Below are 56,263 nucleotides of genomic sequence, written 5' to 3' on the forward strand. Positions count from 1 at the left end.
ATGATGCTGACCCAGTTGAAGTTGATCTCCGGGTCCTGCGCGCGCGGCATGGTCAGGTAGCTGAAGATGCCCCCGAGCAGCACCATCAGGAAGGCGATGTTGGCGAGCGGATGGTTGTCGATCAGCCGCCCGTAGAGACCCCTCACTGCGCGCTCCCGCTCGGCTGCCCACTCGTTTGTGCACTCTCCGGCGCCGCAACCAGCCCGAGCGCGAAGCGGCCCTCATCGACCACCGCGGTGTGCAGCGGCCAGTCCACCGCCACCGCCCGTCCCGCCTGGGCGTTGGGCAGCGGCACGAACACCGGCGCGCCCTCGCGCACCACCCACGCCCCCAGCTTGCCGTCGCGCTGCTGCAGGTAGCCCGGCGGCAGATGCGCCACGGTGCTGCGCCAGCGCAGTTCGCCGGCCAGCCCCGGCGTCAGCACGCCCTCGGCCTGCAGCACCACGTCGCGCGCCTGCCCGGCGGCCTCGACCACCGCCGACACCCGGCGGATCTGCAGCGCGTACTCGGCATCGCCGGCCACCAGCATCCACGCCCCCGCGGCCTGCAGCGCATTGATCTGAGCCTCCGGCACGCGCGCGTGCACCTCGGCATCCGCACTGGCCGCCAGCACCAGCAGCGGCGTGCCCGGCGCGGCGAGGTCACCGACCGCAGCCAGGCGCTCGCGCACCACGCCGTCGTAGGGCGCGCGGATCACGGTGCGCGCCAAGGCGAGTTCGGCTGCCGCCTGTGCGGCACGGGCCGCGTCGCGCTCGCTCTGCAGCACGCCCACCTCGGTCTCGCGAATGCGCAAGCCGTCGGCGCTGATGAAGCCGCGCGCGGCAAGCGCACGCGACTGCGCAAGTTGCGCGCGGGCAAGCCGGATGCGGCTGTCGATGAGCGCGATCTGGGCGCGCACACGGTCGAGCTCGATGCGAAAGCTCGCGTCGTCGAGCCGCACCAGTTCTGCACCCCGGCTGATGGAAGCCCCGACGCGCGCGGGCATGGCCACGACGCGCGCCGACAGCTCGGCGGCAATGCGCGCCTCCTCCTGCGCCACCACCGTGGCAGGCGCGCGAAACTCGGGGTACACGGCGATTTCGGCAAGCGGCCGTGGCGACCACTCCGCCGCGCGTAGCGGCAAGGGAAGCAGCAGGATCGGAAGCAGGATCAGGGCGAGCAGTCGAACCGGTCTCATCGCAACTCGATCAGGAAGATTGGGGCGGCGCTCGCCAAGGCATCGGGGGCGGCCCGGAACGACATCAGCCGTGGTCGATGACCCTGAAGCTGAGCGTCGGCGCGGTGAAGTCGTCGGGCGTTGCGCCCAGGCCGATCTCTCCCTCGCCATAGAGCGTGCAGGTGTCGCGGCGCAGCAGCACCGGCGCCGCCGAACCGGTGAAGCGCACCCAACTGCCGTTGCTGCTGAAGTCGGTGAGCAGGCACTGCCCACCCATCCACTCGACGCGCGCATGGCGGCGCGACACCCGCGGATCGTCGATGGAAAAGCCGGCGCCGTCACCACGGCCGATGATCAGCGGCGCATCTTCGGCGTGCAGCTCGATATGCTGGTCGAGGCGGTCGATGTCGACCCGGCGCACCGAAGGTTCTCCGTCTATCAGCTCCTGGAAGTCGAGCAAGGTGGTCAGCGTGGTTTCGGCCGTGCGCGCGAAATCGACCCGCCATACCCGCAACGGCTCCGCCTTGCCCTTGATGGTGATGCGGTCGAGGCTGTGGCAGGCGATCCGAAGCGATTCGGGCAGGCTGGCGAACACCGCGTCGCCGATCAGCGTCTCGCCCGTCTGCGCGCGGTCGCTGAGGCGTGCGGCAACGTTCACCGCGTCGCCGTAGCAGTCGCCGTCGTGCTCGACGATGGCGCCACGATCGATGCCGGTCTTGACACCCAGCGGCGCACGGCGAAGCTCGACGCTGGCGAGCTCCTGCAGCACTTCCTGCAGGCGTGCCCCCGACTGCACGGCCGCCACCGGATCGTCGAACAGCACCAGCACACCATCGCCCAGATACTTGACGACGTGCCCGCCGGCACAGGCCAGGTGACGGCCGAGCGCGTGCGTGCAGCGGGTGACGATCTGCGTCGCCGCCACGTTGCCTGCCGACTCGAACAGCCCGGTACTCCCCGTCAGATCGGCGAATACCACGGTCCTGACCGATTGCTCCACGCGCCTCCTCGCTCCATTTCTTCTTCGCACGACATCGCCCCGCCAGCCCGAGCGGCGGGGGTTCGCTGCGTTGCGCAAGACGGAATGCTAGCACTAAGGCTTGAAACCGTCATCGGCGAGGCCATACGGCACGGCAAGACCTCCCCCGCCCCGAGCAAGCCCGGCCCTCAATCGTGCTGTTGCCGCAGGCTTGCCCCCAACCGCTTCAGGCCGCGGTCTCCTGGGTGTCGCCAATGGCAGCCGGTACCAAGTCGATGTCGGTACCGGCCAGCAGGCCTTCGATGTAGTCCTGCGGCAATCGATAGTCCACCGCCAGTTGTGCCGCATCCAGTCCGCTCGCACGGATAGTCTGCAGCCAGCCATTGAGCCCGGTCGACAGCGAACGCCCGGCCTGTTCACCCTCGCGGGTGGCGCGCTCGCCGTCGGCGACTTCGTATTTGTTGCTGTAGCCGCGCGGGGTCACCATCAGGCCGTCGCGCACGAAGGTGTTGGAATTGCCGATCAGCACCGTGGTCAGCATGCCGATATCGGCCTCGGCCATGCGCTGAAGGGTAGTGAATTCGATGCGCTGCTTGGGGCGGTAGGCCGATTTCACGATGGCGACCGGCGTGTCGGAGCGGCGATGGCGCAGGAACAGGCGCTGGGCTTCGACGATCTGGCGCGTGCGGCGGCCACTCTTGGGGTTGTAGAGGGCGACGACGAAGTCCGCATAGGCCACCGCGTCGAGCCGGCGCGCGATGGTCGGCCACGGCGTGAGCAGATCGGACAGCGAAATCGCGCAGAAGTCGTGGGTCAGCGGCGCACCGACGAGTGCGGCGCAGGTGTTGAGCGCGGAAGCGCCCGGGATGATCTCGACCTCGATGTCCGAGTCAGGGGTCCAGCCGGCCTGGAACAGCACCTCGAAGGTGGGGCCGGCCATGCCGTAGACACCGGCGTCGCCGGAGGATATCAGCGCCACCTTCTTGCCCTGGCGTGCGCGCTCGAGCGATTCGATGGCGCGGTCGAGTTCCTCGGTCATCGATTTCTTGATCACCTCCTTGCCTTCGAGCAGATCGGCCACCAGGCGGATGTAAGTGACGTAGCCGATGATGGTGTCGGCTTCGGCGATCGCTGCGCGCGCGCGCGCGGTGAGGTGGTCGTGGCTGCCGGGGCCGAGACCGACGAGCATGATCTTGCCGCCGGTCCGGGCCGGCTGCGGGTGGGGGGCGTTCAGTGGAGCGTTCATTGCGGAATCCTTGCGATCGAGACGGTGGCGTTGCGGCCGTCGGGGCCGCGCAGCTTGTGCTTTTCAACGATGAGGGCGGCGGGGTCGGTGGCGAGGCTGGTGCCGGCGGCAAGCAGTGCGGCGGCTTCCGACACCGAGGCCGTGCCGGTGTATTTACGGACGGTTTCGGATGGGTTGGGGACGGTGACGGCTGCCAGCGTTTGCGGGGAATGGAAGTGCAGCGTCCACCCCGCACCCGCCGCGACTTCGAGAAGGCCGGCTTCGTCGGCCTTCAGGTTGATGCTGGCCGCAGCCACGACATCGGCACGGCTGGCGCCGACGCTGGCCAGCGCCTGGTCGATGGCGTGTGCGATCGTCGCTGCCGGCGTGCCGCGGTCGCAGCCCAGGCCCAGGGCCAGCTTCAGGCGGGCGGCTGCAGTGCTTGCCGGGCCAGCGTTCATGCGGCCTCCGGCGTGCCTTCCGCCGCCGGGCGATAAATCACCCGCTTGCCGTGCAGCCGTGCGGCATAGCCCGCGGGCAGTGGGCGCTGGCTGATCCATAGCACCGCGCCGAAGCGCTCGGGCTCGACGTCCTCCAGCCGAGCGAAGCGCTGGATGTTGGTCGGCAGCGGGCCGCTGCGACCGTTGGCATGGCGGGCCCACCAGTCGGTGCTGCCCGCTTCCTGCACCAGTGCGACCGGTTCGTCATTCACCACCGCGGCGCTGGCGCGCACGATCTCGTCGTGGCTGGCGTCGAAGGTCCAGCCCAGCTCGCGACCGAGCAGGTCCACCGCCAGGGTCTCGCGCGCATCCGATGCCGTGGTCAATACCGGGGTGGCGCCCAGCGCATGGTGCAGCACGCCAGCAATGGCGTTGGCGCCGCCGAGGTGGCCGGACAGCACCGGGATCGCCCAGCGTCCGGCTTCGTCGACCACGACCACGCCAGGGTCGGTTTCCTTCTTTTTCAGGTGCGGCGCGATCAGGCGCACCACCGCGCCGAGCGAGACGATGGCGATGATGCCGTCGAAGCCGGCGAACAGCGCCGTTACCTGGTCGCCCACCTTGCCCTCGTAGCAGGCGAAGGCGCCCGGCGCGGCGGCGGCCGCTTCGGTGTGGAACTTCTGCGGTGCGAACAAGGTGGCACCGGGCAGCGCGGCGATGATGCGCCCCGCCAGTGCGATGCCATGGCGGGTGATCGACACCACGGCGATGCGGTTTTTGGGAAAGGGCAGGTGTTGATCGATGGGGTGTGCAGACATCAGGAGAGCGCCTCGGCGGTAGGTTGTTGGGCGCGCTTGCGGCAGCCGCGGCGCAGCTCGCCACGCGCGCGCTTGGGGTTCTGCACCAGCAGCAGCGACAGGTAATTGACCTTTTCGCCGCGCAGGCTGGCCACGTCGTGGACGACACGCTGCTCGGGCGCGCCCACCTTTTCGATGAAGCAACTGGTGGCGAGCAGCTCGCGGCGCTCGAGCAGGTCGAGCACCTCATCGAGCAGCGGTTTCACCTTCATCAGTACCAGGGTGTCGAATTCGTCGAGCAGATGGTCGATGACGGTGGTGCCGTAGGCCGCGGGAATCACCGCGACGGTCTCGTCCTCTTCCGCCAGCGCCACATCGGCGACTGCAGCGGCGGCCGCGAAAGAGCTGACGCCGGGGATGGTTTCCACCTCGACCTCGGGCGCGAGCTCGCGCACCGCGCGCGCCAGATGGCGGAAGGTGGAATAGGTGGAGGCGTCGCCCTCGACCAGGAAGGCCACATCGCGGCCTTCGGCCAGCAGCTGCATCGTCTGCGCGGCAGCGCGCGCCCAGGCCTTGGCCAGCGCGACCGCATCGCGCGTCATCGGGAACACGAGTTCGACTGCATCGGGTGGAACGTCCAGCCCGCCACGGCAGACGATGTCCAGGGCGTAGGACGCTTCTTCGGCGCGCTTGACCGGATAGGCCCAGCGTGCGCTGGACTGCAGTGCGGTCCAGCCACGGCGGGTGATCAGGTCGGGGTCGCCAGGACCGAGCGAAACGCCAATCAGGCGACCAAAGCGGGAGGGCGGCAGAGCAGGCGCGTTCATGAAATCTCCTTGCGGGCGGTGACGATCCACACCGGGTTCTGCGCAGCGAGCCGATGCATGTCGAGGATGGGCTGGCTGCGCGCGGCCGACAGCATGGTCACGTCCCACGCGGCGCCGGCGGCGGTCAGCGCGGTGGTGGCGGTGGCGAGGTTTTCCAGGGTGACGAAGTTCATCACCAGCCGGCCACCGGGTTTCAGGCGCAGCAGCACGAGGGCGATCAGCTCGGCCAGTTCGCCGCCCGAACCACCGATGAATACCGCGTCGGGGTCGGGCCATTCATCCAGCCCGGCCGGGGCCCTGCCCTCGAACAGGCTGTAATTGCTGGCGCGCAGGCGGCGGGCATTGGCACGGGCGTTGGCGGCGTCGCCGGCGTTCTTCTCCATGGCCCACACATGGCCGCCGTGTGCGATGCGGCTGGCTTCCAGCCCAACCGACCCGGAGCCCGCGCCGATGTCCCACAACCGGCTGTCGCTGCGCAGCGCCAGTTTGGCGAGGGAGACGGCGCGTGCTTCGAGCTTGGTGATCAGGCCCTTTTCGGGGGTGCGCTGGACGTAGTCGAGGTCGTCGAGCCCGAAGCGGGGTGCGTCGGCCGCAATGGCCGCCACGGGCGCCAAGGCTTCGTCCGCCGCTGTACCGCGCTCGAGCGGCTGCGGGCGGCGCTCGATGACGACGACGTTGGGGTGGGGGAAGGTGCACCCGGCCGCCTCTTCGAGCGTCAGATCGGCGAACACCGCTTCATCAGCCAGGCACAGGCGGGCGACGACCGACAGGCGCAGGTCCTCGCCACCGCCGGGCGCGCCGTAACCGGCGGCCAGCAGCGCACGGGCGATGCGGTCGGGGCTGTTGGCAGGGCTGGTGAAACTGGCGACCAGCGGGTGCTGGGCGACGGCGCGCATCAGACCATACAGGCCGTGCGCCGGCCCCGGGCTGGGCTGCAGCGGATCCGGCTGCCATTCGCCCGCATCCGCACCATGGCAGGACGCAAAGCGCGCCGCCTGCCACGGCTTTTTCAGGCGGGCGAAGGCAAGCTGCAGCGTGGAGGGCGCCGGTAGCACCTCGACGCGCGCGGCGCCGAGCTTGCCAACGAGGAAGTGGGCGATGCCGTGGCAGAGCGGATCGCCGGTGGCGAGCACCACGCTGTAGCCACCGGCTGCCGCAGCGTCCTCGATCCAGCCGGGCGTGCGGGTGAGCGCGCCGTCCATGTTGTGCGCACGGGCTGCAGGGGCGTGCGGCGCAATCAGTTCCAGCTTGCGGCCGGCACCGATGAGGCAGGTGGCGCGGGCGATGTGGGCGCGGGCTGTCGCGCCAAGGCCGTCCCAGCCATCGTCGAGCAGGCCGATGATGCTGCAGACGGTAGCGATAGATTCAGGCATGAGAGGTCTCCATCAGGTCCGATTCGTCCACCGTGACGATCGGCACCCCTTCAAAATTGCAGGCCAGCACCGTGAGCCGATGCGGGCCGGGGTAGCGTTGGCGCAGGCTGCGGATGGCGAGCTCGGCCAGGGCGCGGTGAAAGGCGACCGCCAGGCCCAGGTCGGCCAGACGCTCGGCGGCGAAGCGGGCAGTTTCGGCGGCGCGGATCTCGGCCACCAGATCGGGCGGTGCGCCCACCTCTGCGGCGGCACCAGCGATCAGTTCGCGGTCGACCTCCTCGCGCCAGGCGTGCGTCACCGACAGGCCCTGGGCGATCTTGGTCAGCTTGCCGACCATAGCCCCGACGATGATGTGCTGCATGCCCTGCTTCACCGCGGTGGTGAAGGCCGCCTTGACGAAGTCGCCCATCTGTACGAAGCAGGCTTCGTCCAGTTGCGGGAACTCGCGCATCGCGCATTTCTCGGTGCGCCCGCCAGTAGTGAACACAACGCTGGTCTGGCCCTGGTTGGCGGCGACGTCGACCGCCTGGACGACGCTGGCGCGGAAGGCCGCAGTCGAATACGGACGCACAATGCCGGTGGTGCCGAGGATGCTGATGCCACCGAGGATGCCAAGGCGGGCGTTGAGCGTCTTCTTCGCCATCTCTTCGCCGCCGGGCACCGAGATCGTCACCGCCAGGCTGTCGCCGGCCTCGAGGATGGGCGCCCCGGCCGCGCGCACGTTGTCGATGATGTTGCGCCGTGGCACCGGGTTGATCGCCGGGCAGCCCACGTCCAGGCCAAGGCCTGGCTTGGTGACCACACCCACACCGGGCCCGCCCTTGAGGATCACCTCGCCGCCGCCACCGCGGATGCGGCAGACGTCGGCGGTGAGATGGGCGCCATGGGTGGCGTCGGGGTCGTCGCCGGCGTCCTTGACCGACACCGCATGCGCCTGGTCGCCATCGACGCGGCCGTCGGTGATCTTGAAATGCACCCGCATCGTGTTGGGCAGCACGCACTCCACCGCGTCCGGTACCTCGCCTTGCACCAGGCCGAGAGTGGCCGCCGCGGCGGCCGCGGCCGAGTTGGCGCCGGTCGAGAAGCCGGTGCGATTGCCGCGGTCGCGTTTGGCATCGCCCTTGCGCACCTTGTCAGGAAGGGCATGTCCCGCCGCCATCGTGCGCCCTCAGCCCTGCAGCGCCTGCAACTGGCGCGCTTCGGCCAGTCCGAGCAGGGCATGGATCGCTGCCACCACCAGGGTGGAGCCGCCCTTGCGGCCGCGGATGATGATCCATGGCACGTCGTCGAGTTCGGCCATCAGGTCCTTGGATTCGGCTGCCGACACGAAACCGACCGGCATGCCGACGACCAGCGCAGGACGCACCCCATCCTCGCGGATCAGCCGCACCAGCTCGATCAGCGCGGTGGGTGCATTGCCAATGCCGACGATGCTGCCGTCAAGCAGGCCGTGGCGGTGGGCCTTGCGCATCGCCTGCACCGCGCGCGTGGTGTTCTCGATGCGGGCACGTTCGATGACGTCGGTGTCAGAGATGAACTGATGGGGGCGCATGCCGAAGTGCGCCAGACGCGAAGCCGACAGGCCAACGCAGATCATTTCGACGTCGGCGACGATGTGGGTGCCGCCGCGGACGATGGCGGCGAGGCCGGCCTCCACCGCATCGGGGTGGAAGTCGGTGAGGCCGTTGAAGTCGAAGTCGGCGTTGGCGTGGATCATGCGCCGCACCACCGGCCACTGGCTGGCCGTGTAGGCATGTGCGTCGACCTCGGCGTCGATGATGGCAAAGGAGTCATGCTCGATCGCGCGGCCGGCGGCGGTGAGCTGCTCGGTGACGGTGTTGGTGTTCATCGCGGCTCCAGGCTCAGGCGTGGGCGTTTTCATGGGCGTGAGCGTGGTGATGCTCGTGCGCGTGATGCACATGGGTGTGGCTGTGGTCGTGCAGGTGCTCGGCCTCGGCGGCAAGGCGGTACTTGCAGCCGTCGCACTCCAGCAGCGCGCCTTCCGGCAGTTCGTGCCCGCCCACCTTGCTGTCGAGCAGCTCGAAGATGCCCTTGTCGAAGCCGAAGTGAGTGCCGAGCGCAAACACGATGTGCGGGTACTGGCGCTGCAGGCGCTCGACCTGGGCCTTGATGCGATCCATCAGCACGCCGCTGAAGAGATACACCGGCACGATGCAGATCTGCGTCATGCCCAAGCGCGCCTGGCGCTGCACCACGGTCTCGAGCCGTGGCCAGGTGACGCTGGTGAAGGCGAGGTCCACCAGTTCGTGGTCGCCGTCCTCGAACAGCCAGCGCGCCATCTTGGCGAGTTCGCCATTGGCGCCGGCGTCCGACGAGCCACGGCCGAGCAGCACCACACCGGTGGTCTGCGGGTCGGGCATGTCGAGCTGCTTCAACAGGCGGTCGAGCTGACCCTTGAGCACACCGAAGATCTCGCGCCCCATGCCGAGGTGGCGGGCGCAGGCGAAGCTGACGCCGGGGTGACGCTGGCGCGCATCTTCGATCGCAGCCGGCAGTTCCATCTTGACGTGGCCGGCAGCGTTGAGGATGAAGGGAATCGTGAGCACCTGGCGGGCACCCCGGGCGGCGCGATCCAGGCCTTCATCGAGCAGCACGTCGGCATGCTCGATGAAGCAGGTTTCGATGTGCCAGTCGGGGTGGCGCTCACGCCATTGAGCGGCGAAATGCAGGATCTCCTTGTTGCCCTCGCGATTGCGCGAGCCGTGGCCGACGAGGAGGATGGCGGTATCGTTCATGTGGGTTCTCCGGTGGGCAGATCCGTGTCTGTCGCCGTGGTGTCGGCATCTGCCGGGGCAGCAGTCGCAGCAGTCGCAGACGCCTTGCGGAAGCGATGGCCGAAGCCCGGGTCGTACAGTTTCGAGCGGGCGATGTCGGGCCAGTGGCGGGCGCCGAGCGCGGGGCTGGCGATGATCATGGCCTGGCTGGCGATCTTCTCCTCCTGGCAGCGGCGCTTGATGTTGGCCAGCGTGCCGCGGACGATCTTCTCCATCCCCGGCCAGCTTGCCTTCTGCACCACCACGATGGGCGCCTCTTCCGGCCAGCCGGCGGCGCGCAGCGCGCGCTGTACCTCGTGCAGTAGCGTGATCGACAGGAAGATGCACAGCGTCGTGCGGTGCGCGGCGAGCGCCTCCAGGTCTTCGCCCGCCGGCATCGGCGTGCGGCCGGCGACGCGGGTGAGGATGACGGTCTGCGTCACCTCGGGCAGGGTCAGGGTCTCACCGGCTGCAGCCGCCGAAGCCATCGCCGACGACACCCCCGGCACCACCTTCCAGTCAATGCCGGCTGCATCGAGCGGACGTGTCATCTCGACCAGCGCGCCGTACAGGCCTGGGTCGCCGGTCTGCAGGCGCACCACGGTGAGGTGGCGAGCGCAGGCATCGAGCAGCCAGACGCTCATCTGCTCGAGCGTCATGTCCTTGGAGTCGCGAATCTCGCAACCGCTGGGCGCATGGTGCGTCGCCGTCTGGTCGACCAGCGAACCGGCGAACAGGATCGCGCCCGCCTGCTCGAGCAGGCGGCGCCCCTTCACCGTGATGAGGTCCGGATCGCCGGGCCCGGCACCGACGAACCAGACCGTGCCGACGGAGCTGCCCTTGCCAGCGTTCATCAGCCACGCGCCGGCACGGCAAAGCACAGTTGCACCAGCGGGCGATGTGCCTGCGAATGCAGCAGCTTGACCACCGCCACCGTCAGCACCGGCTCGATCAGCACCACCGGCAGATAGGCCGCGGCAAACGTGGCCCACTGCGCGAACGGCGTGGCCACCTGCCCCATCGACAGCCAGAAGCCGACCATCGCCGCGACACCTGCGTAATAGGTGGCATCGAGCTTCAACACCGACCTGACCTCGGTGGCGGCGCCGGCCACGAGCTTGCGCCCCAGGCCGAGGTGCAGCGCCACCAGCGGCACAGCCAGCGACAGGATGTTCACGCCCAGGTGCAGCAGGTCGGCGGGCTCGAAGATCACGCCCTGCAGCAGCAAGCCCAGCCCGAAGCCAAGCAGCGTGGGCACGAAACCGAGCGTGAGGTAGATCGGCATTGCGCCGATGAAGTGCAGCTCCGACGCGCCGGCAGGCATGTGGAAGCTCTGCATGAAGACCGAAAAGACCAGCGCCGCAAGCAGCGTGCGCAGGATGAGTTGCGGCTTCTTGATGAGCTGCGGTGCCTGAACGGCAAGCAGACTGGTGGCGGCAAGGTTGGCGGCAGCGATTTTGGCGTTGGAAAGAATGCCCGGTTCGATATGCATGATGACTCCCCACGAGTGCTTCGATAAACGATGGGAGCCACGGCAGCGGGGAGCGCGTGCGTGCGCAGTCCGCGGGAAGTCCGCGGACGTACGAAAGCATGCAATACGAATCGGCTGGAGCTTCCGGCGCGCGCAGGCAGCCGGCGGAAAACCAGTCGGACCGAACCCTCACCCCGGGGCTCACATCAACCAAACTCGATCGGGCCGGTCTTCTGGCTTGCCTTCTTCCTCGTCCGCCGACCTTCCCGAGCACAAGGCTCAGTGGCGTATGGCGGAGTCGTCAGGCTTACAGCAGCGGGGGCTGCGCCGGACTGGTCGTTCGCGCGGGGCGAACAACGTCACCGGACTTCCCGTTTCACCCTGTCATAAGGCTTTATGACAGAGCACCCGGATCGAATGAGCGCGAAGCCTAAGCGATATGCCATAGAGAATGCAAGTTGCCGTAAGGGAAGGCTAAAGCGCTGGACCAGCAAGCGCCGGGGCACGCTGACTGACATTGCAGCCATGCGCCAGCGCCGTTGACAGAAACGCCGGTGAGATGTACGGAATGAGATAGCACAAGAACCGGGAACGGGCGCGCGGCGGTTAACGAGGCCAGCCCAGTTCAGTCACGCACGATCGAGCGCAGGGCCTCGGCCAGCATCGGCGCCACCTGCACCGCGTTGCTCGCGTGCACGATGCAGTCGGTGCTCCAGACCTCACCCACGCCCGCGGCGCGGATCAGCGCGAGCGCGTCGCCCGCGAACAATGCATGCGTCACCGCCACATCGACCGACGCCGCGCCGGCCGCCAGCACGCGCTCGGCAGCGCGCGCCAGGGTGTGACCCGAACTCGCCACGTCGTCGAGGATTACCACCGCCTGCCCGCGTACGTCGGCGCCCGCGGGCAGTGCGATGTCGACCTGGCGGTCATCGTGGCGCAGCTTCTCGCACACGATGAAGTCGAGCCCGTGGCGCTGCGCAGCAGCTTCCACCCATTGCCGCGACTCGAGATCGGGGCCCACGAGCAGCGGGCGGGCACGATGCGACACGGCGACATCGGCGAGCAGGCCGGCGCCCGAGAGCGCGATCGCGTGCGGCACCGGGATGGCCTCGGCCAGCGTGGCGATGCGGTGCAGATGCGGATCGACCGTGATCACGCCATCGAACAGGCCCGCCAGGAACTCGCCGACGATGCGCTGGCTCACCACCTCGCCGGCGCGGAAGGCCTTGTCCTGGCGCATGTAGGCGAGATACGGCGCGACCAGGGTCAGGTGCTGCGCGCCCATCTTCCCCGCGCTACGCGCGACCAGCAGCAGTTCGAGCAGTTTTTCGTTGGGGCGGTGCAGGCTGCGGTAGAGCACGACGCGCGCGGGCAGAGAGGCAGGCAGGCGCAGGCGCAGCTCGTCGTCGGGGAAGCGGTGGCGCTCGATCACGGCCGCATCGAGGCCGGCAGCCCGGGCGAGGCGGGTGGCCTCGTCGGTCTCGTCCTCGAAATGCAGCAGCACGGTGTCTTCGATCTTCATCATCGCCGCAAGGGTACACCTCGCACGCGAGGGTCTGAAGACCTCCCGGCAGCGCCGGCGCGACGCATTTCACGGCGCAGGCCAGTTCATGCGCGAGGCCCGATTCCCCGACTGCCCTGGTCCGAGTTCGCGCACTGGCGATGTCAGTCATGCAGCCGGTTTGACAAACCCGGAATGGGCTACTAAAAATGAGTGGCCGGTCATGTGAAGAAGAACAAGCACCGGCGCGGCTTCCAGCAGCACCCCCGACACCGTTGCATACGACGCCCGCAGGAGGAGACGATGCCCGACGTGCTGGCGCAGGACGCGCTCGCCGCGCTCGACAGCGCGATCGCGGGGCTTCTGCCATCCGCCGTCCCTGGCGGGATGACGCGGAACGTGCACGTCGAGCCGAGCCGCATCCGGCCGCTCGGGCTGGGTGGCTACGTCGGCAACCATGTCGGTCCCCACGCCGGGCAATTCGGGCGCCGTGTGCAGGCGCGTGTCTCCATCGGCGTCACCGGCGGCAACGACACCAACGCACACACTTACCTCGTCGGCATCGGTACCGAGCTGCTCAGCCTGTCGCGCGCCGAACGCGTCGCGCGTGGCTTGCAGCGCCTCGACCGGGTGCCGGTCGAAGATGCGCGCACGCTCGCCTTCGATGTCGATTTCGAATTCATCAGCACACCCACCACAGGCGAGGGCGTGATCTCCGATCTCGTCCTCGACATCGAGCCCGACGGCTGATCGCACGGGATCGAAAACCGCATGGCGCGCAGCTCGCGACATGCATCGGCAATGCCCCGCGCGGGGCGAACGGACTCCCCAGCGGGGATCGAAGGAGCGGGCGATGGAAGAGAACTTTGCGGAACAGATCGTTCCCGGCACATTCATCCGGGTCCAGGCCGAGGGCTTGATCGCGCCCAAAGGCGTGAGCTTCGGCAACGTCGGCATCGTCGGCACGGCAGCGGCAGCCGCCGGGGTCACCGACGCGATCGGGCAGACCCACATCCTCGGCAGCATGGAGGACGCGGCCAAGCTCTACGCGCCATCCGACGCGCTGTCGGCCGGCACGCAGAACCTGATGCGCGGGCTGGCCCTGCTGTTCGCCAACGGCGCGCGCACGGTCTACGCCCGCGCAGTGGCCACCGGCTCCGACCAGGCCACCTTCGCCGCCGCCGCCGCCGAGCTGCTCAAGGAAACGATCAACATCCTGATCGCGCCCGAGCTTGCCACCGCGACCGCACTGCAGGTGCTGCCGTCGGCAACCAACACCGCCGAGGGCGACGGCAAGGACATGATCACCGTGGTCGGATCGGACGCGACCGGCGTCACCGAGGTCGCGGCCCAGGTGGCGGCGAACAAGCGCGTGGTGCTCGTGACGCCCGGCGTACGCACCTACGACCCCGCAGCCGGCGCCATGGTCGATCTGCCCGGCAACTACACCGCCGCCGCTGTCGCCGGCCTGATCGCCAGCCTCGCGCCGCAGGCCAGCCCGACCAACAAGGTGCTGGCCGGCGTCACCCAGCTCACCACCCGCTACAGCTACGGCCAGCTCAAGTCGCTGCTGCAGGCCAACGTCTGCCCGCTCGAGGACCGCCAGGGCATCCGCGTGGTGCGCGGCATCACCACCGAGGGCGAGGCCTTCTCGCAGATCACCACCCGGCGCATCGTCGATTTCGCCAAGGCCGGCATCCGTCAGGTCGCCAACCCCTTCGTCGGCCGGCTCAACAACGAACGCGTGCGCACCGCGCTGCACGGCGCGCTCGACAGCTTCCTGACCACCATGGTGGTGGACGAGGCCCTCACCGGCTACCAGCTCGAGGTCACCGCCACACGCGCCGACGAGATCGCCGGGCGCTGCATCGTCAACGTGGCCATGCAACCCACCTTCAGCATCGACTACATCCGCGTGACCCTCGCGCTGTCCTGAATACGCAGGTAAGGAGACCGACATGCCATCTGCTGCAAACAACCAGGTGTACACCGGAGCCGACGGTACCATCCTGCTTGCCCCCGCCGGCGAAGGGCCCGAGGGCGGCGCCGCCAGCACCGTGATCGAGGGCAACGATCTGATCCAGGTCGGCCGCGTCACCGGCGTCACCGTCCAGGTCAGCTCGGCGATCCGCCCCTTCCACGAGATCGGCCAGCGCTACGCCAGCGAGCTGCGCTCGGGCAACGTCAGCGTGCGCGGCCACATCGACCGCGCCTGGCTCAACGGCGCGCTGCTGCGCCTGCTGCTCGGCGAAGCGAGCGAACAACGCCCGCGCGCTTCGTGGGCGCAGCCGGCGTTCAACATCACGCTGATGGCGGAAAACGCCGCCAACCCGGGCACCAAGTCGATCGTGACCCTGCACGACGTCAAGCTCGAGCAATGGAATCTCTCCATGCCCGAGGACGATTTCGTCATGGAGGGCGCGGACTTCCAGGCGCTGTACGTGAGCGTGCGCGACGAGCGCGCCTGAGCCCATGACTTCGGCACAGGGCGCGCAGGCGAACGCCACCTCCGCTGCAGGGCCGGGCTATCTCGGCGCCGACGAACTGCTCGCGGGCAGCGCCGCGGTATTCGACATCGCGGTGCCGGCGGCGCTGATCGAGGCCGGACGCAGCGGCCTGGCCGGCCGGGTGCAGATCCGGCCCCTGACCGTGCGCGACCTGCAGCTCATCAGCCGCGCGGCGCGCGACAGCGACAGCCTGGCCGGCGCGCTGATGGTGCACGCCGCGCTGCAGACGCCCGAGCTGTCGCTGCCGCAGGTGTCGGCGCTGCCGATCGGGCTGATGGAGTTCCTGCTCGCCGAGGTGAACCGCGTGAGCGGCCTCGCCGTCGCCCCCGCCGCGCTGGAAGAGGCCGCCGAGCAACCGATCGCGCGCGCCGCCCACGTGCTCGCTCGCGAATTCGGGTGGACGCCGCAGCAGATCGGCGAGCTCACCCTCGGCCAGATCCTGCTCCACCTGCAGATGCTGCGCGAGGAAGGCGGCCGCCATGGCTGATCCACGCACGCTCACGACCGCCCTCGCGCCCTTCCATGCGGCCCGCACGCACCTGGAGGCGGCGCAGGCGCGGCTGTCCGCGCTGCTCGCCGCCGTCACCGGCGAGGCCGCGGCGCGCACCGGCAATCTCGAGCGCCTGCCCGCAGCGGCGCGCTTCAACCCCTTCGCCGTCGCGGTGCCCTTCAACCCCTTTGCGGTGCTGCCGAAAGTCTTCGACGCGGCGAACGGTGCCGATGCCGCCGCCAAGGCGCGCGGACGGCATGCCGACAAGGGCAGCCGGGCTGCGCCGGGAGCCACTGCGCGCCCGAGCGCGAGCGCAAGCGCCGCCCTGGCCGGCCTGGCCAGCGCCGCGGACAGCCTTGCTCAGGCGCCGCGTCGCGCGCCTGATCTGCCACCGTCCGCCGCGGCGCTCGCTGCGGCCGCCGCGAACGCGCAAGCGCGCGCGGCCGCAGCGGAGCCGCTCGCCAGCCGCCCCGCAAGCGAGCAGGCCGTGCACGCGTTGGCTGCCGGCGAACTTATCGAGGCGCTGCTCCAGCGCCACGCGCCGCCCCGCGCGGCGACCCGCCTGCATGGCATCGGCGCGCGCTCGGCGCCAGCGCGCGACGACGGCGATGCAGCACGCGCTCGGCACACCGCCGCCGCTTCGGCAGCGGGGGCCGCCCAGGCCGCCGCCGACCGTCCCGCCGCGCGCCGCGAAGCGGCGATCGACCCAAGCACGGCCGCAGCGCGTGGCGCCGTCCTCGCGCCCGGCGGCGAGTACGGCGATGCACCGCCGTCGCGTCTCCACGCCGCCAGCGCGCCCTGGGGCGAGCGGGCCGCGATGGCAACGGCCAGCGGAATCGACGCGGCACCAGTGGGTGCGCCAGCTCTGCAGCATGGCGACGCGGTCCTGCGCAGCCTGCTCGATTCGGTCCCGCCGCGCCCGGCGAGGGCCGCCCAGGCGCTCGACGGCATCCGGCCGGAGCCCCTTGCCCGCGCGCCCACCCGCTCACCGCTGCAGCGCGCGCCGTCACGCCTGCTTGCGGCGGTCGGCACCGCCCCCGCCGCCCAGCCGCCGGCCGCGGCGGCGGCGAGCCTGCATGCGCCCACTCAGGTGCCGGCGGGCAGCGCGTCCGGCGACAACGCCGCCGATCTGGCCGACGGCCTCGAGCGCCTGCTGCGCGAACAGGCCTGGCTCAGGGGAGTCGATCTGACATGAGCCTCACCCCCATGCTCTCCGACTGGGAACTGCCGCGCGTGACCCGGCTGGAAACGCTGGAGACGCGCGACTTCCTCGAACTTCCGGTGCCGGGCCGCGCCGGCAGCCTGTTCCAGGACCTCGACCGCCGCCCGGCGCGCATCCTGATCGAGGGCTCGGTGTTCGGCAGCGAGGCCGGGCTCGAGATGCTCAACGCCGTGCGCGAGAAATACCTCGCCGGCGAACCGATGACCTTCGTCTCCGACATCGTCACCGGGACCGACATCCAGTACGTGCTGCTGCAGCAACTGCACGTCCAGGCCGAGGCCAGCGCGCCCGACCAGATCGACTACACGCTGTGGCTCACCGAATCGCCCCCGCCGCCACCCCCCGCGGATGTACTCGGCGGCATCGACACCAGCCTGCTCGACGACGCGGCCGGTCTGCTCGACCAGGCAATGGGCGCCATCGACGCGCTCGAGGCGCTGGGCAGCATGCCGGCGATCTCCGACCCCACCGGGCCGCTGGCCGGCATCCTCGGCGACACCGCGCCCGCGATCGGCCAGCTCGGCAGCATCGGCGCCGGTCTGCGCGGTCTGCTGGAGTAAGCGACCATGGCCGGACTGCTCGCGCAACTCGACCTCACGGCATCCGGCGCGGATCTGTCCGCCATTGCGGGCGGCATCGGCGGCGCCTTCGGCGATCTGGGCAAGCTGATCGCCAGTTGGCAGAGCGGCCCGCCGGGCGACTTCGGCAGCGCGCTCGCCGGCCTCGGCGGGCTGGCGGTGCCGCAGTTGTCCGGGGGCTTCGAGTTCAGCGCCAGCTTCGGCAGCCTGCTGCCCAGCCTGCAGGGCGAACTCGGCGGCCTCGCCCAGGGCCTGCAGGGTGACATCGCCGCGCTGCCCGAGCGCCTCGGCACCGATCTGCAGGCGGCCTTTGCGCCACTGCTCGCCCGCATCGGGCGGCTGCAGGCGCTGTTCGGCAGCGACTGGCGCTGCGGGCTCGGGGTCACGGCCGGCATCGAAGGCAGCGGTGGCGCAGGTGGCGGAGCGGGAGGCGGCAGTGCAGGGAGCGGAAGCGGCAGTGGCTCCTCGGGCAGCGCATCCGGCAACGGCACATCTTCCGCGCCGCCTAGCGACGCCGGCGCCCTCGACACCGCCCAGGTCGCCGCCGCGCGCAGCTTGATCGACACCCTGCCCGCCGATCTCACCTTGCCCAGCCTGCTGCGCTGGGTGCATGCCCGCGTCGGCACCTTCCGCCCGGGTTATTTCCAGCTCCGCTCGCTGCCCATCCTCGACGATCTGCGCGACCCGCTCGACACCCTTGTCCGCTGGGACGATGCCACGGCGGCCGCGGTCGAGGCCGAGTTGGTGCACACGGTGAGCGAGCTGGACAAGCTGATCGCATTCAACACCAGCGGCTGCATCACGCGCGCGCTGCCCGCGGCCGACATCACCGCCCAGTCCGGCACCGCCGTGGGCACGACGGGTCGCAGCTTCGTCGACGCCATGGCCGCGCTCGCCACCGCCGCGCAGGCGGGCAATGCCGCAGGCGCCGCCACCGCGCTCGGCACGGTGCAGACCACGCTCACCGCGCTCGCCGGCGCCAACACCGGCGCGCTCGCCACCGGCGCCGTCACTGCCCGTGCCCGCCTGATGTCCAACCTGGTCGAACTGCCCGGCACGCTCGACGCCGGCCTGTGCCGCACGCTGGTGTTGCTGCAGCCGCGCGCCACGTTCGCCGACCTCACCCAGGGCATCAGCGGCCTCGCCGTGCCGACCCTGCCGCCCGACGCCTTCGCGCCGCTCACCGCGCTCATCGACGACGTGCGCGAGCGCCTGCAGTCGGTGCTCGAGCTGCTCGACATCAGCGCGGTCAGCGCCCCGGTCACCGACGCGTTCGACGCCGCCGGCGACGCGATCGCCGCCATCAAGCAGCAGCTCGCCGGCCTCGGCGCCAGCGCCGAACGCGCTTTCGGCGACGCCCGCAGCCAGATCCAGGCCCTCGATCTCGCCAGCCTGCAGCAGCAGCTCGAAGCGGCGCTGGAGCAGGCGGTCGCCGCCCTCGAATCGGCGCTCTCGAGCGCGCTCTCGCCCGCCACCTCGGCGCTCGGCGAGGCCCTGCAGGCGGCCGACACGGCGATCGACGCGATCGACCCCGAAGCGCTGGCCGAACCGCTGCGCCAGATCCTCGAGCCGATCGCCAACCTCACCCAGCAGGGCGAGGTCGCCGACCTGATCGCGCTCCTCGAGCAGATCAAGCAGCTCGCCGAATCCCTGCCGCGCATCTCCTTCGCCCCGGTCGCCGACGAGGTCATCGGCGCCATCGGCCAGCTCCAGGGCGTGCTGCGCTCGATCGACCCGTCCACCCTGCCCGCCCCCGGCCCGGCGCTGATCCGCGAGGCCATGGGCGTGCTGCCGCAGTCGCTGGTGCCGCTCACCGACCCGCTGGTGGTCGAGCTCGAGGTCCAGCTCGACGGCAGCCCGGTCGAGCTGCTGCTGCAGATCAAGGCCCTGCCCGAGCAGGCGCGCGAACGCCTGCTCGGGCTGTCGCCGCGGGCCGCGCTGCAGCCGCTGCTGGCCGAGCCTTATGGGGCGGTGCGCGATGGTCTGGCGGCCTTCAGCCCCACGCAGTGGCTGGAACAGGCCGACCGCGCGCTCGCCGACGCCCGCCAGCGCCTTGGCCGCCAGCTCGACGTCGCCGCCGTGCTGCAGCCGGCCGCGCAGGCCCATGCCGCGCTGATCGGCGAGCTGGAAAAACTGCGCCCATCGACCCTGCTCAAGCCGCTGACCGACGCCGTACAGGGCGCGCTGCAAGGGCTGGACGCGGTCGTGCCCGGGGGCGAACTCGGCGATGCGCTCGGCGGCGTGCTGGCGCGGGTGCGCAGCTTCGGCAACACGGCCGACAGCGCGCTCGACGTCGCCGACCACCTCGTCGCCAAGCTCGCCGCGCTCGGCGACGCCGACAGCCAGCTCGACACCTGGCTCGACCAGGTTCTCGCCAAGGTGCCCGAGACCGCCAGCGGCGAGCTTGCCGACGCGCTCGCAGCGCTGCGCACCACCTCGCTCGCCAGTGCCGCCGACGCCTTGCGCACGCAGTGGACCGCTGCACGCAACGCGCTGGCCGCAGCCCTCCCCGCCGCCGGAGCGCAAACGCTGCTGAGCGAACTCGCACTCGCGCGCAGCCGCACCCGCAGCGCCCTCGCCGCGCTGCCGCCGGCCAACGCCAACGCGATCTCCACCTTCCTCGACGCCCCCGCGACCCGCGCCGCCGAGGACGCCCTCAACGCTTTCGCCGCCCTCGAGCGCCGCCTTGCCGAGACCGACGCGCGCCTGGCCACCCTGTTCGACCAGATGTCCGAGCGCTTCCCCGCCACCGACGGCCCCTTCGCCGCGCTGTTGCCCGGCACTCCGGCCCAAGTCCGCCAATGGGTGCGCGACGCGCTGATGCGCCAGTTCGGCCAGCCGCTGGTGCTCTTCCTCGACAGCCTGAAGGTGCTCGTCGCGCTGCTGCAGGCGGCGTCGGCCGCGCTGCGCAGCCTGGTCGATGCGCTGCAGACCAAGCTCGACGAGCTGCTCGCCGCACCGCTGGCGCTCGCCGACCTGCTCGCGCGCATCGAGTCGCTCACCGACCGCATCGCCGGCCTCGACCCTGCGCGCTACGCGCAACAGGTCGACACGCTGTATCGCGACCTGCTCGGCGAGCTGCGCGCGCTCGACCCCGCCAGCCTGCGCCAGCCGCTGGAAGCCACCCGCGACCGCCTGCTCGCGCGCATCTCGCTCGACACGGTGATCCCGCCCGCGCTGCGCGCCCAGCTCGACGCGCTGCATCAGGACCTGCAGACAAAGGTCGGCGCACTCGACCCCGACCCGCTGCTGCTGCAACCGCTGGACGAGACCTGGCGGGCGACGGTGGAGCCCCTGGTCGCTGCGCTCGACATCAGCGTCTCGATCCAGCTCGTGATCGACTGGGTGCACAGCCTGCCGCCCGAGCTGCGCGTGCAGATCGGCCGTGTCGACCAGGCCTGGGCCGGTCTGCTCGCCAGCGCGCCCGGCGGCAGCGGCGCCTCGGCGAGCGCCAGCGTCAGCGTGGGCAGCTAGGAGAACAGGATCATGCTCGGCTCAATCCTGATCCAGCCACAGATGCTCGCGCGCATGCACGGACGCGGCGTGGGCGACGAGATGGCCGACGAGATCGTCGCCATCGCCCATCAGCTCATGCTCGACCCGGCCGCCGCCGAGGCGGTGCTGCCGGCCTTCCAGGCCGCCGGCCAGCGCTTCGCCGACGCGCTCCTCGCCCGCCTCGGCCCGCGCCTGCCGCAGGCGCTGACCGAGCTGCGCAGCCTGATCGAACCGATCACCCAGCCAGTGGCCAGCCTGGCGACAGGCTACAACCCGGGTCCCGGACCGGCATCGACCGCCGATCTGCTGGAACGCCTCGCCGACGGCCTCGAACGCCTGGCGCCGATCGCCGGCCTGCTCACCGACGCGCAGATCCGCAGCACCCTGCAGCGCGCCAGCCGCATCCTCACCGATACCCTGGGCCTCACTCAGGCGGGTTTTCGCGCCGACTTCCTGGTGCTGCTCGGCGAGGTGCGTGCCGAGCTGCGCACCCACCCCGAGGGCGCCAGCGCGCGCGTGAAGGCGGTGCGCGAGGCCTTCGCCTGCCTGCTCAGCCGGCTCCAACGCGACGTCTATCCGCGCTTCCCGACGCTCGACCTCGATCTCGACCGCCTCGCCGGCCTCCTCATCCGGGCGCTGCGCGAGACTCCGCTGCCGGCAATCTCGGGCCAGGCCGAATGCCTGCTCGGCCGCATCGAGGCCGTGCTGCGCGTCCTGGCCGAGATCGCGCGTGGCGCGGCGATCAACACCCGCGGCGGCCTGCCGCGCGGCGGCCTGCCGCGCGCCGCCCTCCCCGCCGCGGCTGCCACCACCACGCGCAGCACCCGCAGCCGCGGCTCGCGCTCGACCAGCATCCCGCCGCGTAGCGAGGACGGCCAGTACTGCTGGTACGCCTCGTGGCTCTATGCGCGCCACCGCCAGGGCTTCCAGAACGGTTTCTGGACCGGCCTGCTGCAGAACGTCACCCCCGGCTACCCGGGCGATGAAGTCTGGCTGAGCACCGACCGCAAATGCCTGGTCTTACGCCGTGCCACCGTCGACGACGCCGTGCTCCACCGCGCCGACGCCCCCTTCGCCTGGCACGCCGCCCCGCAGTTCGCCGGCCCGGCGAGCCGCGAGCACTTCAGCTTCGGCGCCATCTCGCCCGCCTTCCTCGAGGACTGGACGCGCGCCACCGCCATCCTGCAAAAGAGCGCCGCAGGCTTCTGGCATGCGGTGGCGATGGGCATGGGCGAGCGCGAATACGCCTGCAACATCCCGCTGTGGCTGTGGAACTGGACCGACGCGGTCGCGCGCGGCGCGGGCGAGGCGCCGCTGCCTTCGCTGATCGTGCGCTCGCTCGGTTGGGGTGTGGGCTCGAGCTGGCTGTTCTCGTCGCTGCTGCCGATGCTCACCGTGATTGGCGGCTCCTTCGAGGGCGTGCATACCCAGACCACGGCCAAGCTCGGCTTCCTGCAATGGCTGACGCTGATCGGGGGCGACGCGCTGTCGGCGTACACGATCAGCGGCGCCACGCAAGGCGTGAATGACTTCTTCCTGTCACTGTTCACGCTGATCAACCAGACTGGCGGCACCTCCGGCCCCCCGGCGGCGGGCGACGACCTGCGCCCTGCCAACTGGCAGCGCGCCGACCCGGTGATCGGGCTGATCAACCTCGCCATCGGCTTCGGCTTTCGCGCGCTGATCCCGCGCGACGACTACGGCCTGCCCTTCGACAACAACGGCGGCGCCGCCTTCGGCCCGCTGTATTTCCCGTGGATGCTGCTCGGCGCGCCCTTCATCAACGCATTCGGCAACATGCTCGGCACCTTCATCGCGTGGGCGATCGCGCGGACCCACAGCCCGGCGCAGCTCGGGGAGAAGGTCGGCCTCGGCGCGCTGTTCGGCACGCTGACCTTCATCATCGAGTTCTACAGCCAGCGCGACGGCAGCACCGACGGCGGGCGCTACAACCCGCGCAAGGACCCTGCGGACACCCCGTATGTGGACGCTGCGGGCAACCCGCGCACCGACTTCATCGGCTACCCCGACAAGGCCGGCTCGCCCTACCACCTGCCCTACGCCGCCGACACCGCGATGTACGTCGGCCAGGCCAACCTCGGCTTCTTCAGCCACGCGCGCTGGAACAGCTTCCCGCAGGTCTACGCCTACGACTTCGCACATGACTTCGGCGACGAGATCCTGGCGATCCGCGACGGCACGGTGGTCGACTTCTTCGACTGGATCCCGGACAACATCCAACCGAACACGACGCAGCAGAACGCCGCATACGACGCCTCGAAGCTCGTCATGGCGGCGGGCGGAAACTGGCGCAACTGGCTCACCGGCTGGAACTTCATCGTCGTGCGCCACGACACCCGCGTCGACACCCAGGACCGCGACCAGGGCGGCACGCCGGTGAGCACCTACGCAGTGTACGGCCACGGCGCCACCGCAGGCGTGCGCGATTTGTGGCAATCGCTCTACGGCAAGACACCCTTGCAGATCATCGGCACCCGGGTGGAGCGCGGCAACCCGCTGATGCGCGCCGGCAGCACCGGGGTGAGCTTCCACAACCACCTGCACCTGCACGTCGTGCCCGGCCCCGACCCGGCCACCACCCCCGGCACCGGGCCGCTGCCGATCGTCGAGGAGAACGACCTGGGCAACTACACCCTGCCCTTCGTCTTCGCCGACGCCCCGGGCGACGGCGTGCTCAAGAACCTGCGCTGGTACCGCTCGCGCAACACGCGCAGCACGGGGCTGCCGCCATGATCGGCGACGCGCTGATGGACAGCCTCGGCGGCGTGCTCGGCGGCTCGAGCGGCGCCGGCACGCTGCCCCCGCCACGCGCCAAGGTGTCGCGCGGCGGCGGCGCGCCCTCGGCGGGCGGCTTCGGCGCCGACCTCGTCGCGCTGCTCACCGGCCCCGCCCAGCCCGACCCGCTCACCGCCGCGCTGGTCGAGGCCGAGGTGCGCCTGCTGCCGGCACCGGCGCTGGCCCTGTGCCGGCTGCGCTTTTTGCCCGGCAGCGACTTTCCCGCGCTGGCGGCGGGCGACGTGCTCAAGCTGCAGCTCGGCACCGGCGACGATCCGCCCGCGGTGTTCACCGGCCCGATCACGCTCATCGGCGGCGCAGGCGGGCAGCTCGAGCTGGTGCTCGGCGCCGCCGCCGCGCCGCTGACCCGCGTGCGGCGCAACGCGGGCTACGAGAACCAGGGCTTCGCCGACCTGATCAAGCTGTGGGCGGGCGAGGCCAGCCTCGCCCCGGGCGACATCGACGCCGGCCCCAAATACGCCTTCCTCGCCATCGACGCCCAGGCCTCGCTGTGGGAATGGATGGCCCGCCTCGGCCACGCCGCCGGCGTGCACGTGTGGATGGATGCCAACGCGCGCCTCAACGCCCGCGCGTCGCGCGGCCAGCCGGTGGCGACCTGGGGCTGGGGCCGTGACCTGCTCGGCCTGCAGCCCGAACTGCACGACCCGGCGATCACCGCCTTCGCTGGCCTGGCCACCGGCAAGGCCAAGGAAGGCGCATGGAGCGCTGGCGAGAAGCCCGCCGGCGGCGCGGCAGCGGGCGGTGGCGGTTCGCCAGCGGGGGGCGGCGGCATGGGTGGCGCACTGGGCGGCGCGCTCGGCGCCGTGTCCGGCGGCGGTGCCAAGCCCGCGGGCCGGGTGCACATCACCGTACCCGGCTGCCCGGCGCTCGACATCGCCAGCCCGTTCGCGCTCGAGGACTGCCCGGGCGGACGCGGCGACGGCACCTGGGTGGCGATCGCGGTCGAGCACCGCTTCGCGCCCGGCCAGGGCTTCATCACGCGCGCGACCGGAGTGCCGGCATGAGCGAGCTCTACGACACGCTGCGCCAGATGATCCGGCGCGAACTCGCCAGCCACCGCTTCGCCGAGATCGGCGCGGTGCAGGCGGTGTATCCGTCCGACCCCGGCCCCTACAGCGCCGACGTCGTGCTGCGCGGCACCGAGCTGGTGCTGCGCCACGTGCCGGTGGCCACGCCGCGCAAGGGCTTCGCCAGCCTGCCCGAGGTCGGCGACCTGGTGCTGGTGCAGTTCATCGGCGGCGCGCTCGACCGCCCGGTGGTCACCGGCACGTTGTATAACGAAAGCGACACCCCGCCCGAGAACGTCGAGAACGACTGGGTGCTGCAGCTGCCCTCCGGTGCCGACGCCAAGGACAGCGGGGTGCGTGTCGAGATCCGCCAGTCCTCGCCGATCGGCTTCACCGTCAGCCTGATGGGCGAGCGCTTCAGGATGGAGGTACAGGACGACGACCCGGTGATGACGCTCACCGTCGCCGACGCCAAGGTGACCATCGACGGTGGCGGTGCGATCAAGATCGAGGCCCCGGGCGACCTCGACCTCAAAGCCGCCGGCAAGCTGACATTGAAGGCCGACGGCGACGCCACCATCGAATCCAGCGGCAACCTCGTGCTCAAGGGCGCGATGGTCAAGATCAACTAGGGAAGACGAGACGATGAGCCTGCCTGCCGCGAAAGAAGGCGACCGCATCCTCGCCACCGACATCCACATCCAGATGGTGCCGAGCCCCGGCGGACCGATCCCGACCCCGCTGCCCAGCCCCTTCGTCGGCACCATCGACGGCGGCCTGTCGTCCGACGTGCAGATCGAGGGCAAGGCCGCCGCCACCAAGGACTCGACCGCCACCAACACGCCCAGCCACATCCCGACTGCCGGCCCGTTCCAGAAGTCGCCGTCGAACAGTGCCACCATCCTCGCCGGCTCCGCCACGGTGCAGATCAACGGCAAGGCGGCGGCGCGCATGGGCGACATGGCGCAGACCTGCAACGACCCCGCCGACCTGCCCGCCGGCACCGTGATCGCCAGCGGCACCGTGCTGATCGGATGAACCCCATGCCCAGCTTCCGCCCGCCCTCGACCGCCCACCTGCTGTGCGACATCGCCATCCATGCGGTGCATCGCGAGCTGCGCCCGGTGTATCGCCTCACCGAGACGGCGAAGCAGCCGCGTGCGGCGTGGGACTTCATGCCGCGCGACGGGCTGGAGAACCTCGCTCAGGCGGTGATCCTGCGCCTGCTCACGCCGCGCGGCGAGCTCGCCGCGCTCGGTCACCCTGAATACGGCTCGCGGGTGCATGAACTGATCGGGCGCGAGAACGACGGCCCGCGCCGCAACCTGCTGCGGCTCTTCATCCTCGAGGCGCTCAAGGCCGAGCCGCGCATCGACAAGGTGGCCGAGCTGCGCGTCGAACCCTCGCCCGGCACCCGCTCCACGGTCGACGTGCTGCTGCGGGTCAAGCCGGTCGCCGCCACCGAGCTGGTGACGATCGGCCCCTTCTCCATCGAACTTGCCGTGTGAGGACACCATGTCTTTCCGCCGCAAAACCTATCCCGAAGTCGCCGAAAGCCTGCTCAACCGCCTGCTGGGCGGAGTGAGCGGCGAGGCCCACCCCTACCCGCCGGCCAAGGCCACGCGCGAGCCCTACCGCCACGCGCTCGAGCGCCCGCCGGTGGATCGCATCACCGCGGTATGGGGGGCGCGCAACGGCGAAACCTTCCGCTTCGCGCCCGATGCCGACTACCTGCTGTCGGCCGACGGCGCCGAGCTGGAATGGAAGGCCGGCGGCGCCCGCCCCGACGAGGGCACCGCCTTCGAGATCCACTACCTGCCACGCCAGCGCGAGATGCGGGTGAACGACCTCTACCCCGGCTCGGTGGTGCGCACGCTGATGGAGGCGGTGGCGCTCGAGACCGCCGGCCTGTACGCGCAAATGGAGACGGTGTACCGCGCCGGCTTCCTGGAGACCGCCAGCGGCGGCGCGCTCGACCATGTGGTGGGCCTGCTCGGCATCCGCCGCGTGCGCGCCGGGCGCAACAGCGGCGAGCTGCGCTTCACCCGCGCGCGCAACACCGCCGGCGAGATCACCATCCCCGCCGGCACCCGGGTGGCGACTGCCGACGGCGCGATCGAGTACGAGACCACCGCCGACCTCACCCTGGTCGACGGCCAGCCCGCGGCCAAGGTCGCCGCGCGTGACCTCGTCGCCGACAACGACGGCCTGCCGCCCGACAGCCTGGTGCTGATGGTGCGCCCGATCGCGGGCATCGAGTCGGTCACCAACCCGGCCGCCACCTCGCGCCTGGACCGCGACGAGAACGACGACGAGCTGCGCAGCCGCGCCCGCCGCTTCCTCGCCGGCTCGGCGCGCGGCACCCGCAGCGCGCTCGAGAGTGCGGTCGCCGCCGAAGGCCTGCGCGCCGAGATCGAGGAACCCTCGCCCGGGCTGGTGCGCGTCACGCTGCAAGGCGTGCCCGGCCCCGACCAGTTTGCGCGCATCAGGAAAGCGGTGGATCAGGTACGTCCCGCCGGCGTCAAGGTGGACATCCTGACCGGCGAACCGCCCTTGAAGATCGACCTCGACCTCCATCTCGTCTCCGCCACCGGCCTGCCCGAGACCCGCTTGCGCGCGCTGCAGGACGAGATCCGCAGCCGCTACGCCGACTACTTCGCCCGCCTGCCGCTGGCCGCCGACGGCAGCCTGAGCCGGCTCGCCGGCCTGGCGATCGGCGTCGACGGCGTGGAGGACGTGCGCATCAAGACCGCCAGCGCCGACGGCGCCGACGTGCTCGACGTGGCCGCCGGCATCCTGGCCCTGGGCGGCAAGACTGCCGAACTCGGCGAACTGCGCATCGTCGATCCGGCGCTGGCCACCGGGCTCACGCTGGCGGTGCGCTATCCGCGCGGCGAACCGATCCCGGACCAGGCCAAGCTCGCCGCCGCGGTCGAGGCCGCGATCGCGGTCCTCAATCAGCTCGCCGAGCAGGGCCTGCCCGCCGACGACGCCAAGCGCGTGCTCGGCTGGGGCCGGCTCACCCGCCTGCTGCCTCTGCCGCATGCCGGATGGACCAGCGCCGGCTTCGAGGCCCAACTCGGCGGCGCAGCCGGCGCGAGCGCAAGCGACGTCGGCAAGTACACCGTGCAGTGGGTGCTCACCCGGCCGAATGCGCTCAGCCAGGTGCTGGAGAGCGCCGACGCCCCGAGCTTCGCCCTCGCCACCGGCGAACGCCTGTCGCTCGCCGGCGTCAGCGTCGAAGTGAAGCCGAAGGCGGCCTGATCATGCGCAACCGCCCGTCCGCCCAACCTGCGCGCGCCACCCGGCCGCCGGCCGCGCTGCCGCACCGGCCGCTGCGCACGCCATCGTCCCGGAGGTCTGCATGAACACCCGCGACCCCGCCTTCGCCAGCCAGATCGAGCGCCTGACCGCGCTGCTGCCCTCGCTGTGGCGCCCGCAGCCGGACGATCGCACCCTGCTCGCCGACTGGCTGGCCGCGGTCGGCGCCGCCCAGGGCGAAGCCGCCGCCAACCTGCAGCACGTGCTGCGCGCGCACTGGGCCGACACCGCCGACGCCGCGCTGTGGGCCAGCCATTACCAGGCCCACCGCCGCGAGCGCGGCCTCGGCGCGGCCAATGTGCGCGCCGCGCCGGACCGCGCCGAGCTGCAACGCTACCCGTGGATCCGCGACATCGCCCGCCTGGGCGCCCTGCTCGACCTGCCGCCCTGGCGCGAACCGGCCAGCCTGCGCGAGAACGTCGAGGAGTACCGCCAGCGCCTGGCCGACATCGTCGACGCCTGGCGGCTCGGCCTGTGCACGCCCGATGCCCTGCGCCGCCTGGTCGACGCCGCGCTGCCCGAGGACATGGCGGCCCCGCTCACCCGCCAGCGCAGCCGCTTCTCGATCGAGGAGCCAACGGCGCTGCGCGGCGCCGCCCAGGCCCTGACCGCGCCGCCGACCGTGCAACAGGGCGATCACGTCGCGCCGCTGGCACGCTGGAAGATCGACACCGCCGACACCGCCGGCTTCGTGATCGTCGGCGCCTCGCCGGACAGCGCCCCGAACCCGATCATCGGCGCCACCGAGGCGCCGATGATCGAGCGCTACACCCCGGGCGCAACGCCGGTCGGCATCGGCGTGGCGAGGACCGGCACCCTCGCCCCCGACCCGGCCCTGCGCCTGTCGCCCAGCCGGCGCGCCTGGCTGGTGCGCGACGGCAAGCTCGTCGCCAGCGCGCTCGAGACCGCCGCCAACGCCGGCCGCGACCCCTCGGCCAATGGCCCGTGGGCCGAGGCCGGCAGCCTGCCCGCCGGCCGCATCGTCGCGCTGACGCGCGCGCCGGACGGCAGCCTGTGGGCGATCCAGCGCACGCTGCAGACCTGGCGCGTGCAGCGCTTCAACGGCACCAGCTTCGCCGCGGTGGACACCGACGCCCCCGCCGGCCCCTTCCACGCCCTGTGCTGCAGCAGCGACGCGGTCTGGCTCGGCACCGACGCCGGCCTGTTCCGCTGCGCGCTGTGGCCAGAGGGTGGCCCAATGAGCGGTGGCTTGCGCTGGCAGGCCGTGTCCGGCATCAGCGGCGCGGTGCGGGCGCTCACCCTGCATGCCGACGGCGTGATTGCCGGTGGCGCGGATGGCCTGAGCGTGATCGCCGCCGACGGCAGCCTCACCGAGCGCCGCCACGCCACACTCGACATCCACGCCCTCCTGGTCGAGCACGATCCCGCTACCGGCACCAGCCGCCGCGACCTGATCGCCACCGCCAACGCCCTGTTCGAGTATCGCCAGGGCCGCTACTGGCGCTACCAGGGCACCGCGGTGTCCGAGCACCTGCCCGACTGGCAACCCGAAACCGCGCCCGACGCGGCCATGACCAGCCCGCTGCCGACGCTGACCGCGCTCGCCACCACCGCCGACGGCAGCCTGTGGCTGGGCGGCGCCGCCGGGCTGGCGCGCTGGCATGTGGCCGACGGCGAAGGCACCCGGCTCGAAGCCTTCCCCGAGCTGATCGGCGCGGTGCACGGGCTGCAGCGCGACGCGCGCGGCCTGCTGTGGATCGCGGCTGACAACGGCCTGTTCCGCTTCGACGGCCGCGACCTCGCGCGCCACGATTTCGATGCCGGCGCCTGGATCGGCGAGGGCCGCGCCGACACCGCCTACCCGAACGACATCAGCGCCGAGCCGCGCGGCCACTGGCAGTTCGACCGCGCACAGACGCGCTGGCTGCGCTGGCGCAGCAACGAGCGCCGCTTTGGCGATGCCGGCCTGGGCGATCGACTGGGCAGCGACCTGGCGTTGGCCGCCGTGTTGTTCGCGCCCGCGGTGCGCGCCGAGCTCGGGGCGTGGGACGCCACCACCAAGCAATTCACCGCCAGCGCGGACGTTGCCCCGGACAGCCTGCGCCTGCGCATCAAACCGGACGAGCTGCACATCGTCGACGGCGTCGCGCCCTGGCTGCCGCCATCGAGCGGGCGCAGCGACGAGCGCTGGCGCTACCTGCAACTCGTCACCCCCACACCCACCCCGCCCGCCGCGGGCGGCGACTGGTGGTCGAAGGAAGGCCAGCTGTTCCCGGCCCCCGCCCGGCGCGCCGCGGTCCCCGGCCATTTCCGCACTGACCCGGCCTTCCTCACCGACCCCGACGGCGAGGGCCAGTTCGGCCACGCGGCGTTCAGCTACCCGCCGTCGGCGCGGCTGTGGGCGCTGCGCCTGCTGCCGCCGGCCGCGGGCATCCGCATCCGCCTGTGCCTGGCCGACCCCGGCGCCGGCGCCGACTCGGCGCTCGCCGAGCGGGTGTGGAACCTGATCGAGCGCGCCCGCCCCGCCGGCGTGCCGCTGCAACTGATGGTGGAAGGCAGAATCGTGAAGGAGAGCACATCATGACGCTTCAAGACGCCCGCGAGCAGGCAGCGGACCTGGGTCCCAAGGAAGCCGGCCATCTGATCCGCCATCAGGACTGGAACACGCTGGTGAGCGTGCTGACCACCTACGGCAACAGCCTCGACGCGCTGACCACCGACCTCGCCGTGCTGCAGACCGAGGTCGGCACCCTCGAAGCGAACATGCAGGCTGCCATCGCCGCGCTCGATGCCCGCATCGACCCACTCGAAGGCCTGCCCGCGCTGGTGCAGAAGATCGACGCCGAGACCGCCCCGCTGCGCCAGAACTATCTGCTCAAGGTCAGCACCGCACAGGAAAACTACCTCGTCGGCCAGACCGCCGAGCTCGTGTTCACCGCCACCACGCTCGACGGCAAGGCGCTGCCCGACCCCAAACCCTGGCTCGACGTCGTCGCCACCTGGGGCCGGCTGCGCGCTGCGCCCGGCTTCGTGGTGCGCGAGAACGCCGAAGAGAACGCGCTCGCCGTGCAGTTCAACAACGCCGGCCAGGTCCGCCTGCAACTGCGCTCGCAATTCACCAAGGGCATGGCGCCGAGCACCGAAGGCAGCTTTGCCGGGGTGCTGCAGGCCCAGGCCGGCAGCAGCGGCAAGACGGTGATGAAGGTGCTGCAGGAAGCCGCCTCGCCGCAGGATCCTGAAGCGCAGATGGCCTTCCGCTCGATCAGCACCATGTACGAGGCCAACGCCACGGTGCGCGGCTACGCGGACACCTACCTCGAGCAGTTCACCGGCGGGCGCGTGATCGGCGGCGTGATGAAGGCCATCGGCGAATGGCAGCACTACCGCGCCACGGTGATGGCCTTTGCCAAGCCGGATTCGGTCGCCACCTCGCCGGACCCCACGCGCGGTGTCGCCACCGTGCAGGTGAGCTTTCGCGAATGGATCCCGAACTGGTCGCACGAGCACGTCGAAGGCATCGACGTGGCCGAAGTCGAGTGGGGACGCATCATCAAGGAACACATCCGCGTGCCCGACCTCATCCACCGCATGGTCAGCGAGCTCGACAAGCGCGCCAACCAGCGCGGCACGCTCGGCCGCATCCGCGAGATGAAGGCGCTGGACAAGGCCGCCAGCGTGATCGATGCAGGCAGCGACCCGGCCGTGCAGCACGCCAAGGCGATGATGATGGGCGCGATGCAGATGCAGTTCGCCACCGGCACGGTCGACACCGGGGTCGCCGCCGGCTACGGCCAGCAAGCCACGGTGACCCAGGAGGTCGGCCAGGCCGCGAAGGTCGCGCAGGACAGCGCACGCGATGCCGCCGGATCCAAGCAGGCGGTCGCCGTGCTCGAGAGCCGGGTGCTCGCCGCCGAGAAGACCGGCAAGGAGATCAGCGCCGGACTGCGCGCGCTGGGCGACGGCATCAACAAGATCGACGTCGTGCAGGTCGCCGACCTCGGCTCGCGCCTGCAGGCGATCAACACTTCCCTGAACGGACTGGCCACCAAGATCAATCGATAAACCACGCGCGCCCCACGGCCAGCCTCCTCGCCCGAGGCGCCCAAGGCCCCCGAAGCCCCCGAGCCCTTGGGGCGCGCCACCCCGAGCGCACGCAACGCCCACACCATGCCGATCGTCTATCTGCAGCCCAGTGACCTCTCCGCCGTCCAGGCGGCGCGGGTGCTGGCGTTCCTGAACTCGGCGACCAGCGCGGCGCAGCTCGATCGCGACATCGAGTTCCCGGGCGAGCCCGACATCGGCCTGCGCCTCGGCCAGCGCCTGCTCGATGCGCGCGCGGCGCTCGGCGGGCACTTCACCGACATCGTCCAGGTGCGCGCAATCCGGCTGATCGGCCCGGAGCGCTTCACCGAGATCTGCGTCGCCGCGCTCGGCCTCGAGCCGACGCGCTGGGTCGAGCTGTTCTACGGCGGCGATCCCTACGCCACCCCGACCGAGACCGGCCTGGCGCTGACCCTGGCGCTGCATCCGCAGGACGCCTGGCTGGGCGAGCCGCGCACGCTGCGCCTGCAGGTCAATGACCACGGCGGCACGCCACGCGCCGGCGTCGCGGTGACGGTACAGACCAGCATCGGGCGGCTGGTGTATCTGTACGGTTTCCGCCGCATCGAGGGCCAGGCGGTGACCGTGCTCACCGGCGGCGACGGCAGCGCGGAGCTCGAACTGCTTACCCCGCCGTCCGAGCCGCTCACCGAGACCCAGCAGGCCGCGCTCGAGACCGCGCTCGGCGGGCTCGATCCGCAGGCCGCGCATCCGCTCGCGCTCGCAGCCGGCCTGCGCGCGATGGCCGACACCTACCTGCGCGACCGCAGCTACAGCCTGCGCAGCGCGGTCGATCTGTATGTGCGCGACGCGCACGGGGCCGCCATCGACACCATCAGCCGGGAACGCTGGAAGCTGGCATGGCCGGTGGACAGCGGCCTGATCCAGGCCGACGTGCTCGACGCCGAGGACCGCGGCAGCAGCCTCGCACGTGCGGTGCGCACCGCCACCTGGATCGACTGGGTCGAGCCCTGGGTGAGCTTCCTGGCCGACGTGCTCGAAGGTGGCACGCCGCTCGAGCAGGATCTCGCCGTACGCGCGAAATCGGGTGACGGCGCAGTGATCGACGACCTGCTCAACCTCGCCCAGACTCATCTTGCCGGCCGTGCCGGGCGCGCTGCGGAGTGGGTCGGCAAGCGCCAGGTTGAGACCGCGGTCGACCGCTTCATCGGCAGCGACGCGGACAGCCTGCCGGCGGCGACGCGCGACGCCGTGGTCTCCCAGCTCGGCGCGGCTGCGGTGGAGGTTGGTCCGCGCTCGCTCGGCAGCTACACCCTGAGCGCGGCGACCCGCCAGGACCTCGGCCAGCGCATCGACACCGTCGCCCAGCTGAACCTGGCGGAGTTCGAACACATCGGCGTGCTCGCGCGCGAGGTCGAAGCGCGCGCCAGCGCGGTCGACGTGCAGCTTCGGCAGGTGCAGGAACTCGCCCAGGCGGTGAATCAGGACCGCCTCGCGATCGACGCCCGTGTGGACAGCTTCGATACCCGCTACCAGTCGTTCGACACCCGCTATGCCTCGTTCGACACGCGTTATTCGAGCTTCGATTCGCGCTATTCGAGCTTCGACACCCGCTATGCCGACTTCGACAGCCGCAGCACGCTGATCGGCACCCGGCTCAACGACTTCGACGTGCGCTACGGGCAGTTCTCCACCGACGTCTCGCGCTTCAACACCGACCTCGCCACCTTCGACCGCAACCGGGTCACGCTGAACACCCGCATCGACAGCGTCGACACCAACCTGAAGAACGTGGTCAGCGCGAACAACCTGCGCCTGACGCGAGGCTGACATGCCGGCTCCGATCCCCTTCGCCCTCTACCGCAAGTCGCACCCGACCCTGACCGAGCCGGTGGGCGCGGCGCTCGACATCGAGCTGCGCTTCCCGGCGATGAGCGCAGGCGTCGCGGTGTTCCGCAGCTCGCTGTGGCTACCACTGCCCGAAGCCTGCCGCAGCGCCACAGCGCTCAGCCTGGACGGCTCCACCCTGCAGGCGCAGTTCCGCCCCGCCGAGTTCGCGCTCGAGACCGACGACGCACGCTGGTTCACGCGGGCCGAGGACACCGGCCTCGCCGAGACCCGGCTCGAGCTGGTGTGGCCCGCGCCGATCGTGCGCATCGACGACCCCTTCCCCGGGGTGGCGCTCGACTTCGGCCTGCACCGGACAGATGGCGAGGCGATCAGCGCGGACGCTGCGCAGACCGGGCGCACCGGCACCGCGCTGAACCCGCCCTGGGTGGGCTCGCCAGTGGTGGTGAAATTCACGGCCTCGAGCCTGCTCGGCGGGCGGCACAACATGACCGAAAACCTGCGTGCCCTGCCCGCGCAGTCCCGGTCCCGCGCCACGGGGACGCAAGCCGGCACGGCCGTCGTCCACGACAAGGCGGACACGCAGCTCGCCATCCACGAGGAGATCCTGAGGATTCCCAGGGGCTCCGAGCTCGTGCCGCGCATCCGCATCGGCGCGCGGCCTGCCAGCCCGCGCCTGCGCCTCGTCCTCGAAGGGGCCGAGGCCGACGGCAACGACCGCCTGCTTTGGCAGGCGATGCTGCCCGGCGAGCAGGACGCACCGGTCACCCTGCCCGCGGAGCCGCTCGCCAAGGAGTGGGCTGCCGCGCTCGAGCAGGTGCTTGCGTTCTGCCAGCGCGATCCGGTGCCCGAAGTGCTGCCGCGCCTGCGCCTGGACATCGAGTCCGACGCCTCCTGCCTGGTCAAGTTGAGCATGGTCGCGCTCAGCCTGCTGGCCGAACATGCCCTGCTCACCGATCCGCTGCGGCTGGACTTCGACGGCAAGCAGCACGCCAGCCGCGACCTTGCCCTCGCCCCCACGCACGCCGGCAGCCCGCTGCAGCTCACCCTGAGCGGCCGGCTGCGCGCCGCCGACACGCCCCCGGCCGGCGAGCTCCCCACTGCCGGCGGGCCGGATGGCCGCTCCGGGCTGCTGGTCGAGGAAGACCAGCGCGTCGGCGGCGAGCGCCGCCTCGACGCGCCGGCCACGCTGGCGGGCTTCAGCTTCGACTGGCATGCGCTGTCAGAGCGCCTCACCGGCGTGCTGCGCGTACTGCCCGCCGCCGCCCGCCGCGGCACGCCGGCGCTGGTGGAGCGAGCCTTCGACTTCGACACCGCCCATCCCGCCGGCACCGCAAGCCGGCCGCAGCGGCTCGCGGTGCGCTGGCCGGCGCTCGACCTGCAGGCCCAGGCGCTGCGCGTCGAGCTGGTGGTGACGCACGGACGTGGGCTGTGGCTCGCCGAGCCCGGCGGTCAGGGTTGGCGGGTACACCGCGTCCCGGAGGATGGCGAAGGCCGCGCGGTGGGTCTGGCGCTGCAGGCCGCCTGGCTGGAAGCCGCGCCCGGCGCCGCATCGGGCAGCACAGGCGGGAGCGAGCCGGTGTTCAGCCTCGGCGCTCACACGCTCGCCTTCACCACGCGCGACAAGGACCGCTTCGAACTGAGCATCGCGACACCCACGCTGGCGTCATGGCCCGCGCTGCCGATCAAGGTCGCCAGCGGGGTCGCCGCCGAGGTGGTCGTGGAATCAGCGACGCTGCGCACCGTCGCAATCTGACCCACGCGCGCTCAGCGCGGACTGTTTCCGTGGGAGCGGGCTTGCCCGCGAATGAGGTGATCGATCGCCTCATTCGCGGGCAAGCCCGCTCCCACAGACAGTTGCTCCCACAGACAGTTGCTCCCACAGACAGTTGCTCCCACAGACAGTTGCTCCCACAGCACTCCCACAGCACCCCAACGGGCCTCCCCGCAGAGCTTCCCGCAGGGCCCCGCTCGAGGTGGATCAGAACTCCACGAACAGGTGCGGCATCTCGTCCGCGCCGCCAATCGCATAGCCGCTCGCGCGCGCGCTCGCCTGGCGGGCGAACTCCATATCAGCCGGATAGTCGGCATGAACGCGATACAGCGGTTCGCCCTTCTGCACCGGGTCGCCGAGCTTTCTCAGCAGATCCACCCCGGCGCCCTGCACCTTGGGCGCCCCGGCCAGGCGGGCGATGCGCGCGAGCTGGTGGTTGTCGATGCCGGCCACCAGGCCATCGGCCTCGGCCACCACCTCGAAGGCGAGGCGGGCGAGCTGCGGCGCGTTGTGATCGAAGGGCTTGCCGCCCTGGGCGTGGATGATGGCGTCCATCTTCGCCAGCGCGCGGCCGGAATCGAGGATGTCGCGCGCGATCGCGAAGCCGTCGCCGCCGCGCACGTCGGGGTCGAACTCGAGCATCCGGCCCGCCAGGCGCAGCGCCTTCTGGCGCAGGTCGTTGGGCGCGCGCGGGTCGTTCTCGAGCACCCGCATCACGTCGCGCGCCTCGAGCACCGGGCCGATGCCGCTGCCGATCGGCTGGCGGCCGTCGGTGATCACCACGTCGATGGTCAGGTTCATGCGCCCGGCGACGAACTCGAACAGCTTGCGCAACTTCTGCGCCTCGGGCATCGAACGCACCTTGGCGGTCGGGCCCACCGGGATGTCGAGCACGAGGTGGGTGGAGCCGGCGGCCACCTTCTTCGACAGGATGGATGCGACCATCTGCCCCGGCGAGTCGATCGACAGCGGGCGCTCGACCGAGATCAGCACGTCGTCGGCGGGGGACAGGTTGGCCGTGCCGCCCCAGGCCAGGCAGCCGCGATGTTCGCGCACGATCTCGGCGAGCCGCGCCATCGGCAGCTCGACGTTGGCCAGCACCTCCATGGTGTCGGCCGTGCCCGCGGGCGAGGTGATCGCGCGCGACGAGGTCTTGGGGCACAGCATGCCGTGTGCGGCCACGATCGGCACCACCAGCATCGAGGTGCGGTTGCCCGGGATGCCGCCGATGCAGTGCTTGTCGACCACCGGACGCTCACGCCAGTCGATGCGGTGGCCGACTGCCGTCATCGCTTCGGTGAGGAAATACACCTCCTCGCGGTCGAGTTCGCCCTGGTTGGTGGCGACGACGAAGGCGGTGAGTTCGATCTTCGAGTACCGGTGCTCGGCGATGTCGCGCACGATGGCCCGAAAGTCGTCGCGGTCGAGGCGTTCGCCGGCGATCTTGCGGTGCAGGGCCGGGATAGAGGACGGCGGCTCGGCCTGCGCGACCATCGCGGGGTGGCCGTTCTCCACGCCCATCTGCGCGAAGGCGTCGATCGACAGCCCGATCTCGTTGCAGCGGACGATGCGCGGATCGTCCACCACATTCAGCGTGGCGAGGATGCGCCGGCCGTTGGCCCGCACCTCGACCTTGGCCAGGGCCTGGAAGCCCTCGGCGCGGTAGATCTCGCAGTCGCGATGCAGGTAGGCGACGTTCTCGCGATAGGTATCCACCGCCACGCGGCGCAGGCTCAGCGGAAAAGCCGCATCCCCTTCGGGAGCCGGCAGGGACTCGGGCGCCGGGGCGGGCACGCCGTCATCGGTTTTCGAAGGTTTCGTACTCATGGCAAAAGGCTACACCCGTGCTGCCCGTTGCTGCACGGCTTTGACCACCCGGCCATGAAACAGCACACGAAGGCGAGTCGTTGCTGCGCTGCAGCGCAAAATGGCGAAGGCAGACACCGGCCGGTTCCATTAACAAAAATCAACACCGTCAATCAGTTTCAAGCCTAGAGTGTGACGAGATCCACGCAAACAAGTAGCTCCGGAGGATGACATGACCAACCGCAACATCTCCTTCATCGTCAAGGATCAGAACCCCTTGATGCTGCGCCCCACCGACACCGTGCAGACGGCCTGCCAGCGCATGTGCGAGCGCAGGGTCGGCGCGGTGCTGGTGACGGATACCCACGCGCACCTCAAGGGCATCTTCACCGGCCGCGACGCGGTGCAGGTGATCGCCGGGGGCGGCAATCCGGGCGCCATTCATCTGTCTGCGGTGATGACACCCGATCCCGACAGCATCGCCCCCGAGCGCACCGCAATCGACGCCCTGCACATGATGTGCGACGGCGGCTACCGCCACCTGCCGGTGGTGATCGACGGCAAGGGCGGCGGCAAGGTCGTCGGCATCGTGTCGCGCAGCGACTTCAAGGGCCTGGAGCTCGACCACTTCGAGGACGAGCAGAGCCTGTGGGAACGCATCTGCTGAGAGAGCCGCGTCAGCGCGCGTCGAGAGCGCCTCCAGTTTCCTGACTCGGCTGATCCTGCTGCGCCGGGGCATCCTGCTGCGCCGCCTGATCCACGCCATCCGAGCGCGCCGGCTGCTCCGCCTCGACGCGAAAGCGCAGGGTGCCGATCATGCGGTCGTCCGCGGCCAATACCCTCACCTGCCAGCGCCCCTGCGCCCGCTCGGGGAAGTTGCGCTTGTGCGTCCATGCGCGATAGCCCTCGGCGCGGCCCCCGGTGACATCGAGCTCGATGCGGTCGACCTCCTTGCCTTCATGGAGCCAGACGTGAACGACGCGCTCGCGCAGACCAAGCGGCGCGTGAATCGCGGTGTAGGCATAAAGTCCGTCGCGGTGCAGCCGCTCGACGCTCAGGCTGCTCAGACTCTGCCGCGGCGCGCGCTGCTCCAGGTCGATCGCGGAGGTGACCGCGACCTGGGTCAGGCGCAGCGTGGCCGGGGGCACCCACAGCCGCGCCAGCCAGCCGGTGGCTCCCAGCCCGGCGAGCAGCGCCAGCACCAGCAGTCCGCGCCACCAGCGCGGCACCGTGATCGACCCCGCCAGGGACGGAAACGACAGCACCACCGCCACGCCGAGCGCGAGCTGGTAACTCTGCATGGCAGGCAGGTGCAGGATCAGCGGCAGTACCACCAGCAGCAGCGCGAACAGCGTCAGCGTGTGAAAACTCAGGAACAGCCAGCGCCGCCTCGCCAGCCGACCGAAATAGACAGGGTCGACGATGGTGACCAGCGCCATCACGCCGAGCAGCCCTGTGAATAGCGCCTGACCGCTGTTCCAGGACGTGCTCGCGACGAAGAACGGCAGCGCGAAAAACAGGCTCTCCTGGTGGGTGAACTGGGTCAGATAGCGCACCAGCATCGGCGACAGCCTGAAACCGAAGCGCGCCGACACCGCCTTGCTCAGCGCGCGCTCGACCACCAGCAGGACCCAGCTCGCCAGCATCGCGACCGCCACCAGCCGGGCCACGCCCTCGTGGCGCTCGACCAGCAGGAAGCTGAGCAGCCCGGAGACGAAGCCGAAGGCTGCGATCAAGCCGGGGTGGCGGCGCAGCCAGACCACCCAGCGCAGCACGCGCCGCTTCAGGATCGCCAAGCCGGGCGCTCCGCGCAAACAGGCCCGGACAACAGGCACGCAAACGGCCCGCGGCGCTGCATGGCGCCTTGACCACGCCCTGCTGTCACCGCATCAGCTCGCGCAGGTCGGCCACCGGCTCACGGCCGAAATCCTCATCGAGCAGGAAGTCGACCAGATGCATCGCGCACTCGGCCGGCGCGATCAGCCCCCCGCTCGCCTGCATCTCGGCGAAGCGATCGCGCAGCGGGAAGCGCTCGAGCGTGCTGGCGCGGATCTCGCCCTGCATCGCGGTGTCCACGACGCCCGGCGCCAGCGCGCAGATGCGCAGCCCCGGCGTGGCATCGACCTGCACCGCGCGCGCATGGTGGTCGAGCGCGGCCTTGGTGGCGCAGTAAACGCTCCAGCCCGCATAGGGCTTGCGCGCCGCGCCACTGGAGATGTGCAGCACGCGACGGTCACGCACCTGGCCTGTCGTGCCCTCCCCCACCGCCGCGCTCACCTGCGCAATCGCCGCAGCCAGCATCAGCGGCGCGGCCACGTTCACCGCCACCCCACGCGCCACGGCCGCTGCATCCTGCAGAGGCAAGGGGCCCATCGGTTGCAGGGTGCCGGCGTTATTGACCAGCAGCACCTGCTCCGCACCCGCCACCCAGTCGCCGAGCGCGCTCCCCGCCAGCCAGGCCGCCAGCGCAGCACTGTCGCCCAGATCGAGCACCACCTCGGCGAGCCTGTCGCCGTGCTCTGCAGCCAGTTCTGCGTTACCCCTGCGCGCCAGCCCCAGCACCGGTATGCCACGCTCAAGGAGCTCGCCCGCAATCGCCGCGCCGAGGCCGCGGCTATGTCCACTCACGATCGCCTTCGTACCCTTCATCGCCCGCTCCTTTCGTCTTTTCAGTGAGCCTGCGCACTCACGCCGCCGGCTTGCGCGCGACCAGCCCGACCAGGGCCGACTGCCCCTTGTGGCCCACGCCCTCGTCGAGCACGTCCTCGTACTCCTGCAGGTGCACGATCTCCAGGCCCGGGAAGGCCGTGCGCAGCAGTTCGGCGGTGTACAGGTTCTCGACCGCCGAAGGGCCGCCGGTGCGGTACTCGAGCTGCTTCGGCGTGTAGCCCTGCACGATGAGGTGGCCGCCCGGGCGCAACGCGCGCGCCATGCCGGCGAAGATGCGATCGCGCTGCACCGGATCGGCGAACTGGATGAAGACGCCGACCACGAAGTCGAAGGCGGCCTCGGGATAGTCCCACGCCACCGCATCGGCGAGCACGAAGTCGACCTCGACATGGCGGCCGGCGGCGAGCTTGCGTGCCTTCTCGAGCGCCACCGGCGAGATCTCGGTCGCCGTAACCTGCAGGCCCTGCTCGGCCAGCCACACCGCGTTTCGCCCTTCGCCATCGGCTACCGACAAGGCACTGCTGCCCGAAGCCAGCAGCGCCGACTGCGCGGCCAGGAAGCGGTTGGGCGTGGTACCGAAGACGAAGTCCTCGCCCGCGTTGCGGTAGCGCGTGGACCACATGTGTTCCTGTTCGTGTGCGTTCATGTTGGCTCCTGGAGTGTGTATGCCCCCCGGCAAGGCGGGGATGGACGCATGAAGGGACGGCGGCGCAATGTGCAACTGCCGGCCCCCGCCCGGCTACCACGGCAGAAGTTCGCCGCGGTAGTCGAAAAACTGACCCGAATCTTCCGCCTTCAGCCCGGCGAGCACGCCAAGCAGACGTTGCGCGGCAAGCGCCGGCGCCTGCACCTGCAGGCCGGATTTGGCAAAAGGCGCCGACAGCCCGGTATCGACCGTGCCCGGATGCAGCGCCACGCAGATCGCCTGCGCCCGGCTGCGGCGCAGCTCGACGGAGGCGGTGCGCACGAGCTGGTTGAGCGCCGCCTTCGAGGCGCGGTAGGCATACCAGCCGCCGAGCCGGTTGTCGCCGATGCTGCCGACCTTGGCCGACAGGGTGGCGAACACCGCGCGCCGCGCGCGCGGCAACAGCGGCAGGAAGTGCTTCATCAGCAGCGCGGGGCCGATCGCGTTGATCGCGAACGCCAGCGCCAGCGTGGCGGGGTCGAGCTCGCGCCAGCTCTTCTCCGGCGCCATGTCGGGGCCGTGCAGGATGCCGGTGGCGTCGATCACCAGCTCCGGGGCGCCGCGCGCGGCGAGCCACCGGGCGCAGGCGGCAATGCTGGCCTCGTCGAGCAGATCGAGCGCCGGCGTGCTGCGCCGGCCGAGCGTGACGACCTCGTCGTATTCGGCTGCGCTGCGCAAGGCCTCGGCGAGCGCGCCGCCGATTCCACCCGAGCCGATGACGACGGCGATGCGGCGGACCGCGGAAGTGGCGGCGGATGCGCGCGCCGGGTCGGGGGCGACGGCGGGCACCGAGGTCGCGCGCGGGTCGCGCTTAGGAACGGCGGTCGAGCCTGCATCCGGCGCCGGCGCCAACGGGCTTGCACTCATCGTGTCGCTCTGTCCCGGTTCATTCATGGTCGCGTCCTTCCTCCACGGCGTGGCAGGCCACCTGCTGGCCGCCACCGAGCGCGCGCAGCAGCGGCGCCTCGCGTCGGCAGCGTTCGTTGGCGAGCGCGCAGCGCGGGTGGAAGCTGCAGCCCGGCGGCGGCGTGATCGGGTTGGGTACTTCACCACGCACCAGATCCGCGCGCTGGCCGCGCATCGCCAGGCTGGGAATCGTCGCCAGCAGCATGCGCGTGTAGGGATGGCGCGGGCCCGCGAACAGCGTGCGGCTGTCGGCGATCTCGGCGATGCGGCCGAGGTACATCACGCCCACCCTGTTCGCCATATGGCGCACCACCGCGAGGTCGTGGCTGATGAAGAGATAGGTGAGGCCGAGCGCGTCCTGCAGGTCGCGCATCAGGTTGAGGATCTGCGCCTGCACCGACACGTCGAGCGCCGAGGTCGGCTCGTCGCACACCAGGAACTCGGGGCGGTTGGCGAGCGCGCGCGCGATGCAGATGCGCTGGCGCTGGCCGCCGGAGAATTCGTGCGGGTACTTCGTGCCATCAGCCGGCGACATGCCGACCTGGGTCAGCAGCTCGGCGACGCGCACGCGGATCTTGCGCGCGTCGCGCTCGAGGCCGAACACGCGGATCGGCTCGGCGATGATGCGCTCGACCCGCCAGCGCGGGTTGAGGCTGGCGTAGGGGTCCTGGAAGATCATCTGGAAGCGGCGGCGCAGCTTCTGGCGCTCGGCACTGCGCGTGACGCGGGCGAGGTCGTGGCCGTCGAACACGATGCGCCCGGCGGACGGCTCGTACAGGCCGACGATGAGCCGCGCCACGGTGGATTTGCCGCAGCCGGATTCGCCGACCAGCGCAAAGGTCTCGCCGCGCGGGATCTCGAACGAGACGCCGTCGACCGCCTTCAGCCAGCGCCTTGGTTCGCCCTCGAGCAGGCGGTTGAGGAAGGGCTTGGAGACGTCGAAGGCGCAGTGCAGGTCCTCGACGCGCAGCAGGGGCGGCACGCTGGGGGCGGGGCGGGCGTCCGGCGCGATGGCGGATCGCCGTTCGGGTTCGGCGGCCTGGACCGACGCCGGCGGCGGACTCACGTCCTGTGGCGCCTGCACGAGCGCCTCGCACACCGATGCGCCGTCTTCGCGGGCAAGCCCGCTCCCACCGGGCGGCGCGGGCACGATCGCGCCGGAATCGCCTTCTGTGGGAGCGGGCTTGCCCGCGAAAGCGGCGTCTGTGGGCCCGGCATCCGCGGGAAGGCCCGCTCCCACGACACCCGTCGGCTGATGCGCAAGCCCCTCGGCGTCCTCCACCGCCACTCGATCCTCCTGCTTCGCCTTGGCGAGCGCGCGTTCGATGATGCTCATGGCTGCCATCCCCGCCCGTAGCGCAGCGCGGCGGGGGCCGGTGACGCATCGGCCCCCGGCATGTGCAGCCAGCACGCCGCGCGCGTCATGCCGGCGGCAATCAGCGGCGGGCGCGCCTCGCGGCAGCGCGCGAACGCCTGCGCGCAGCGCGGGTTGAACGCGCAGCCAGCGGGGATCGCGGTGAGGCGCGGCATCGCGCCATCGATCTGCACCAGGCGCGCCACCTCGGCGCCGAGCACCGGGATCGAGCCCATCAGCCCGCGTGTGTACGGATGCGCCGGCGCGCGCACGACATCGACCACCGGGCCGATCTCGACCAGGCGCCCGGCGTACATCACCGCGACGCGGTCGGCGGTCTCGGCGATCACACCCATGTCGTGGGTGATCAGCATCACCGCGGTGTGGTGCTGGCGGCACAGGCGGCGCAGCAGCGCGATGATCTGCGCCTGCACCGAGACGTCGAGCGCGGTGGTGGGCTCGTCGGCGATGATGAGCTCGGGCTCGGCACAGAGCGCGAGCGCGATCACCACGCGCTGGCGCATGCCGCCGGAGAACTGGTGCGGATAGTGGTCGATGCGCTGCGCCGGCGCCGGAATGCCGACCTCGTCGAGCAGCGCCAGCGCACGTTCGCGCGCCGCCGCCGGGCTGAGGTCGAGGTGGGTGAGCATGGTCTCCACCAGATGCTGGCCCACGGTGTAGAGCGGGTTCAGGCTGGTGAGCGGGTCCTGGAAGATCATCGCGATGCGGCGCCCACGCAGGCGGCGCAGCTTGTCGGCACGCAGGTTGTCGATGCGCTCGCCGTCGAGCAGGATCTCGCCGCCGGCGATGCGCCCGGGCGGCTCGAGCAGGCCGATGATGGCGGCGCCGGTGAGCGACTTGCCGGCGCCCGATTCGCCCACCACGCCCAGCACCTCGCCGCGCGCGATGTCGAAGGAGACGTCGTCGATCGCCACCAGCGTGCCACGCCGGGAGGGGAACTCCACCCGGAGGTGACGCACCGACAGCAGCGGCACCCCACCACCGGCGTTCATCTGGTCGATGCGGGAGACGCTCATCGGCGCAGCCTCGGATTGAGCGCATCGCGCAGCCAGTCGCCGAGCAGGTTCACCGCGAGCGCGAGCAGCAGCAGCGTGAGGCCGGGGAAGAACACGATCCACCACTCGCCCGAGAACAGGAAGTCCTGGCCGACGCGGATCAGGGTGCCGAGGCTGGGCTGAGTGGGCGGCACGCCGACGCCGAGGAAGGACAACGTCGACTCGAGGATGATCGCCAGCGCCAGGCCGATGGTGGCGATCACCAGCACCGGCCCCATCACGTTGGGCAGGATGTGGCGCAGCAGGATCATCGGCGCCGGCACCCCGATCACGCGCGCGGCCTGCACGTATTCCTTGTTCTTCTCGGCGAGCGTGGAGCTGCGCACGGTGCGCGCGTACTGCACCCAGTCCGACAGGCCGATCGCCACCACCAGCACGTACACCGCCATCTTGTCCTGCAGCGCCGGCGGCACCACGCCCTTGAACACGCCGAAGATCAGCAGCGCGACCAGGATGGCGGGGAAGCTCAGCTGCACGTCGGCGATGCGCATGATCAGGCTATCCACCCAGCCGCCGCGATAGCCGGCGATGAGCCCGAACGTGATGCCGAGCACGGCGGCAAAGGCCACCGCCGCAAAGCCGACGAGTATCGACACGCGTGCGCCGTACAGGATGGCCGAGAACAGGTCGCGCCCCTGCGCATCGGTGCCTAGCCAATACACGTTGCCGGTGTATTCGTTGGCCTGCATCGGCCGCGTGAAGCCGTCCATCAGGTTGAGCGTGGCGGGGTCGAAGGGGTTGTGCGGTGCGATCACCGGCGCCAGCAGCGCGGCGGCGAAGATCGCCAGCGTCACCAGCGCGGCGACAACCGTCACCGGCGAATGGATGAAGCTGTAGAAGAGGTCGCTGTCGACAAGGCGCGCCCAGGCCGAAGGCGGTGCGGCGGGGGACGAAGGCGGGAGGGCGTCTGGCGTCATGACTTGCTCGAAGGCGCTGCGCGGGCTCAATGCCCGCGCCCGGTGCGCTGCACACGCAGGCGCGGATCGACGACGAAATACAGCAGGTCGACGATCAGGTTGATGACGACGAAGATCAGCGCGATCAGCACCAGGTAGGCCGCCATCACCGGAATGTCGACGAACTGTACCGCGGTGATGAAGAGCAGGCCCACGCCCGGCCACTGGAACACCGTCTCGGTGATGATGGCAAAGGCGATGATCGAACCGATCTGTAGCCCGGTGATGGTGATCACCGGCAGCAGGGTGTTCTTGAGCGCGTGGCCGAAATGCACCGCGCGGTCGGTGAGGCCGCGGGCGCGCGCGAACTTGATGTAGTCGGTGCGCAGCACCTCCAGCATCTCGGCGCGCACCAGGCGCATGATCAGCGTGAGCTGGTACAGGCCGAGCGTGATCGCCGGCATCACCATAGACTTCAGCCCGGACGTGGTGAGCAGCCCGGTGGTCCACCACCCCAGGTCCACCACCTCGCCGCGACCGAAGGCGGGCAGCACCTTCAACTCCACCGCGAACACGTAGATCAGCAGGATGCCGATCAGGAAGGTGGGCAGCGACACGCCTACCAGCGACAGGCCCATGATCGCGTGGCTCAGCCAGCCGTCGCGGCGCAGCGCGGTATACACGCCGAGCGCGATGCCGAGCGCGAGCGCACCGAAGCCGGAGATCAGCGCCAGTTCCAGCGTGGCCGGCAGGCGCTCGGCGATCACGTCCGCGACCGGGCGCGCCATGCGGTAGGACATGCCGAACTCGCCCTGCGCCGCGTTGCCGACGAAGCGCAGGAACTGCATCGGCACCGGCTCGTTCAAGCCGAGCGACTCGCGCAGCGCCTCACGCTCGGCCATGGTCGCCTCCTGCCCGACCATGTTGTTCACCGGGTCGCCGATGTAACGAAACAGGCCGAAGGACACCAGCGCCACCGTCAGCATGACGAGCACGGACTGCAGCAGGCGGCGCAGGATGAAGGCGAACATGGCGTCGAGAACCTACTTCTTGAACTTCAGCAGCTTGAAGTAGGGATAGTTCTCGGACTGCACCGGGAAGTCGATGTTGTCCTTCATCGCCCAGTTCAACATCTGGTGGTGGATCGGCAGGTAGACCACGTCGTCCTGCACCGTCTTCCAGGTCTCGGCGACCATGCCGGCGCGCTTGCCGAGGTCGATCTCGCGCGTCATCGCCGCGACCAGCTCATCCACCTTGGGGTTCGAATAGCCGGTCACGTTCCACGAGCCGCCCTTGTCGGTCTTGGTCTCGTAGAGATAGTGGAAGACGTAGTGCGAGTCCATGGTCGGCACGCCCCAGCCGAGCATGTAGAGATCAAGCTCGCCCTTGGGCAGCTCGGCGAAGTGGATGCTCTTGGGGCGCGCATCCAGTCGCGCCTTGACGCCGATCTGGCCGAACATGCCGGTCACCGCCTGGCAGATCGCCTCGTCGTTCACATAGCGGTCGTTGGGGCAGGACAACGTGACCGCGAAGCCGTCGGGGTAGCCGGCCTCGGCGAGCAGCGCCTTGGCGCGTGCGACGTCGGGCGCCGGCACCACATCCATCGTCTTGTCGTAGCCGTCGATGAAGGGTGGGGCGACGATGCCGGCGGGCACCGACTGGCCGCGCATCACCACGCGCTTCACGGCCTCGCGGTTGATCGCGATGTTCATCGCCTCGCGCACGCGGCGGTCGGCGAAGGGGTTCTTGCCCTTGACGTCCGAGCTGCGCAACTCGGGCACACCCTGGTTCATGCCGAAGAAGATGGTGCGATTCTCGGGGCCGGAGCGCACTACCAGGCCCTTGGCCGCGGACAGGCGCTCGAGGTCCTGCACCGGCGGATCGAGCAGGAAGTCGACCTCGCCCGAGAGCAGCGCCGCGACGCGGGTGGCGGCCGAGCGCACCGGGGTGAACACGACCTTGCTCACTTCCATCGGGAAGGAGCCCTTGCCCCAGTAGTCCTCGTTGCGCTCGAGCTCGGTACGCACGTCGGGCTCGCGCTTGGCGAGGCGGAAGGGGCCGGTGCCGTTGGCGTTGCGCACCGCGAAGGTCTCGTCGCCCGCCTTGTAGTTCTGCGGCAGCGTGACCTTGTTCGCCTCGGACCACTCGCGGTCCATGATGAAGAGGTTGGTCAGGTTGTTGGGCAGCAGCGGGTTGGGGCCATCGGTGCGCATGTGCACGGTGTGCTCATCGACCTTGATGACCTCGACCACGGTGGTCAGCAGGCCCTTCATGTCGGAGTTCTCGTGCTTGGCACGCAGGATCGAGAACACCACGTCGTCGGCGGTGAAGGGGTTGCCGTTGTGGTACTTCACCCCTTCGCGCAGCTTGAATTCCCACACCGTCGGGTCGTCGGTGATGCGCCACGACGTCGCCAGCCGCGGCGCCAGCTTCATGGCCTGGTCGCGGAATACCAGCGAGTCGTAGACCTGGTGGTTCATGACGTGGGTCGGGCCCTCGTTCTGGGCGTGCGGGTCCATGGTCAGGGCGTCGCCTGCGGCGGCCCAGCGCACGGTCTCGGCGGCGACCGGGCCGGCGGCCAGGGTGGCGAGGGTGGCAGTGGCGATCGACAATGCAGCGGCAAGACGGGTGGTCTTCATTCGGGTCATCTCCGGGTAGGGGTGGATGGCTGCAGACATGCCCGGCGATTGTTGCATCGCCGGCGCGCACGGCAAAGCGCGCGGACAGGGTTATGCGGGTAATCCACGACCCCCGGCGCCCCGGGCCGCAGGGAGATCAGCCCAGCCAGCGCCCGAGGGTGCCCATGGCGATGGTCAGGAAGCCGAGCGCCAGGTTGGTGCCCACCAGTTGCCGGATACGCCCGAGCGCCGCGCCGCCCGCCTTCCAGTCCTCGGCCGCGACCGCCTTGCTCAAACCCGCGTAGGGCGCGAAGAAGACATAGGCGTAGATCGCGATCATCACCAAGCCCATCAGGAACATGATGTGCATATAGAGCGGCGCCGCCGCGAAACCGATGCGCAGCAGCAACGCCAGCCCGCTCGCCAGCACCGCGGCCACCGCCACCCACACCCAGGTGAAGAAGCGCGCCAGCACGCCGCGCCACAGCCGCAACCGGGGCGGCGGCTCGAGCTGGCTGGCGGCCTCGGGGCGCAGGCAGACGTAGGCGAAGAACATGCCGCCCACCCACACGACGACGCCGGCGACGTGAAGGAAGAGCAGGAAGGGGTGGATGTTCATGGCCGGTCGCTCCGCAGGGATGAAGTCATGGCCGATTGTGCCGGAAACAGCGGCCGCTGCGCGCGCTCACCACCCCGGCGGCAGATGCACCAGGTCGGCCGGCTCGTCGATGTCGTACAGCAGCGTCAGGCGCGTGCACGACCAGCCGAGCGCATCCAGCCGCGCCAGCGTGGTGGTGGCCACCGCGGGCGTGCTCCAGGCGATGTCCGCGAACACACTGGCATCGAAGCGGCGCAGGCCGAGCAGTGCGTAGCCGCCGTCGGCCGTGGGCGCGATGAGCGCATCGGTCTCGCCCAGCGCGTTCGCGGCCTGGCGCAGGCAGGCGGCGTCCAGCGCGGGGCAGTCGGTGCCGATCAGCAGCACGCCAGCGCACGATTCACCCGCCTCGAACGCGCGCTGCGCGGCGCGCGCCATGCGTGCGCCCAGGTCGCCCTCGCCCTGCGCTGTCCGCGCAATGTCGTCCGGCAGTTCGACCCCGCCCCAGGCCGCGTCCCCGGGTGCGGGCGAGGCGCACAGCTCGACCGCAGCGACGCCGCTCGCCCGCGCCTGCTCCAGCGTGTGCGCGAGCATGCGCGCCGCCAGCGCCGCCGCCCCGGCGGCGCCCAAGGCCGGAATCAGCCGCGTCTTGGCCAGCCCGGGCCGCGGCGCCTTGGCGAACACGATGATGCGCAGCCCGCTCACCGGTAGGCCTCGGCCAGCACCTCGGCGGGCACGCCGCGCCAGTACGCCCAGCGCAGCCGCCACATCAGCGCGATCGTGCGCCACACGCCGCGCTGCTCCCAGCGCCGGCCCGACGTGGTGACCCGCGCCCGCAGGCAGGCCGGACGCGAGCGCCGCAGCAGACGGCGCGAGAGCTCGATGTCTTCCATCAGCGGCTGCAGCGGGAAGCCGCCCACCGCGTCGAACGCCTGCCGCCGCACGAACATCGCCTGATCGCCGGTGGCGATGCCGGTGAGGCGCGAGCGCAGGTTCATCAGCGCAGCAACCACGCGCAGCATCGGCGCCCGCCCGCTGATGCGCACGTCGAAACGCCCCCATTGACGAGCGCCATCGGCCAGCGCCGCGCCCACCGCCGCATCCGCATCCGCCGGCAACTGCGTGTCGGCATGCAGGAACAGCAGCACCTCGCCGCCCGCCTGCGCGGCCCCCGCGTTCATCTGCCGCGCGCGGCCGCGTTCAGCATGCGTCACCGTGAAGCCCGCCGCCCGTGCCATGTCGGCCGAGCCGTCGGTGCTGCCGCCATCGACCAGCACCACCTCGCAGCCGCGCGTGCGCCAGTGCGCAAGCTGCGCCAGCAGCCCGGGCAGCGCCGCGGCTTCGTCGAGCATCGGCACGATGATGGACAGCGCCACGCGCTCAGGCACCGAGCGCGCCACCACAGCTCGAGCCATTGCCCGCCGTGCAGCCATAGCAGTGTTCGGCGACCCGGATCGGCGCGCCGTCCGCATCCGCGTGCAGCAGGTCGCGCAGGTGGCGAGCGCCGTCCCCGATCCCGCCCATCACCGGCAGGTCAAGCTGCTGATTGAAGTCGCAATCGTAAAGCCGTCCCAGCCAGTCCACGCTGATCAGCGAACGGCACATGACCTGCGCCAGGTTGGCGTCGCGGTGGTTGTCCTTGAGCAAACGGATGTAGCCGTTGAACTGCCCCTTCGAGATCAGCATCGAGCCGAAGCGCTGGATCGGCATGTTGGCGAGCGCAAAGAGGCTGTTGAACACGATGCCGAAATGCGCGCCCAGTTCGCGCTTGTAGTCGGCCTCGAGCGCCGGCTGGGGCGGCGGCAGCACCGCCCCCTGCGGGTTGTAGACCAGGTTCAGCACCCGGCCCGAGCCTTCGCGCCCGTAACCGAGCGCGTTGAGGCGCTGCAGCCCGACGATGCTCTTGTCGAACACGCCCTTGCCGCGCTGGCGGTCCACGTTGTCCATCGAGTAACAGGGCAGCGAGGCCACCACCTCGACCTCGTGTTCGGCGAGGAACTCGGCCAGGCCTTCGTGGCCCGGCTCGAACAGGATGGTGAGGTTGCAGCGGTCGATCACCTTGACGCCGAGCGCGCGCGCGGCGCGCACCAGGTCGCGAAAACCCGGGTGCAGCTCGGGCGCGCCGCCGGTCAGGTCGAGGGTGCCGATGCCGCGCGCGGCGAGCACCTGCGGGATCAGCGCCATCGTCTCGGCGTCCATCATCTCGGTGCGATTGGGGCCGGCGTTCACGTGACAATGCACGCAGGACTGGTTGCAGCGATAACCGAGATTGACCTGCAGCGTGGCGGTGGCCTGGCGACGGATGGCCGGGAAGTCGGAGGACTGAAGCAGCGGGAGCGTGGCGTGCATGTGCGGTCTCGGTCGGAAGATCGGTAAGGATCGGGGTGGAAGATCGACTGTATCGGCAGGCGCGACGGAACCTGCTCTGCCGAATCCGTCTCTTTGTCGTTCCAGCATCGGAAAACCTTACGTTGAAGCAGTTCCCCTGCAAGCCATGAGAATCAAGGCATGACGATGAAGCGACTCGTCCTCCTCGGCGGTGGCCACGCCCAGCTCGCCGTGCTGCGCGCGCTCGCCAGCACACGGATCCAGGGCGTTGAAACCGTGCTGGTGACACCTTCGCCCTGGCAATACTACTCGGGCATGCTGCCGGGCTGGATGGCGGGGCATTACCGCGAGGACGACTGCCGCATCGACCTGCGCCCGCTCGCCGAAGCCGCGGGCGTGCGCCTGCTGATCGGCACGGCGACCGCGCTCGATGCCGACCAGCGACGGCTGCGGATCGCGAACGGCGACACCCGCGACGGCGCCCCTGGGAACGCCCTCGTCGACACGCTCGACTACGACCTGCTGTCGCTCGACATCGGCAGCGAGACCGACACCGCGACGCTGGACGCACTCGGTCCGGACCGCCTGCTGCCGGTCAAGCCGCTGCCCGCCTTCTTCGCCGCCTGGCCGCGGGTGCTGGAAGCGGCATGCGCCAGGGCAGGTTTTCGGCTGTGCGTGGTCGGCGGCGGCGCCGCGGGCGTGGAGCTGGTCCTGGCGGCCGCCCAGGCCTTGCGCCGCCGCTCGGCGAAGGCGGAGCTTGCGCTCGTGTGCGCGCCCACCAGCCTGCTCGCCGGTCATGCCGAGCGCGTGCGTCGGCGCGTGCTGCGCCAGCTCGGCGCGGCCGGCATCACCCTGCACCTGCAGCGCGCCAGCGGCGAAGTCGGGGGCTTGCGCCTGGGCGAGATCCTCACGTCGGACCGCGCGGAGCCTGCCGATCGGCGCGCGCCCACCGATCACCCTGCGCCCTCGGACCACCGCTCGCCCTCGGTCCCCCGCGCGCCCATCGACCGCCTGCTTCCCGCCGACTACGTGATCGCGGCCACCGGCGCCCGCCCGCACGACTGGCTGCGCCACAGCGGGCTCGCCTGCACCGCGGACGGCTGGGTGAAGGTCGACGCCCATCACCGCAGCCCCTCCCACCCCGAGGTGTTCGCTGCCGGCGACGTCTGCGCGCGCACCGACCGCCCCCTCGCCCGCTCCGGCGTGCACGCGGTGCATGCCGGCCCGATCCTCGCCGCCAACCTGCTCGCCACCCTCCACGGCCACCCCTTGCGTACCTACGTGCCGAAGCCGCGTTCGCTGTACCTGATCGCCTGCGGCCCGCGCCATGCGATCGCGTCCTGGGGCCCGTGGTCGGCCGAGGGCGGCTGGGTGTGGCGGTGGAAGGACTGGATCGACCGCGGCTTCATCCGCAGGCATCGAGCGAGCGCCGCAGGCCGCGCTTAAGAAGGCAGATTGAAGGGCTCATTGCAAGACTGACGCGCACGAACATTCCACTCGGGCACCGTGCAGTCAGGGCAGCACTCCGATCTCGACACACAATCCAATACCCGTTAGATTGTTCGCATGAACACCACACCAACCAAATCCGACCTCTACGAGCAGGTCGCGCGCATCGGCAAGGCCCTCTCCAGCCCCAAGCGCCTCGAGCTGATCGAGCTCCTCGCCCAGGGTGAAAAGCCCGTCGAGCTGCTCGCACGACAGAGCCGCATGGACATGCGGCTGACCAGCGCCCACCTCAAGGCGCTGCGCGAGGCACGCCTGGTCGAGACGCGCAGGGACGGCAAGTTCATCCACTACCGCCTCAGCGGCCCGGACGTGGCGGCGCTGTGGATGACGCTGCGCGAGGCCGCCGAGGAGCATCTGGTCGAGCTGCGCGTGGCGCTGGAGCAGTTGGCCGCGCAGCCCGATGCGCTGTCGTCCGAGAGCCGCGAGTCGCTGTTGGCCAAGGCGCGCAGCGGTGACATCGTGGTCATCGACGTACGCCCCGCCCAGGAATACGAAGCCGGCCACCTGCCCGGCGCGCGCTCCATGCCGCTGGCCGAACTGGAAAAGCGCCTTGCCGACCTGCCCGCCGACAAGGCGATCGTCGCCTATTGCCGCGGCCCCTTCTGCGTGATGTCCGACGAAGCGGTGGCGCTGCTGCGCGCACGCGGCTTCAGCGCCCACAAGATCACCGATGGCGTGACCGAATGGGCCGCCAGCGGCTTGCCGATCGAACACTGATCCACCCACAACAGCAAAACGAGGAGACCCAGGATGCGCAAACTCATCTTCGCAATCGTCGCCGGCGCCGTCGCCAGCACTGCACTGGCAGCCGACATATCGATGCCGGTCCCCGGCGCCGAGAACGCAGCCGGCCAGAAGGTGCTCACCTTCATCGCCAAGGACCCGCCGGGCCAGCGCTGCAACGGCAACCTCCAGGTCGCCGCCGAGATCGCCAACACCTACCGCATTCCCATCCAGTTGCTCCCCGCCAGCCTCGCCCCCGGCATGCCCGCCCCCGCGGTGTTCTACGGCACGCAGATGATCGTGGCCGATGGCCGGGACCACAACGGCGCAGCCAGCTACCAGCTCGTGGCCGACGTGCTGGAGATGGAAGGCGTCGCCAAGCAGGACAAGACCGGGTTGCTGCTCCAGGACAAGGTGCGCCAGGACTTCGACGCGCTGAAGGCGACGATCAAGGCCGGCGGCAAATGAACCCGGCACCCGCAGGAGACCACGCATGAACACCTTGTTCATCCTCAACGATGCGCCCTATGGCAGCGAACGCAGCTACAACGGCCTGCGTCTGGCGCGCGCCTTGTCGAAGGAGCCGGAACAGCGTGTGCGCGTCTTCCTCATGGGCGACGCGGTGGCCTGTGCCAAGGCCGGGCAGAAGGTGCCTGCGGGCTACTACAACGCCGCCGACATGGTGCGCATGGCAGGCGGTGAGGTGGGCCTGTGCGGCACCTGCATGGACGCCCGCGGCCTGCGCGACGACGAAGTGGTGCAGGGCGCACGCCGGAGCACGCTCAAGGAGTTGGCCGAATGGACTGCGACGGCCGCCAAGGTCCTGGTGTTTTGAGCACCCCTGGCGAGGCTCGACCCATGAAAGCGCGCGACAGCGGCATGCCCGATGAAGCCTGGTGGGAGACCTTCTTCGATGCCGACGAAGCCCTCCGGTGCCTGCTGCCGGAGGCGGCACGCACCGGAGACCTGGTCGAGTTCGGCTGCGGTTACGGCACCTTCACGCTCGCTGCCGCGCGCCGCATCGCCGGCACGGTCAGCGCATTCGACATCGAACCGGACATGGTTGCGCGCGTGCAGGCGCGCGCACTGGGAGAGGGCCTGCGTAACATCCGTGCGCAGGTGCGGGATTTCGTGCACCACGGCAGCGGGCTCGCAGACCGCTCCCAGGCCCATGCGATGATCTACAACCTCCTGCATCTGGAGCAGCCGGTCGACTTGCTGCGCGAGACGCACCGCATTCTTGCGACCGACGCAAGCCTGTCGGTGATCCACTGGCGTAGCGACATCCCCACGCCACGTGGTCCCGCACTGTCGATTCGCCCGACGCCGGCGCAGTGCCGCCAGTGGATGCACGAAGCCGGCTTTTCAACGGTGGTCGAGGTGGCCCTCGGCCCATCGTGCCCGTATCACTTCGGACTCCTCGGCAGAGCCTGAAGCTGACCGTTCCATCGCCGCGCGCAGCGCCGGAAAGACGGCCTGGATGCGCACCGCCAGGCGCGCGCGTCGCCGCCGTCGAGTGAATGAAGCCCCTTCGCGATCAAATCCGGCCAGATCGCGCGCCTGCCGTACCCCGTGACCTCGCCACCCTGTAAGGTTCCAGCCTGGGCCGCGACGAACTCCCATCGACGCACGTCGCGCACCCACTGGACACCATGAAAAAGCTGCTCATCCTGCTCGCCGCCGCGGCCCTGGCCACGACCTTCTTTGCCCTCGACCTGCATAAGGTGCTGACCTTCGACGGCATCAAGGCGAGCATAGGCCAGTTCGCGGCCTGGCGCGACGCCTCGCCGCTGCTGGTGGCCGGCGCCTACTTCGTCCTCTACGTCATCGTCACCGCGCTGTCGCTGCCCGGCGCGGCGGTGATGACGCTCGCCGGCGGCGCGCTGTTCGGCCTCGGCTGGGGGCTGCTGATCGTGTCCTTCGCGTCCACCATCGGCGCCACCCTCGCCTTCCTCGTCTCCCGCCACCTGCTGCGCGACAGCGTGCAGGCACGCTTTGGCGAGCGCCTGAAGGCGATCAACGACGGCATCGCACGCGACGGCGCCTTCTACCTGTTCACGCTGCGCCTGGTGCCGGTGTTCCCGTTCTTCCTGATCAACCTGTTGATGGGGCTGACGCCGATTCGCGCCGCCACCTTCTACTGGGTCAGCCAGCTCGGCATGCTGCCGGGCACGCTGGTGTACGTGAATGCCGGCACCGAGCTGGCGGCGGTGAGCAGCCTGGCGGGCATCCTGTCGCCCACCCTGTTGCTGTCCTTTGCGCTGCTCGGCGTGTTCCCGCTGCTCGCGCGCAAGCTCTTGGCCTGGGTGCAGGCGCGCCGGGTGTACGCGCGCTGGCAGCGGCCGGCGCGCTTCGAGCGCAACCTGGTGGTGATCGGCGCCGGCGCGGCCGGGCTGGTCACCGCCTACATCGCCGCCGCCGTGAAGGCGAAGGTGACGCTGGTCGAAGCCCACAAGATGGGCGGCGACTGCCTCAACACCGGCTGCGTACCGAGCAAGGCGCTGATCCGCAGCGCGAAGCTCGCCCACCAGATCCGCCACGCCGGCCACTACGGCCTGGACACCGCCGAGCCGAGCTTCAGCTTCCGCACGGTGATGGCGCGCGTGCATGAGGTGATCCGCAAGATCGAGCCGCACGACAGCATCGCGCGCTACACCGGGCTGGGCGTCGAGGTCGTGCAGGGCTACGCGCGCGTCGTCGATCCGTGGACGGTGGAGGTGGCATTGAACGACGGCGGCACGCGGCGCATCACCACGCGCAGCATCGTCATTGCCGCCGGCGCCCGCCCGGCCGTGCCGCCCATGCCCGGGCTGGATGCGGTGGGCTACCTGACCAGCGACACGGTGTGGGAGGCCTTCGCCCGGCTCGATGCGCCGCCGCGCCGGCTGGTGGTGCTGGGCGGCGGACCGATCGGCTGCGAGCTGGCGCAGTGCTTTGGCCGCCTCGGATCGCAGGTCACGCAGGTCGGCCGTGCGCCGCAACTGCTGCCGCGCGAGGACGAGGACGTCGCCGCCTTCGCCCGCGCCAGCCTCGAGCACGACGGCGTGCAGGTGCTGACCGGCTTCGAGGCGCTACGCTGCGAGCGTGAGGACACACCGGCTGGCGCGCGCAAGTTCATCGTCGTCGCCCGCGCCGGCGAGGAGATGCGGATCGAGTTCGACGAGCTGCTGTGCGCGGTCGGCCGCGTGGCCCGCCTCGACGGCTACGGGCTGGAGGAGATCGGCATCCCGGTGCAGCAGACCGTGGTCACCAACGAGTACCTCGAGACCCTCTACCCCAACATCTACGCCGCGGGCGACGTCGCCGGCCCTTACCAGTTCACCCACGTGGCCGCGCATCAGGCCTGGCATGCGGCGGTGAATGCGCTGTTCGGCAACCTGAAGCGCTTCAAGGTCGATTACCGCGTGGTGCCGCACACCACCTTCATCGACCCGGAAGTGGCGCGCGTCGGCGTCAACGAGCGCGAGGC

At 70.6% G+C, this 56,263-nt stretch carries 52 protein-coding genes and 1 riboswitch (2 of these 53 running past the window's edge); of the genes, 24 read left to right on the top strand and 28 right to left on the bottom strand.

The genetic code is table 11. The annotated features are described in order from the left end of the window. The 14 genes from RBT54_RS07400 to RBT54_RS07465 form a co-directional block, all read right to left on the bottom strand. Positions 1-146: the start of an efflux RND transporter permease subunit gene (locus RBT54_RS07400; RefSeq protein ID WP_320365690.1), read on the bottom strand. It extends 2,932 nt beyond the left edge of the window; the window shows 146 of its 3,078 coding nt (coding positions 1-146); its start codon is at positions 144-146; its stop codon lies off the left edge, out of view. Further along, positions 143-1,177 (bottom strand): efflux RND transporter periplasmic adaptor subunit, encoded by a 1,035-nt coding sequence (locus RBT54_RS07405; RefSeq protein ID WP_320365692.1) that lies wholly within the window; start codon positions 1,175-1,177, stop codon positions 143-145. Before RBT54_RS07405 ends, RBT54_RS07400 begins: the two co-directional genes overlap by 4 nt. 64 nt (positions 1,178-1,241) lie before the next feature. Beyond that, positions 1,242-2,156, bottom strand: coding sequence for an adenylate/guanylate cyclase domain-containing protein (locus tag RBT54_RS07410; RefSeq protein WP_320365693.1), 915 nt, complete (start codon positions 2,154-2,156; stop codon positions 1,242-1,244). Between the two features lie 205 nt (positions 2,157-2,361). Beyond that, on the bottom strand, positions 2,362-3,381 hold the full coding sequence (cobJ, locus tag RBT54_RS07415) for a precorrin-3B C(17)-methyltransferase (RefSeq protein WP_320365695.1): 1,020 nt from the start codon (positions 3,379-3,381) through the stop codon (positions 2,362-2,364). Next, positions 3,378-3,821, bottom strand: coding sequence for a cobalamin biosynthesis protein (locus RBT54_RS07420; protein ID WP_320365697.1), 444 nt, complete (start codon positions 3,819-3,821; stop codon positions 3,378-3,380). Before RBT54_RS07420 ends, cobJ begins: the two co-directional genes overlap by 4 nt. Beyond that, positions 3,818-4,618 carry a cobalamin biosynthesis central domain-containing protein gene (locus RBT54_RS07425; RefSeq protein WP_320365699.1) on the bottom strand — a complete coding sequence of 267 codons (801 nt, stop codon included), beginning with the start codon at positions 4,616-4,618 and terminating at the stop codon, positions 3,818-3,820. Before RBT54_RS07425 ends, RBT54_RS07420 begins: the two co-directional genes overlap by 4 nt. Then, complete coding sequence (gene cobI, locus RBT54_RS07430) at positions 4,618-5,424, bottom strand: precorrin-2 C(20)-methyltransferase (protein WP_320365701.1); 807 nt, start codon at positions 5,422-5,424, stop codon at positions 4,618-4,620. The genes RBT54_RS07425 and cobI overlap by 1 nt, the downstream gene beginning before the upstream one ends. Continuing rightward, positions 5,421-6,797: a precorrin-6y C5,15-methyltransferase (decarboxylating) subunit CbiE gene (cbiE, locus tag RBT54_RS07435; protein ID WP_320365703.1), complete on the bottom strand. Its 1,377-nt coding sequence runs from the start codon at positions 6,795-6,797 to the stop codon at positions 5,421-5,423. Before cbiE ends, cobI begins: the two co-directional genes overlap by 4 nt. Further along, a complete protein-coding gene (locus RBT54_RS07440; RefSeq protein ID WP_320365705.1) occupies positions 6,790-7,956 on the bottom strand; it encodes a cobalt-precorrin-5B (C(1))-methyltransferase in 1,167 nt (388 codons plus the stop codon). The genes cbiE and RBT54_RS07440 overlap by 8 nt, the downstream gene beginning before the upstream one ends. 9 nt (positions 7,957-7,965) lie before the next feature. After that, entirely contained in the window at positions 7,966-8,646 is a 681-nt protein-coding gene (locus RBT54_RS07445; protein WP_320365707.1) for a precorrin-8X methylmutase, read from the bottom strand. A gap of 13 nt (positions 8,647-8,659) precedes the next feature. Further along, a complete protein-coding gene (locus RBT54_RS07450) occupies positions 8,660-9,553 on the bottom strand; it encodes a sirohydrochlorin chelatase (RefSeq protein ID WP_320365709.1) in 894 nt (297 codons plus the stop codon). Then, positions 9,550-10,425 carry a precorrin-4 C(11)-methyltransferase gene (cobM, locus tag RBT54_RS07455; RefSeq protein ID WP_320365711.1) on the bottom strand — a complete coding sequence of 292 codons (876 nt, stop codon included), beginning with the start codon at positions 10,423-10,425 and terminating at the stop codon, positions 9,550-9,552. Before cobM ends, RBT54_RS07450 begins: the two co-directional genes overlap by 4 nt. Further along, a complete protein-coding gene (locus RBT54_RS07460; protein WP_320365713.1) occupies positions 10,425-11,063 on the bottom strand; it encodes an energy-coupling factor ABC transporter permease in 639 nt (212 codons plus the stop codon). Before RBT54_RS07460 ends, cobM begins: the two co-directional genes overlap by 1 nt. A gap of 184 nt (positions 11,064-11,247) precedes the next feature. Further along, positions 11,248-11,469, bottom strand: a riboswitch (cobalamin riboswitch). Between the two features lie 198 nt (positions 11,470-11,667). Further along, positions 11,668-12,570 (bottom strand): ribose-phosphate diphosphokinase, encoded by a 903-nt coding sequence (locus tag RBT54_RS07465; protein WP_320365715.1) that lies wholly within the window; start codon positions 12,568-12,570, stop codon positions 11,668-11,670. A gap of 279 nt (positions 12,571-12,849) precedes the next feature. Between RBT54_RS07465 and RBT54_RS07470 the strand changes: the two genes are divergently transcribed. The 17 genes from RBT54_RS07470 to RBT54_RS07550 all read left to right on the top strand — a co-directional run bounded on the left by RBT54_RS07470 (position 12,850) and on the right by RBT54_RS07550 (position 35,610). Beyond that, positions 12,850-13,296 carry a hypothetical protein gene (locus tag RBT54_RS07470; RefSeq protein WP_320365717.1) on the top strand — a complete coding sequence of 149 codons (447 nt, stop codon included), beginning with the start codon at positions 12,850-12,852 and terminating at the stop codon, positions 13,294-13,296. A gap of 103 nt (positions 13,297-13,399) precedes the next feature. Further along, entirely contained in the window at positions 13,400-14,482 is a 1,083-nt protein-coding gene (locus tag RBT54_RS07475; RefSeq protein WP_320365719.1) for a phage tail sheath C-terminal domain-containing protein, read from the top strand. Positions 14,483-14,504: 22 nt separating this feature from the next. Continuing rightward, positions 14,505-15,014, top strand: a complete 510-nt coding sequence (locus tag RBT54_RS07480) for a hypothetical protein (protein WP_320365720.1) — start codon at positions 14,505-14,507, stop codon at positions 15,012-15,014. 4 nt (positions 15,015-15,018) lie between these two features. Beyond that, the gene (locus RBT54_RS07485; protein WP_320365722.1) at positions 15,019-15,540 is read left to right on the top strand and encodes a hypothetical protein; all 522 of its coding nucleotides are present in this window, start codon (positions 15,019-15,021) and stop codon (positions 15,538-15,540) included. After that, positions 15,533-16,738, top strand: a complete 1,206-nt coding sequence (locus tag RBT54_RS07490; protein ID WP_320365725.1) for a hypothetical protein — start codon at positions 15,533-15,535, stop codon at positions 16,736-16,738. The genes RBT54_RS07485 and RBT54_RS07490 overlap by 8 nt, the downstream gene beginning before the upstream one ends. After that, a complete protein-coding gene (locus RBT54_RS07495; protein ID WP_320365728.1) occupies positions 16,735-17,325 on the top strand; it encodes a hypothetical protein in 591 nt (196 codons plus the stop codon). The genes RBT54_RS07490 and RBT54_RS07495 overlap by 4 nt, the downstream gene beginning before the upstream one ends. Positions 17,326-17,331: 6 nt before the next feature. Then, the gene (locus RBT54_RS07500; RefSeq protein ID WP_320365730.1) at positions 17,332-20,817 is read left to right on the top strand and encodes a hypothetical protein; all 3,486 of its coding nucleotides are present in this window, start codon (positions 17,332-17,334) and stop codon (positions 20,815-20,817) included. Between the two features lie 12 nt (positions 20,818-20,829). Next, complete coding sequence (locus tag RBT54_RS07505; protein WP_320365732.1) at positions 20,830-23,592, top strand: M23 family metallopeptidase; 2,763 nt, start codon at positions 20,830-20,832, stop codon at positions 23,590-23,592. Then, positions 23,589-24,659, top strand: a complete 1,071-nt coding sequence (locus tag RBT54_RS07510; RefSeq protein ID WP_320365733.1) for a hypothetical protein — start codon at positions 23,589-23,591, stop codon at positions 24,657-24,659. The genes RBT54_RS07505 and RBT54_RS07510 overlap by 4 nt, the downstream gene beginning before the upstream one ends. Next, positions 24,656-25,294: a phage baseplate assembly protein V gene (locus RBT54_RS07515; protein ID WP_320365735.1), complete on the top strand. Its 639-nt coding sequence runs from the start codon at positions 24,656-24,658 to the stop codon at positions 25,292-25,294. Before RBT54_RS07510 ends, RBT54_RS07515 begins: the two co-directional genes overlap by 4 nt. 13 nt (positions 25,295-25,307) lie before the next feature. Continuing rightward, on the top strand, positions 25,308-25,700 hold the full coding sequence (locus RBT54_RS07520) for a PAAR domain-containing protein (RefSeq protein WP_320365737.1): 393 nt from the start codon (positions 25,308-25,310) through the stop codon (positions 25,698-25,700). Between the two features lie 5 nt (positions 25,701-25,705). After that, positions 25,706-26,170: a hypothetical protein gene (locus RBT54_RS07525; protein ID WP_320365739.1), complete on the top strand. Its 465-nt coding sequence runs from the start codon at positions 25,706-25,708 to the stop codon at positions 26,168-26,170. A 7-nt stretch (positions 26,171-26,177) separates the two neighbouring features. Further along, positions 26,178-27,926: a baseplate J/gp47 family protein gene (locus RBT54_RS07530; protein WP_320365741.1), complete on the top strand. Its 1,749-nt coding sequence runs from the start codon at positions 26,178-26,180 to the stop codon at positions 27,924-27,926. A 100-nt stretch (positions 27,927-28,026) separates the two neighbouring features. Then, on the top strand, positions 28,027-30,528 hold the full coding sequence (locus tag RBT54_RS07535) for a hypothetical protein (protein WP_320365743.1): 2,502 nt from the start codon (positions 28,027-28,029) through the stop codon (positions 30,526-30,528). Next, a complete protein-coding gene (locus RBT54_RS07540; protein ID WP_320365745.1) occupies positions 30,525-32,006 on the top strand; it encodes a hypothetical protein in 1,482 nt (493 codons plus the stop codon). Before RBT54_RS07535 ends, RBT54_RS07540 begins: the two co-directional genes overlap by 4 nt. 66 nt (positions 32,007-32,072) lie before the next feature. Further along, positions 32,073-33,836 carry a hypothetical protein gene (locus tag RBT54_RS07545; protein WP_320365747.1) on the top strand — a complete coding sequence of 588 codons (1,764 nt, stop codon included), beginning with the start codon at positions 32,073-32,075 and terminating at the stop codon, positions 33,834-33,836. Between the two features lies 1 nt (position 33,837). Next, a complete protein-coding gene (locus RBT54_RS07550; protein ID WP_320365749.1) occupies positions 33,838-35,610 on the top strand; it encodes a hypothetical protein in 1,773 nt (590 codons plus the stop codon). A 225-nt stretch (positions 35,611-35,835) separates the two neighbouring features. Here RBT54_RS07550 and RBT54_RS07555 read toward each other — a convergent pair whose 3' ends face one another. Further along, positions 35,836-37,455 carry a thymidine phosphorylase family protein gene (locus tag RBT54_RS07555; RefSeq protein WP_320365751.1) on the bottom strand — a complete coding sequence of 540 codons (1,620 nt, stop codon included), beginning with the start codon at positions 37,453-37,455 and terminating at the stop codon, positions 35,836-35,838. A 211-nt stretch (positions 37,456-37,666) separates the two neighbouring features. Between RBT54_RS07555 and RBT54_RS07560 the strand changes: the two genes are divergently transcribed. Continuing rightward, positions 37,667-38,101, top strand: a complete 435-nt coding sequence (locus RBT54_RS07560; protein WP_320365753.1) for a CBS domain-containing protein — start codon at positions 37,667-37,669, stop codon at positions 38,099-38,101. A 10-nt stretch (positions 38,102-38,111) separates the two neighbouring features. Here RBT54_RS07560 and RBT54_RS07565 read toward each other — a convergent pair whose 3' ends face one another. The 13 genes from RBT54_RS07565 to arsS all read right to left on the bottom strand — a co-directional run bounded on the left by RBT54_RS07565 (position 38,112) and on the right by arsS (position 50,583). After that, positions 38,112-39,230: a DUF5924 family protein gene (locus tag RBT54_RS07565; protein ID WP_320365755.1), complete on the bottom strand. Its 1,119-nt coding sequence runs from the start codon at positions 39,228-39,230 to the stop codon at positions 38,112-38,114. Positions 39,231-39,315: 85 nt separating this feature from the next. Then, the gene (locus tag RBT54_RS07570) at positions 39,316-40,083 is read right to left on the bottom strand and encodes an SDR family oxidoreductase (protein ID WP_320365757.1); all 768 of its coding nucleotides are present in this window, start codon (positions 40,081-40,083) and stop codon (positions 39,316-39,318) included. A gap of 37 nt (positions 40,084-40,120) precedes the next feature. Continuing rightward, on the bottom strand, positions 40,121-40,750 hold the full coding sequence (locus RBT54_RS07575) for a class I SAM-dependent methyltransferase (RefSeq protein WP_320365759.1): 630 nt from the start codon (positions 40,748-40,750) through the stop codon (positions 40,121-40,123). A 93-nt stretch (positions 40,751-40,843) separates the two neighbouring features. Next, positions 40,844-41,683 carry an SDR family oxidoreductase gene (locus tag RBT54_RS07580; protein WP_320365761.1) on the bottom strand — a complete coding sequence of 280 codons (840 nt, stop codon included), beginning with the start codon at positions 41,681-41,683 and terminating at the stop codon, positions 40,844-40,846. After that, positions 41,676-43,031, bottom strand: coding sequence for an oligopeptide/dipeptide ABC transporter ATP-binding protein (locus tag RBT54_RS07585; RefSeq protein ID WP_320365763.1), 1,356 nt, complete (start codon positions 43,029-43,031; stop codon positions 41,676-41,678). Before RBT54_RS07585 ends, RBT54_RS07580 begins: the two co-directional genes overlap by 8 nt. After that, positions 43,028-44,086, bottom strand: coding sequence for an ABC transporter ATP-binding protein (locus RBT54_RS07590; RefSeq protein WP_320365765.1), 1,059 nt, complete (start codon positions 44,084-44,086; stop codon positions 43,028-43,030). Before RBT54_RS07590 ends, RBT54_RS07585 begins: the two co-directional genes overlap by 4 nt. Beyond that, on the bottom strand, positions 44,083-45,042 hold the full coding sequence (locus RBT54_RS07595; RefSeq protein ID WP_320365767.1) for an ABC transporter permease: 960 nt from the start codon (positions 45,040-45,042) through the stop codon (positions 44,083-44,085). The genes RBT54_RS07590 and RBT54_RS07595 overlap by 4 nt, the downstream gene beginning before the upstream one ends. 26 nt (positions 45,043-45,068) lie before the next feature. Then, positions 45,069-46,052: an ABC transporter permease gene (locus RBT54_RS07600; protein WP_320365769.1), complete on the bottom strand. Its 984-nt coding sequence runs from the start codon at positions 46,050-46,052 to the stop codon at positions 45,069-45,071. 12 nt (positions 46,053-46,064) lie between these two features. Next, on the bottom strand, positions 46,065-47,660 hold the full coding sequence (locus RBT54_RS07605) for an ABC transporter substrate-binding protein (protein ID WP_320365771.1): 1,596 nt from the start codon (positions 47,658-47,660) through the stop codon (positions 46,065-46,067). A gap of 136 nt (positions 47,661-47,796) precedes the next feature. Next, positions 47,797-48,258 (bottom strand): CopD family protein, encoded by a 462-nt coding sequence (locus RBT54_RS07610; protein ID WP_320365773.1) that lies wholly within the window; start codon positions 48,256-48,258, stop codon positions 47,797-47,799. A gap of 66 nt (positions 48,259-48,324) precedes the next feature. Beyond that, a complete protein-coding gene (locus tag RBT54_RS07615) occupies positions 48,325-48,939 on the bottom strand; it encodes a TIGR04282 family arsenosugar biosynthesis glycosyltransferase (RefSeq protein ID WP_320365775.1) in 615 nt (204 codons plus the stop codon). Further along, complete coding sequence (locus tag RBT54_RS07620; RefSeq protein WP_320365777.1) at positions 48,936-49,649, bottom strand: TIGR04283 family arsenosugar biosynthesis glycosyltransferase; 714 nt, start codon at positions 49,647-49,649, stop codon at positions 48,936-48,938. Before RBT54_RS07620 ends, RBT54_RS07615 begins: the two co-directional genes overlap by 4 nt. Continuing rightward, positions 49,615-50,583 (bottom strand): arsenosugar biosynthesis radical SAM (seleno)protein ArsS, encoded by a 969-nt coding sequence (arsS, locus tag RBT54_RS07625; protein WP_320365779.1) that lies wholly within the window; start codon positions 50,581-50,583, stop codon positions 49,615-49,617. Before arsS ends, RBT54_RS07620 begins: the two co-directional genes overlap by 35 nt. Positions 50,584-50,742: 159 nt before the next feature. Here arsS and RBT54_RS07630 point away from each other — a divergent pair, with 159 nt between their 5' ends. The 6 genes from RBT54_RS07630 to RBT54_RS07655 all read left to right on the top strand — a co-directional run. After that, positions 50,743-52,008, top strand: a complete 1,266-nt coding sequence (locus RBT54_RS07630; RefSeq protein ID WP_320365781.1) for an FAD-dependent oxidoreductase — start codon at positions 50,743-50,745, stop codon at positions 52,006-52,008. Between the two features lie 120 nt (positions 52,009-52,128). Continuing rightward, positions 52,129-52,788 carry a metalloregulator ArsR/SmtB family transcription factor gene (locus tag RBT54_RS07635; protein WP_320365784.1) on the top strand — a complete coding sequence of 220 codons (660 nt, stop codon included), beginning with the start codon at positions 52,129-52,131 and terminating at the stop codon, positions 52,786-52,788. Between the two features lie 33 nt (positions 52,789-52,821). Continuing rightward, positions 52,822-53,262, top strand: coding sequence for a hypothetical protein (locus tag RBT54_RS07640; protein WP_320365786.1), 441 nt, complete (start codon positions 52,822-52,824; stop codon positions 53,260-53,262). 25 nt (positions 53,263-53,287) lie between these two features. Beyond that, positions 53,288-53,629: a DsrE/DsrF/TusD sulfur relay family protein gene (locus RBT54_RS07645; RefSeq protein ID WP_320365788.1), complete on the top strand. Its 342-nt coding sequence runs from the start codon at positions 53,288-53,290 to the stop codon at positions 53,627-53,629. A gap of 23 nt (positions 53,630-53,652) precedes the next feature. Then, the gene (locus RBT54_RS07650; protein WP_320365790.1) at positions 53,653-54,228 is read left to right on the top strand and encodes a class I SAM-dependent methyltransferase; all 576 of its coding nucleotides are present in this window, start codon (positions 53,653-53,655) and stop codon (positions 54,226-54,228) included. Between the two features lie 218 nt (positions 54,229-54,446). Next, on the top strand, positions 54,447-56,263 hold the 5' portion of the coding sequence (locus RBT54_RS07655; RefSeq protein ID WP_320365792.1) for an FAD-dependent oxidoreductase. 346 nt of this gene lie beyond the right edge of the window; the window shows 1,817 of its 2,163 coding nt (coding positions 1-1,817); its start codon is at positions 54,447-54,449; the stop codon falls past the right edge of the window.

The organism is Thauera sp., from assembly GCF_034003485.1.
GTDB lineage: Bacteria > Pseudomonadota > Gammaproteobacteria > Burkholderiales > Rhodocyclaceae > Thauera.

Excerpts from the sequence above, each read along its gene's own strand:
- RBT54_RS07405 (WP_320365692.1), bottom strand. The coding sequence starts at position 1,177 with ATGAGACCGGTTCGACTGCTCGCCCTGATCCTGCTTCCGATCCTGCTG.
- cobJ (WP_320365695.1), bottom strand. The coding sequence starts at position 3,381 with ATGAACGCTCCACTGAACGCCCCCCACCCGCAGCCGGCCCGGACCGGC.
- RBT54_RS07420 (WP_320365697.1), bottom strand. The coding sequence starts at position 3,821 with ATGAACGCTGGCCCGGCAAGCACTGCAGCCGCCCGCCTGAAGCTGGCC.
- RBT54_RS07425 (WP_320365699.1), bottom strand. The coding sequence starts at position 4,618 with ATGTCTGCACACCCCATCGATCAACACCTGCCCTTTCCCAAAAACCGC.
- cobI (WP_320365701.1), bottom strand. The coding sequence starts at position 5,424 with ATGAACGCGCCTGCTCTGCCGCCCTCCCGCTTTGGTCGCCTGATTGGC.
- cbiE (WP_320365703.1), bottom strand. The coding sequence starts at position 6,797 with ATGCCTGAATCTATCGCTACCGTCTGCAGCATCATCGGCCTGCTCGAC.
- RBT54_RS07440 (WP_320365705.1), bottom strand. The coding sequence starts at position 7,956 with ATGGCGGCGGGACATGCCCTTCCTGACAAGGTGCGCAAGGGCGATGCC.
- RBT54_RS07445 (WP_320365707.1), bottom strand. The coding sequence starts at position 8,646 with ATGAACACCAACACCGTCACCGAGCAGCTCACCGCCGCCGGCCGCGCG.
- RBT54_RS07450 (WP_320365709.1), bottom strand. The coding sequence starts at position 9,553 with ATGAACGATACCGCCATCCTCCTCGTCGGCCACGGCTCGCGCAATCGC.
- cobM (WP_320365711.1), bottom strand. The coding sequence starts at position 10,425 with ATGAACGCTGGCAAGGGCAGCTCCGTCGGCACGGTCTGGTTCGTCGGT.
- RBT54_RS07460 (WP_320365713.1), bottom strand. The coding sequence starts at position 11,063 with ATGCATATCGAACCGGGCATTCTTTCCAACGCCAAAATCGCTGCCGCC.
- RBT54_RS07465 (WP_320365715.1), bottom strand. The coding sequence starts at position 12,570 with ATGATGAAGATCGAAGACACCGTGCTGCTGCATTTCGAGGACGAGACC.
- RBT54_RS07470 (WP_320365717.1), top strand. The coding sequence starts at position 12,850 with ATGCCCGACGTGCTGGCGCAGGACGCGCTCGCCGCGCTCGACAGCGCG.
- RBT54_RS07475 (WP_320365719.1), top strand. The coding sequence starts at position 13,400 with ATGGAAGAGAACTTTGCGGAACAGATCGTTCCCGGCACATTCATCCGG.
- RBT54_RS07480 (WP_320365720.1), top strand. The coding sequence starts at position 14,505 with ATGCCATCTGCTGCAAACAACCAGGTGTACACCGGAGCCGACGGTACC.
- RBT54_RS07485 (WP_320365722.1), top strand. The coding sequence starts at position 15,019 with ATGACTTCGGCACAGGGCGCGCAGGCGAACGCCACCTCCGCTGCAGGG.
- RBT54_RS07490 (WP_320365725.1), top strand. The coding sequence starts at position 15,533 with ATGGCTGATCCACGCACGCTCACGACCGCCCTCGCGCCCTTCCATGCG.
- RBT54_RS07495 (WP_320365728.1), top strand. The coding sequence starts at position 16,735 with ATGAGCCTCACCCCCATGCTCTCCGACTGGGAACTGCCGCGCGTGACC.
- RBT54_RS07500 (WP_320365730.1), top strand. The coding sequence starts at position 17,332 with ATGGCCGGACTGCTCGCGCAACTCGACCTCACGGCATCCGGCGCGGAT.
- RBT54_RS07505 (WP_320365732.1), top strand. The coding sequence starts at position 20,830 with ATGCTCGGCTCAATCCTGATCCAGCCACAGATGCTCGCGCGCATGCAC.
- RBT54_RS07510 (WP_320365733.1), top strand. The coding sequence starts at position 23,589 with ATGATCGGCGACGCGCTGATGGACAGCCTCGGCGGCGTGCTCGGCGGC.
- RBT54_RS07515 (WP_320365735.1), top strand. The coding sequence starts at position 24,656 with ATGAGCGAGCTCTACGACACGCTGCGCCAGATGATCCGGCGCGAACTC.
- RBT54_RS07520 (WP_320365737.1), top strand. The coding sequence starts at position 25,308 with ATGAGCCTGCCTGCCGCGAAAGAAGGCGACCGCATCCTCGCCACCGAC.
- RBT54_RS07525 (WP_320365739.1), top strand. The coding sequence starts at position 25,706 with ATGCCCAGCTTCCGCCCGCCCTCGACCGCCCACCTGCTGTGCGACATC.
- RBT54_RS07530 (WP_320365741.1), top strand. The coding sequence starts at position 26,178 with ATGTCTTTCCGCCGCAAAACCTATCCCGAAGTCGCCGAAAGCCTGCTC.
- RBT54_RS07535 (WP_320365743.1), top strand. The coding sequence starts at position 28,027 with ATGAACACCCGCGACCCCGCCTTCGCCAGCCAGATCGAGCGCCTGACC.
- RBT54_RS07540 (WP_320365745.1), top strand. The coding sequence starts at position 30,525 with ATGACGCTTCAAGACGCCCGCGAGCAGGCAGCGGACCTGGGTCCCAAG.
- RBT54_RS07550 (WP_320365749.1), top strand. The coding sequence starts at position 33,838 with ATGCCGGCTCCGATCCCCTTCGCCCTCTACCGCAAGTCGCACCCGACC.
- RBT54_RS07555 (WP_320365751.1), bottom strand. The coding sequence starts at position 37,455 with ATGAGTACGAAACCTTCGAAAACCGATGACGGCGTGCCCGCCCCGGCG.
- RBT54_RS07560 (WP_320365753.1), top strand. The coding sequence starts at position 37,667 with ATGACCAACCGCAACATCTCCTTCATCGTCAAGGATCAGAACCCCTTG.
- RBT54_RS07570 (WP_320365757.1), bottom strand. The coding sequence starts at position 40,083 with ATGAAGGGTACGAAGGCGATCGTGAGTGGACATAGCCGCGGCCTCGGC.
- RBT54_RS07575 (WP_320365759.1), bottom strand. The coding sequence starts at position 40,750 with ATGAACGCACACGAACAGGAACACATGTGGTCCACGCGCTACCGCAAC.
- RBT54_RS07580 (WP_320365761.1), bottom strand. The coding sequence starts at position 41,683 with ATGAATGAACCGGGACAGAGCGACACGATGAGTGCAAGCCCGTTGGCG.
- RBT54_RS07585 (WP_320365763.1), bottom strand. The coding sequence starts at position 43,031 with ATGAGCATCATCGAACGCGCGCTCGCCAAGGCGAAGCAGGAGGATCGA.
- RBT54_RS07590 (WP_320365765.1), bottom strand. The coding sequence starts at position 44,086 with ATGAGCGTCTCCCGCATCGACCAGATGAACGCCGGTGGTGGGGTGCCG.
- RBT54_RS07595 (WP_320365767.1), bottom strand. The coding sequence starts at position 45,042 with ATGACGCCAGACGCCCTCCCGCCTTCGTCCCCCGCCGCACCGCCTTCG.
- RBT54_RS07600 (WP_320365769.1), bottom strand. The coding sequence starts at position 46,052 with ATGTTCGCCTTCATCCTGCGCCGCCTGCTGCAGTCCGTGCTCGTCATG.
- RBT54_RS07605 (WP_320365771.1), bottom strand. The coding sequence starts at position 47,660 with ATGAAGACCACCCGTCTTGCCGCTGCATTGTCGATCGCCACTGCCACC.
- RBT54_RS07610 (WP_320365773.1), bottom strand. The coding sequence starts at position 48,258 with ATGAACATCCACCCCTTCCTGCTCTTCCTTCACGTCGCCGGCGTCGTC.
- RBT54_RS07620 (WP_320365777.1), bottom strand. The coding sequence starts at position 49,649 with ATGGCTCGAGCTGTGGTGGCGCGCTCGGTGCCTGAGCGCGTGGCGCTG.
- arsS (WP_320365779.1), bottom strand. The coding sequence starts at position 50,583 with ATGCACGCCACGCTCCCGCTGCTTCAGTCCTCCGACTTCCCGGCCATC.
- RBT54_RS07630 (WP_320365781.1), top strand. The coding sequence starts at position 50,743 with ATGACGATGAAGCGACTCGTCCTCCTCGGCGGTGGCCACGCCCAGCTC.
- RBT54_RS07635 (WP_320365784.1), top strand. The coding sequence starts at position 52,129 with ATGAACACCACACCAACCAAATCCGACCTCTACGAGCAGGTCGCGCGC.
- RBT54_RS07640 (WP_320365786.1), top strand. The coding sequence starts at position 52,822 with ATGCGCAAACTCATCTTCGCAATCGTCGCCGGCGCCGTCGCCAGCACT.
- RBT54_RS07645 (WP_320365788.1), top strand. The coding sequence starts at position 53,288 with ATGAACACCTTGTTCATCCTCAACGATGCGCCCTATGGCAGCGAACGC.
- RBT54_RS07650 (WP_320365790.1), top strand. The coding sequence starts at position 53,653 with ATGAAAGCGCGCGACAGCGGCATGCCCGATGAAGCCTGGTGGGAGACC.